The 56395-nt window shown below is 60.5% G+C and carries 53 protein-coding genes and 1 pseudogene (2 of these 54 only partly in view); 31 read left to right on the top strand and 23 right to left on the bottom strand.

The window, feature by feature from the left end; all coding sequences use genetic code 11:
- The 4 genes from ABIA48_RS21595 to ABIA48_RS21610 all read left to right on the top strand — a co-directional run.
- On the top strand, nt 1–512 hold the final stretch of the coding sequence (locus ABIA48_RS21595; RefSeq protein ID WP_218482581.1) for a tetratricopeptide repeat-containing response regulator. Its footprint begins 1093 nt before the window's first position; the window shows 512 of its 1605 coding nt (coding positions 1094–1605); its start codon lies beyond the left edge, outside the window; it ends in the stop codon at nt 510–512.
- Nucleotides 509–1201, top strand: coding sequence for a sensor histidine kinase (locus tag ABIA48_RS21600; protein WP_429491200.1), 693 nt, complete (start codon nt 509–511; stop codon nt 1199–1201). Before ABIA48_RS21595 ends, ABIA48_RS21600 begins: the two co-directional genes overlap by 4 nt.
- A gap of 201 nt (nt 1202–1402) precedes the next feature.
- A complete protein-coding gene (locus ABIA48_RS21605; protein WP_429492911.1) occupies nt 1403–2647 on the top strand; it encodes a glutamine synthetase family protein in 1245 nt (414 codons plus the stop codon).
- Nucleotides 2648–2717: 70 nt separating this feature from the next.
- A complete protein-coding gene (locus ABIA48_RS21610; protein WP_429491202.1) occupies nt 2718–4100 on the top strand; it encodes an MFS transporter in 1383 nt (460 codons plus the stop codon).
- A 64-nt stretch (nt 4101–4164) separates the two neighbouring features.
- Here ABIA48_RS21610 and ABIA48_RS21615 read toward each other — a convergent pair whose 3' ends face one another.
- The 4 genes from ABIA48_RS21615 to flgA form a co-directional block, all read right to left on the bottom strand.
- Nucleotides 4165–4911, bottom strand: coding sequence for a flagellar brake protein (locus ABIA48_RS21615; protein WP_429491204.1), 747 nt, complete (start codon nt 4909–4911; stop codon nt 4165–4167).
- Between the two features lie 93 nt (nt 4912–5004).
- Entirely contained in the window at nt 5005–5472 is a 468-nt protein-coding gene (locus ABIA48_RS21620) for a flagella synthesis protein FlgN (RefSeq protein WP_007991991.1), read from the bottom strand.
- A gap of 48 nt (nt 5473–5520) precedes the next feature.
- Nucleotides 5521–5847: a flagellar biosynthesis anti-sigma factor FlgM gene (flgM, locus tag ABIA48_RS21625; protein WP_204934005.1), complete on the bottom strand. Its 327-nt coding sequence runs from the start codon at nt 5845–5847 to the stop codon at nt 5521–5523.
- A gap of 167 nt (nt 5848–6014) precedes the next feature.
- Nucleotides 6015–6773 (bottom strand): flagellar basal body P-ring formation chaperone FlgA, encoded by a 759-nt coding sequence (gene flgA / locus ABIA48_RS21630; RefSeq protein ID WP_204934006.1) that lies wholly within the window; start codon nt 6771–6773, stop codon nt 6015–6017.
- Between the two features lie 83 nt (nt 6774–6856).
- Between flgA and ABIA48_RS21635 the strand changes: the two genes are divergently transcribed.
- The 6 genes from ABIA48_RS21635 to flgE all read left to right on the top strand — a co-directional run bounded on the left by ABIA48_RS21635 (nt 6857) and on the right by flgE (nt 11974).
- Complete coding sequence (locus tag ABIA48_RS21635; RefSeq protein WP_015096472.1) at nt 6857–7789, top strand: chemotaxis protein CheV; 933 nt, start codon at nt 6857–6859, stop codon at nt 7787–7789.
- Nucleotides 7790–7834: 45 nt separating this feature from the next.
- Nucleotides 7835–8662, top strand: coding sequence for a protein-glutamate O-methyltransferase CheR (cheR, locus tag ABIA48_RS21640; protein WP_429491208.1), 828 nt, complete (start codon nt 7835–7837; stop codon nt 8660–8662).
- 368 nt (nt 8663–9030) lie between these two features.
- On the top strand, nt 9031–9438 hold the full coding sequence (gene flgB, locus ABIA48_RS21645) for a flagellar basal body rod protein FlgB (RefSeq protein ID WP_007988729.1): 408 nt from the start codon (nt 9031–9033) through the stop codon (nt 9436–9438).
- Nucleotides 9439–9441: 3 nt separating this feature from the next.
- Complete coding sequence (gene flgC, locus ABIA48_RS21650) at nt 9442–9885, top strand: flagellar basal body rod protein FlgC (protein ID WP_007980123.1); 444 nt, start codon at nt 9442–9444, stop codon at nt 9883–9885.
- Nucleotides 9886–9900: 15 nt separating this feature from the next.
- Nucleotides 9901–10623 carry a flagellar hook assembly protein FlgD gene (gene flgD, locus ABIA48_RS21655; protein WP_429491210.1) on the top strand — a complete coding sequence of 241 codons (723 nt, stop codon included), beginning with the start codon at nt 9901–9903 and terminating at the stop codon, nt 10621–10623.
- Between the two features lie 31 nt (nt 10624–10654).
- The gene (flgE, locus tag ABIA48_RS21660; protein WP_429491212.1) at nt 10655–11974 is read left to right on the top strand and encodes a flagellar hook protein FlgE; all 1320 of its coding nucleotides are present in this window, start codon (nt 10655–10657) and stop codon (nt 11972–11974) included.
- 271 nt (nt 11975–12245) lie between these two features.
- Here the strand turns inward: flgE and ABIA48_RS21665 are convergent, their stop codons facing one another.
- Nucleotides 12246–15137 (bottom strand): ribonucleoside-diphosphate reductase subunit alpha, encoded by a 2892-nt coding sequence (locus ABIA48_RS21665; RefSeq protein ID WP_429491214.1) that lies wholly within the window; start codon nt 15135–15137, stop codon nt 12246–12248.
- Nucleotides 15138–15877: 740 nt separating this feature from the next.
- Here ABIA48_RS21665 and ABIA48_RS21670 point away from each other — a divergent pair.
- Both ABIA48_RS21670 and ABIA48_RS21675 read left to right on the top strand, forming a co-directional pair.
- Nucleotides 15878–16600 (top strand): winged helix-turn-helix domain-containing protein, encoded by a 723-nt coding sequence (locus ABIA48_RS21670; RefSeq protein ID WP_429491215.1) that lies wholly within the window; start codon nt 15878–15880, stop codon nt 16598–16600.
- On the top strand, nt 16597–18207 hold the full coding sequence (locus tag ABIA48_RS21675) for an ATP-binding protein (RefSeq protein WP_429491217.1): 1611 nt from the start codon (nt 16597–16599) through the stop codon (nt 18205–18207). Before ABIA48_RS21670 ends, ABIA48_RS21675 begins: the two co-directional genes overlap by 4 nt.
- Before the next feature lie 127 nt (nt 18208–18334).
- Here ABIA48_RS21675 and ABIA48_RS21680 read toward each other — a convergent pair.
- A pseudogene (locus ABIA48_RS21680) lies at nt 18335–19065 on the bottom strand (4'-phosphopantetheinyl transferase family protein).
- A 212-nt stretch (nt 19066–19277) separates the two neighbouring features.
- Nucleotides 19278–20069: a dienelactone hydrolase family protein gene (locus tag ABIA48_RS21685; RefSeq protein WP_429491219.1), complete on the bottom strand. Its 792-nt coding sequence runs from the start codon at nt 20067–20069 to the stop codon at nt 19278–19280.
- Nucleotides 20070–20215: 146 nt separating this feature from the next.
- Here ABIA48_RS21685 and ABIA48_RS21690 point away from each other — a divergent pair, with 146 nt between their 5' ends.
- The 3 genes from ABIA48_RS21690 to ABIA48_RS21700 all read left to right on the top strand — a co-directional run bounded on the left by ABIA48_RS21690 (nt 20216) and on the right by ABIA48_RS21700 (nt 22959).
- The gene (locus ABIA48_RS21690) at nt 20216–20818 is read left to right on the top strand and encodes a hypothetical protein (protein WP_429491220.1); all 603 of its coding nucleotides are present in this window, start codon (nt 20216–20218) and stop codon (nt 20816–20818) included.
- 120 nt (nt 20819–20938) lie between these two features.
- A complete protein-coding gene (locus ABIA48_RS21695) occupies nt 20939–21616 on the top strand; it encodes a response regulator transcription factor (protein WP_007988739.1) in 678 nt (225 codons plus the stop codon).
- Nucleotides 21613–22959, top strand: a complete 1347-nt coding sequence (locus tag ABIA48_RS21700; RefSeq protein WP_429491222.1) for an ATP-binding protein — start codon at nt 21613–21615, stop codon at nt 22957–22959. The genes ABIA48_RS21695 and ABIA48_RS21700 overlap by 4 nt, the downstream gene beginning before the upstream one ends.
- Nucleotides 22960–23111: 152 nt before the next feature.
- Here ABIA48_RS21700 and ABIA48_RS21705 read toward each other — a convergent pair whose 3' ends face one another.
- On the bottom strand, nt 23112–24110 hold the full coding sequence (locus ABIA48_RS21705) for an AraC family transcriptional regulator (protein WP_429491224.1): 999 nt from the start codon (nt 24108–24110) through the stop codon (nt 23112–23114).
- A gap of 338 nt (nt 24111–24448) precedes the next feature.
- On the opposite strand from ABIA48_RS21705, the gene ABIA48_RS21710 reads away from it, so the two are divergent.
- Both ABIA48_RS21710 and ABIA48_RS21715 read left to right on the top strand, forming a co-directional pair.
- On the top strand, nt 24449–25783 hold the full coding sequence (locus tag ABIA48_RS21710; protein ID WP_429491226.1) for a dicarboxylate/amino acid:cation symporter: 1335 nt from the start codon (nt 24449–24451) through the stop codon (nt 25781–25783).
- A 144-nt stretch (nt 25784–25927) separates the two neighbouring features.
- A complete protein-coding gene (locus ABIA48_RS21715) occupies nt 25928–27109 on the top strand; it encodes a CaiB/BaiF CoA transferase family protein (protein ID WP_429491228.1) in 1182 nt (393 codons plus the stop codon).
- A 120-nt stretch (nt 27110–27229) separates the two neighbouring features.
- Here the strand turns inward: ABIA48_RS21715 and ABIA48_RS21720 are convergent, their stop codons facing one another.
- A complete protein-coding gene (locus tag ABIA48_RS21720) occupies nt 27230–27724 on the bottom strand; it encodes a SprT family zinc-dependent metalloprotease (RefSeq protein WP_093215387.1) in 495 nt (164 codons plus the stop codon).
- Between the two features lie 157 nt (nt 27725–27881).
- Nucleotides 27882–28484, bottom strand: a complete 603-nt coding sequence (locus ABIA48_RS21725; protein WP_007988750.1) for a Yip1 family protein — start codon at nt 28482–28484, stop codon at nt 27882–27884.
- 283 nt (nt 28485–28767) lie between these two features.
- Between ABIA48_RS21725 and ttcA the strand changes: the two genes are divergently transcribed.
- Nucleotides 28768–29592, top strand: coding sequence for a tRNA 2-thiocytidine(32) synthetase TtcA (gene ttcA / locus ABIA48_RS21730; RefSeq protein ID WP_007988752.1), 825 nt, complete (start codon nt 28768–28770; stop codon nt 29590–29592).
- 178 nt (nt 29593–29770) lie between these two features.
- Nucleotides 29771–30445 (top strand): DNA-3-methyladenine glycosylase I, encoded by a 675-nt coding sequence (locus tag ABIA48_RS21735; RefSeq protein WP_007988754.1) that lies wholly within the window; start codon nt 29771–29773, stop codon nt 30443–30445.
- An 89-nt stretch (nt 30446–30534) separates the two neighbouring features.
- Here the strand turns inward: ABIA48_RS21735 and ABIA48_RS21740 are convergent, their stop codons facing one another.
- Genes ABIA48_RS21740 through arsC form a run of 3 tightly spaced genes read right to left on the bottom strand, consistent with a single transcriptional unit; the run spans nt 30535 to nt 31908 of the window.
- Entirely contained in the window at nt 30535–30960 is a 426-nt protein-coding gene (locus ABIA48_RS21740; protein ID WP_429491231.1) for a DUF2069 domain-containing protein, read from the bottom strand.
- A gap of 1 nt (nt 30961) precedes the next feature.
- The gene (gene wrbA / locus ABIA48_RS21745) at nt 30962–31558 is read right to left on the bottom strand and encodes an NAD(P)H:quinone oxidoreductase (protein WP_429397479.1); all 597 of its coding nucleotides are present in this window, start codon (nt 31556–31558) and stop codon (nt 30962–30964) included.
- Nucleotides 31555–31908, bottom strand: coding sequence for an arsenate reductase (glutaredoxin) (gene arsC / locus ABIA48_RS21750; protein ID WP_429491233.1), 354 nt, complete (start codon nt 31906–31908; stop codon nt 31555–31557). Before arsC ends, wrbA begins: the two co-directional genes overlap by 4 nt.
- Nucleotides 31909–32022: 114 nt before the next feature.
- On the opposite strand from arsC, the gene ABIA48_RS21755 reads away from it, so the two are divergent.
- Entirely contained in the window at nt 32023–32490 is a 468-nt protein-coding gene (locus tag ABIA48_RS21755; protein ID WP_429491235.1) for a redoxin domain-containing protein, read from the top strand.
- Between the two features lie 211 nt (nt 32491–32701).
- Here ABIA48_RS21755 and ABIA48_RS21760 read toward each other — a convergent pair whose 3' ends face one another.
- The 4 genes from ABIA48_RS21760 to ABIA48_RS21775 all read right to left on the bottom strand — a co-directional run bounded on the left by ABIA48_RS21760 (nt 32702) and on the right by ABIA48_RS21775 (nt 37465).
- Nucleotides 32702–33106, bottom strand: a complete 405-nt coding sequence (locus ABIA48_RS21760) for an META domain-containing protein (RefSeq protein ID WP_429491236.1) — start codon at nt 33104–33106, stop codon at nt 32702–32704.
- Nucleotides 33106–33540 (bottom strand): hypothetical protein, encoded by a 435-nt coding sequence (locus ABIA48_RS21765; RefSeq protein WP_429491238.1) that lies wholly within the window; start codon nt 33538–33540, stop codon nt 33106–33108. The genes ABIA48_RS21760 and ABIA48_RS21765 overlap by 1 nt, the downstream gene beginning before the upstream one ends.
- Before the next feature lie 77 nt (nt 33541–33617).
- Nucleotides 33618–34610 (bottom strand): 2-hydroxyacid dehydrogenase, encoded by a 993-nt coding sequence (locus ABIA48_RS21770; protein WP_429491240.1) that lies wholly within the window; start codon nt 34608–34610, stop codon nt 33618–33620.
- A gap of 101 nt (nt 34611–34711) precedes the next feature.
- Nucleotides 34712–37465: a response regulator gene (locus ABIA48_RS21775; protein ID WP_429491242.1), complete on the bottom strand. Its 2754-nt coding sequence runs from the start codon at nt 37463–37465 to the stop codon at nt 34712–34714.
- A 216-nt stretch (nt 37466–37681) separates the two neighbouring features.
- Between ABIA48_RS21775 and ABIA48_RS21780 the strand changes: the two genes are divergently transcribed.
- The 7 genes from ABIA48_RS21780 to ABIA48_RS21810 all read left to right on the top strand — a co-directional run bounded on the left by ABIA48_RS21780 (nt 37682) and on the right by ABIA48_RS21810 (nt 46134).
- Nucleotides 37682–38401, top strand: a complete 720-nt coding sequence (locus ABIA48_RS21780) for a response regulator transcription factor (RefSeq protein WP_429491244.1) — start codon at nt 37682–37684, stop codon at nt 38399–38401.
- Nucleotides 38391–39812, top strand: coding sequence for a histidine kinase sensor domain-containing protein (locus ABIA48_RS21785; RefSeq protein ID WP_429491245.1), 1422 nt, complete (start codon nt 38391–38393; stop codon nt 39810–39812). The genes ABIA48_RS21780 and ABIA48_RS21785 overlap by 11 nt, the downstream gene beginning before the upstream one ends.
- A 167-nt stretch (nt 39813–39979) precedes the next feature.
- Nucleotides 39980–40882 carry a cysteine synthase CysM gene (gene cysM, locus ABIA48_RS21790; RefSeq protein WP_429491247.1) on the top strand — a complete coding sequence of 301 codons (903 nt, stop codon included), beginning with the start codon at nt 39980–39982 and terminating at the stop codon, nt 40880–40882.
- The gene (gene rlmD / locus ABIA48_RS21795) at nt 40882–42234 is read left to right on the top strand and encodes a 23S rRNA (uracil(1939)-C(5))-methyltransferase RlmD (RefSeq protein WP_429491249.1); all 1353 of its coding nucleotides are present in this window, start codon (nt 40882–40884) and stop codon (nt 42232–42234) included. Before cysM ends, rlmD begins: the two co-directional genes overlap by 1 nt.
- 122 nt (nt 42235–42356) lie before the next feature.
- On the top strand, nt 42357–44600 hold the full coding sequence (gene relA, locus ABIA48_RS21800) for a GTP diphosphokinase (protein ID WP_429491251.1): 2244 nt from the start codon (nt 42357–42359) through the stop codon (nt 44598–44600).
- A 129-nt stretch (nt 44601–44729) separates the two neighbouring features.
- Nucleotides 44730–45563 (top strand): nucleoside triphosphate pyrophosphohydrolase, encoded by an 834-nt coding sequence (gene mazG, locus ABIA48_RS21805; protein ID WP_429491253.1) that lies wholly within the window; start codon nt 44730–44732, stop codon nt 45561–45563.
- A gap of 28 nt (nt 45564–45591) precedes the next feature.
- Nucleotides 45592–46134, top strand: coding sequence for a DUF2058 domain-containing protein (locus ABIA48_RS21810; protein ID WP_007988773.1), 543 nt, complete (start codon nt 45592–45594; stop codon nt 46132–46134).
- 83 nt (nt 46135–46217) lie between these two features.
- On the opposite strand, the gene ABIA48_RS21815 is transcribed toward ABIA48_RS21810, so the two are convergent.
- From ABIA48_RS21815 to ABIA48_RS21840, 6 genes are all read right to left on the bottom strand, one after another.
- Entirely contained in the window at nt 46218–46406 is a 189-nt protein-coding gene (locus ABIA48_RS21815; protein ID WP_204934034.1) for a hypothetical protein, read from the bottom strand.
- A 405-nt stretch (nt 46407–46811) separates the two neighbouring features.
- Nucleotides 46812–48032: a beta-ketoacyl-ACP synthase I gene (gene fabB, locus ABIA48_RS21820; protein WP_218427369.1), complete on the bottom strand. Its 1221-nt coding sequence runs from the start codon at nt 48030–48032 to the stop codon at nt 46812–46814.
- A gap of 11 nt (nt 48033–48043) precedes the next feature.
- Nucleotides 48044–48559, bottom strand: a complete 516-nt coding sequence (gene fabA, locus ABIA48_RS21825) for a 3-hydroxyacyl-[acyl-carrier-protein] dehydratase FabA (RefSeq protein ID WP_003179264.1) — start codon at nt 48557–48559, stop codon at nt 48044–48046.
- A gap of 247 nt (nt 48560–48806) precedes the next feature.
- Nucleotides 48807–50708: an ATP-binding protein gene (locus ABIA48_RS21830; RefSeq protein ID WP_429491256.1), complete on the bottom strand. Its 1902-nt coding sequence runs from the start codon at nt 50706–50708 to the stop codon at nt 48807–48809.
- Nucleotides 50705–51637, bottom strand: a complete 933-nt coding sequence (locus tag ABIA48_RS21835; RefSeq protein WP_429491258.1) for an ABC transporter substrate-binding protein — start codon at nt 51635–51637, stop codon at nt 50705–50707. The genes ABIA48_RS21830 and ABIA48_RS21835 overlap by 4 nt, the downstream gene beginning before the upstream one ends.
- A gap of 1 nt (nt 51638) precedes the next feature.
- Complete coding sequence (locus ABIA48_RS21840; RefSeq protein ID WP_429491260.1) at nt 51639–53762, bottom strand: TonB-dependent receptor plug domain-containing protein; 2124 nt, start codon at nt 53760–53762, stop codon at nt 51639–51641.
- A gap of 195 nt (nt 53763–53957) precedes the next feature.
- Between ABIA48_RS21840 and ABIA48_RS21845 the strand changes: the two genes are divergently transcribed.
- The 4 genes from ABIA48_RS21845 to ABIA48_RS21860 all read left to right on the top strand — a co-directional run.
- Nucleotides 53958–54983: an NAD(P)H-dependent glycerol-3-phosphate dehydrogenase gene (locus tag ABIA48_RS21845; RefSeq protein WP_429491262.1), complete on the top strand. Its 1026-nt coding sequence runs from the start codon at nt 53958–53960 to the stop codon at nt 54981–54983.
- A 31-nt stretch (nt 54984–55014) separates the two neighbouring features.
- A complete protein-coding gene (locus ABIA48_RS21850) occupies nt 55015–55362 on the top strand; it encodes a DUF4389 domain-containing protein (RefSeq protein ID WP_429491264.1) in 348 nt (115 codons plus the stop codon).
- Nucleotides 55359–55814, top strand: a complete 456-nt coding sequence (gene sixA, locus ABIA48_RS21855) for a phosphohistidine phosphatase SixA (protein ID WP_429491266.1) — start codon at nt 55359–55361, stop codon at nt 55812–55814. The genes ABIA48_RS21850 and sixA overlap by 4 nt, the downstream gene beginning before the upstream one ends.
- Before the next feature lie 228 nt (nt 55815–56042).
- On the top strand, nt 56043–56395 hold the beginning of the coding sequence (locus ABIA48_RS21860; RefSeq protein WP_429491268.1) for an AMP-binding protein. It continues 1315 nt past the right edge of the window; only the first 353 of its 1668 coding nucleotides appear in the window; it begins with the start codon at nt 56043–56045; its stop codon lies beyond the right edge, outside the window.

The raw sequence follows: 56395 nt of genomic DNA on the forward strand, positions 1-56395 counted from the left end.
CCGAGACAGCCGACAAGCTCACCGAGCAAGCGTTGTTGCGTCTGGACGGCATGGAGCAATTCATGAGCGCCGAAGCGGCCTTGCTGGTGGCCAAGCAGCTGAAAATGCTCGGGCAGACCGAGGCCGGCACCGCGATGCTGAAAAACTGCGTGGAAATCTACGGCGACGATCCGGCGGTCATGAAGGACATCGCCAAGCAGACCGATGACCCGACCATCCTCAACTCCGGCAACGCCGCCGCGGAGCTCAACCGTCAGGGCGTGCGCGTGTACAAGACCGGCAATCTGGTGGAGGCCCGGCAGGTCTTTCGCAAAGCCCTGGCAATGCAACCGAAGAACATCAGTATCGCCCTGAACATGGCGCAGTCGTTGTTGCATGGCACCGACACCGGTGTGCCTTCGGCGGAGCTGGAAGAATGCCGGGTCTGCCTGAAAATGGTCGGCCTGATGCCCGATACCGACGCGCGCTATCCGCGTTACCAGAAGCTGAAAAGCAAGGCGTTTGGCCAATGAACGACAACGAACAGGCACTGGATTTCTCCACGGTGATCGCCTCTACCGTGCACGACATGAAGAACTCGCTGGCGATGCTGATGCAAGCCCACAGCCAGTGGCTGGCGCGATTGCCGGAGTCGGCGCAGCAGACGCCGGAGCAGGGCGTGATCGACTTCGAGTTCGCCCACCTCAATGGCATGCTGGTGCAGTTGCTGGGGCTGTACAAGCTCGGCGTCAACCAGATGCCGTTGCAGCCGGCCTACCATGAACTGGACGACTTCATCGAAGCGCAACTGGCTTGCCATCAGGAAGTGTTCGCCAGCCGCGGCATCATGGTCACCTATGAAGTGGACCCGCTGAGCCCTTTGGGTTTCTTCGATCGTGAATTGATCGCTTCGGTATTGGCCAACTGCATCAACAACGCCATTCGCTTTGCGCGCCATGCGGTATTGATCAGTGTCAGCGACGAGGCCGGGCAACTGGTCTTGACCATCAATGACGATGGCGAGGGGTACCCGGCGCAGATGCTCGAGCGTCAGGCCGATTACGTGCAGGGCATCAACCAAAGCAGCGGCAGTACCGGTCTGGGCCTGTACTTTGCCGGACGCATTGCCGCGTTGCATCAACGCAACGGTGTCGGTGGACGTACCGAAATCGGTAATGGCGGACCGTTGGGCGGTGGAGTGTTCCGTCTTTTCCTGCCCTGACAGCCAGCATATTTATCGACGCTGCTTGAAATTCCGAACACGTGGAGCCTATTTTGTACGGTCGCCGTTCGCGGCCCGCACAATAACAAGGATTGCGTCATGACGAGCGTTGGCCTGAGTTCACTCGCGCAGCGATTGACGGGCATTGATGAAGTTGAATGTGTCACGCCGGATTTGAATGGCGTTCCACGGGGCAAAGTGATGACCTCCGAGGGCTTTCTCGACGGTCGACGTTTGCAGATGGCGCGGGGTGTGCTGCTGCAATGCATCATGGGCGGATACCCGCCAGCGCGGTTTTACGGCAGCGATGATGGCGACCTGGCGCTGATCCCGGACCCTGCACAAATCCACCGCTTGCCCTGGAGCAATCCACCGCGGGCCTTCGCTATTTGCGATGCGGAGGAACTGGGCACCACCAACAGCTGCGGCCTTTCGACCCGGGGTCTGCTCAAAAGCGTGATTGCCCGTTACGCGGCCCGTGGCCTGGCGCCCGTGGTGGCGACCGAGCTTGAATTCTTCGTTTTTGCGCCCAACACCGACCCGACTCAGTCGTTCCAGCCGCCGCTGGGGCTGGATGGTCGCCGCGAAGACGGTCAGTCGGCGTTCAGTGTCAGCTCCAATAATGGCCTGCGGCCGTTCTTCAATGAGGTCTACGCGTGCATGGCGGCCCTGGGGTTGCCTCGCGATACGTTCATGCACGAAATGGGCATCAGTCAGTTCGAGATCAATCTGCTGCATGGTGATCCGCTGTTGCTGGCCGACCAGACATTCCTGTTCAAGCACTTGCTCAAGGAAGTTGCCCTCAAGCACGGTCTGAGCGTGGTGTGCATGGCCAAGCCGTTGGCGCATACGCCGGGCAGTTCAATGCATATTCACCAGAGCGTCGTCGAGATCGATTCGGGACGTAATGTGTTCAGTGACGAGGCGGGGCAGGAGACGGCAACCTTCCGCCATTTCATTGCCGGCCAGCAGGTTTGCATGGCCGACTTCACCGCGTTGTTTGCGCCAAACGTGAATTCCTATCAGCGCTTGTGCCACCCTTACGCTTCACCGAATAATGCCTGCTGGTCCTATGACAACCGGGCGGCCGGCTTGCGCATTCCAGCCAGTTTGCCGGTGGCCCGCCGGGTCGAGAATCGCTTGCCGGGCGCCGACGCCAATCCGTATCTGGCGCTTGCCGCAAGCCTGGCGGCGGGGTTGCATGGCATCGAGAACGCGTTGGAACCGAGCGCGCCGATCCAGGGTGAATTCGTAGTACCGGATAATCTTTCGTTGCCGTGTACCTTGCATGCGGCACTTGAGCGTCTGAAACGTAGCCAGTTGGCCAAGGAACTGTTCGGCGCGGAATTCATCGAAGGCTACATTGCTTCGAAGACCCTGGAGTTGAGCAGTTTCCAAGATGAAATTACGCCCTGGGAGCGTCGCGTTTTAGCGGCCCAGGCCTGACGATCCGTCGACATCCGGCTATCGTTTAGCGGTAGCCGATTCTCACTGCAAGGAGCCGCTCGGAACGCCGATGCGCCAAATCTGGAAATCCTTTCGAGCGCTGTATTTCGCCTCGCTGATGATGTTGATCGGCTCGGGCCTGTTGAGTACTTACCTGGGGCTGCGCCTGGCTGCCGACCATGTCGACAGTCTGTGGGTCGGTGCATTGATGGCCGCCAACTACTTCGGCCTGGTGCTGGGGGGCAAGATCGGTCACCGCTTGATTGCCCGGGTCGGGCATATCCGGGCTTATTCGGCCTGTGCCGGGATCGTCGGCGCGGCGGTGCTGGGCCATGGCCTGGTCGATTGGCTGCCGGCCTGGCTGTTCCTGCGGGTGATCGTCGGCCTCGGCATGATGTGCCAGTACATGGTGATCGAGAGTTGGCTGAACGAACAGGCCGAAGCCAGGCAACGCGGGTTGGTGTTCAGCGGTTACATGATCGCCTCCTACCTGGGGTTGGTGATGGGGCAACTGATTCTGGTCATGCATCCGGCGCTGGGACTGGAACTGCTGATGTTGGTTGCCCTGTGTTTCGCTCTGTGTCTGGTGCCCGTGGCCCTGACCCGGCGGATCCACCCGGCACCGTTGCATCCGGCGCCGATGGAGCCACGGTTCTTTATCAAGCGCGTGCCGCAGTCATTGAGTACGGTGCTTGGGGCGGGCCTGATCGTGGGGTCGTTCTATGGTCTGGCACCGCTGTATGCCTCGCAGCAAGGGTTGTCCACGGAACAGGTCGGCCTGTTCATGGGTAGCTGCATTTTTGCCGGGCTGCTGGTGCAGTGGCCGTTGGGCTGGTTGTCCGACCGCTACGACCGGGCGGTGTTGATCCGCAGTTTCGCATTCAGCCTGGCACTGGCCGCACTGCCGCTGGCGATCATGCCGCAGGTACCGCTGGAGGTGTTGTTCATCGCCGGTTTCCTCTGTTCGCTGGTGCAGTTCTGCCTGTATCCGTTGGCGGTGGCATTCTCCAATGACCACGTCGAAGGTGATCGCCGGGTGTCTCTGACGGCGATGTTGCTGGTGACCTATGGTGTGGGTGCGAGTATTGGGCCGCTGGTGGCCGGGGTGCTGATGAAGCTGTTCGGCAGCCAGATGCTCTATGCGTTTTTCAGTTTCTTCGCGTTGGTGCTGGTGTGGCGAATTCGTCCGAAAGCGGTGACCAACCTGCACCAGGTGGAAGATGCGCCGCTGCATCACGTGGCCATGCCGGACAACATGACGAGTTCGCCGCTGGTGGCCTGCCTCGATCCGCGTGTTGATGAGCAGGTGGTGCAGGATCAGATGACCGGTCCGGTAAGTGCCGGGCCAGAGCCTGAATCAGAGCCTGAAACAGTCACCGAAACTGAATCCGGTCAGCCGCCGGAAGATCCTGATACAGGGCGGGATCCCAACTACAGCGAGGCCAGGCCTTAAATCCAGGGCACAAAAAAACGGGCAGTCACCGCAAGGGACTGCCCGTTTTTTTATTGACGCGCTATCAGATGTCGTCTTTGTCGAAGCGACGCGCTTCGCGTTGCAATTGGTAGACGAAGCGTTCGACCTGACGCTGTACCAACCCGCTCATGTTGTGGAAGCGAACGCCGGCGAAGGTGGTGGAGATCTTTTCTTCGAAGTGCAGATAACGCAACTCGACCGGAGCGGTCATCTTGCCAAAGGGCAGTTCGGCGCTGAAACGGTCGTAAACCTGACCCAGTTGCAGGCTGCCAGTGATGTCGCCGTCGAAGCGCAGCTTGCAGCCGGTAGCGGAAATATCCAGCAGCTTGCCGCTGATCAAAGTCTTGAGCTTTTCGCCGTCCAGGTTGACGTTGACCAGTTGGGCCAGCTTCAGCGCGGCGCGGAACGCATTACGACGCTGGTGGTACACCACTTCGTCGGGCAGGCTGCCGCGATAGCAGCGGCTGCTGCCGGATTCGTCGATGGTCAATTGGCCGTTGCTTTCCCAGGCGATGCGCACGCCTTCGTGGAAACCTTCGACCTTGAACGGTTCGCCCGCCAGCAGGTAACGCTCGCCATCGCGGGGGATCATTTCGTCCAGGGCCATCATGTTGCTTTCACGGTCCAGGTCCACCAGATAGCTCTGGAAGCGCTGGCTGCGCTCGTGGAACGTGATGATCAGCGGGTCATGGCTTTCGAGCAGCTGGCGCAGGTTGCCGGAGATTTCCAAGGGCGTGGAGAGCACCTTGGGTGGCTGCGGAGCATCATCCACGGATAAGGCATTGGACACGGTTAATCAATCTCCAGACAAAATTTGACTACGACTAGCCAGCATTTTGCCAGCATCTTTTACGTCTTGGATAGAGCGGGCTCTTCGAACGGTTTAAGCCTGACTGAGCGGGCGTGGCTTAGCAAGCTTGGAGAAGGTTCCGCTGGCATCGTAAAGCGCCGGGGTTTCACCGCCAGTAAGGATTTTCAGCTGGGTGGCTGTAGCCGCTTGCTGGGTGAGGATCGACTGGCCGTTGTTGGCGTTGATGGCCTGGCACTGGGCGATGAGATCGGTCAGTACGTCACTTTGCGCCAGCAACTGGTCGCCAATGCTCGACTGGCTGGCCAGTTGCTCCAGGCCGTCGCGATTGGTCGGCAGGTTGAGGCTGGCGAGAATTTCACTGCGCTTGCGGCCATGCTGTTCGAGCAAAACGACCAATGCCTGTTTCTGCGCCAGGATGTCCTCGAGCAATGGCATGTCGCGACCATGCAGCGCCAGGGATTCGGTCTGCAGCAACTCCAGCAAGTGTTGTGCCGGAGCAAAGTCGTCGGTGATCAGTTGCAGTAAATGAGTGTCGTGCATGGCTGGCCTTGGGTTTTAAGCGTCCAAAAGCCTGGCGCCGGCGGTGGCCTAGCGCTGGGCTTCGAAATTGAGCAGTTTGCTGGCTACACGGTTGCTGTCGACCTTATAGCTGCCATCGGCAATCGCTGCTTTCAACTCGGCCACGCGGGCGTTGTCGACGGCAGGCTGATCGCGCAGCTTGTCAGTGACCTTCTGCAACTGTTGAGCCTCATTGCTGAGATGTACCGATTCCCCGCTTTTGACGGTACCGGCCTGTTCGGCCGCGGACTCCAGCGGCGCGGATTTGCCGGCTTCGGCGCTTTCCTTGCTGGCGCTGGTACGTGTACTGCCCGAAAGGGACGAGGAGCTGTTTAAACGGCTGAAATCGATGACCATGATAAAAAACCTCTGGGAATTTGGACGCTTGCCATGGTTTCGGCCATTCCCTGGAAAACTTTAGGCTCATTTATCGATGAGCCGTGCGCGCGCCAGCGCTTGCCCTGCATGGAGCACAGTCTAGGGAACAGCCAGCGCAAGCGCCACATTCTGATGAACAGAGAACCTTACATGGACACTTCCACCTGCCCCGGCGCCGTGACCTGCGCCTTGATGACTCGCTGGGAATTGAGGTTTTTCACCCGGATCTGTTCGCTCAGGCTGCCGTTTGACAGGGCTTCGCCCGGCATGCGCACGCTGAGCGTACCGCTGCGGGCGGTAATCACCACCTGATCACCCTTGCGGATGACCTCGGCCTGTTCGATATGCACCAGGGTAATCACCTGGTCGGTGACCATTGGTCGGGTCAGTCGCTGGCCGATCGCCTGATCGAGGGTGGTCAGGTAGCCCTGGCCGATCAGGCTGATATCGCGCTCACGCAGGACCACATCCCCAGGCTCGACAATGGCTGCGCGGCGCAGTGGCCGGGCGGTGGTCACGACATCGCGAAACAGGCGAACTTGAGCGGGTACGAAGACCGTCCAGGGGGATGCGCCCTCGCAGCGGACCTTGACCGTGACCCGTCCCAGCGGCTTTGGACTCTCAAGCGTTGCTGTCAATTCCTTGTCGCACATGGGCATGTGCATGCGCGGATCGAGCGGGTTGACCTGGATCTCGTAGCGACCTTCGGTTTGACTGGTCGCCAGATAGTCTTCTACGGTGAATTCAAGAAAGCCCTGAGTGACGCCGATAAGCATGTCAGGCAAGGTAACCGCGTCAGCAAGGGCAGGGCTGCCAGCGTTGAACAGGCAAACGGCCGCCAGCACGCCGAGCAATTTGCGGTAGGGTGTGGTCAGGCGTCGAAAAAATGTCGGTTCTGTGTTCATAACGATTAAAAAAGCAAGCGCCGTGCCGATTAGTGATGAAGGCGCGTCGCAACAACACTTGGCGTTGGTGTAGGAGTCTGGGCATGGCTGGTGTAATGGATTCGGTAAACCAGCGCACGCAACTGGTGGGGCAGAATCGCCTTGAGCTGTTGTTGTTCCGTCTCGACGGCCAGCAGCTGTACGGGATCAACGTTTTCAAGGTTCGGGAGGTGCTGCAATGCCCCCAGCTGACGCTGATGCCCAAGTCCAGTCCTGTTGTGTGCGGTGTGGCGAACATCCGGGGGGCGACCATTCCGATCCTTGATCTGGCAATGGCGACCGGCTCCGGTGCGTTGAAGGACAAGAACAATCCGTTCGTGATCATCACGGAGTACAACACCAAGACCCAGGGTTTTCTGGTTCGCTCGGTGGAGCGCATCGTCAACATGAACTGGGAGGAGATCCATCCGCCACCCAAGGGCACCGGACGCGATCACTACCTGACGGCGGTGACGCGGGTCGACAATCAGTTGGTCGAAATCATCGACGTCGAGAAAGTGCTGGCGGAAGTGGCACCGACGCCGGAAGCGATTTCCGTGGGTGTGGTGGATGTCGAAACCCAGCACAAGGCCCTTTCGTTGCGCGTGCTGACGGTCGACGACTCATCGGTGGCGCGCAAGCAGGTCACGCGTTGCCTGCAAACGGTCGGCGTCGAAGTGGTGGCGTTGAACGACGGTCGGCAAGCGCTGGACTACCTGCGCAAACTGGTCGACGAGGGCAAGAAGCCGGAAGAAGAGTTCCTGATGATGATCTCCGACATCGAGATGCCGGAGATGGACGGGTATACCCTGACGGCGGAAATCCGCAACGACCCGCGCATGCAAAAGCTTCATATCATCCTGCATACTTCGTTGTCGGGGGTTTTCAATCAGGCGATGGTCAAGAAGGTCGGTGCCGATGACTTCCTGGCCAAATTCCGTCCTGATGACCTGGCATCCCGGGTAGTCGACCGGATCAAAGCAGCAGATATCAGCTAGGGGCCCGCGCCCCTGGCAGTCAACACGATTTAAGAGGCGGCATCATTGTCTACGGGTAATTTGGATTTCGAACAGTTCCGGGTATTCCTGGAAAAAGCCTGTGGCATTTTGCTCGGTGAAAACAAGCAGTACCTGGTCTCCAGCCGTCTCAACAAACTGATGGAACAGCAAGGCATCAAGTCTTTGGGAGAGTTGGTTCGGCGCATGCAGACCCAGCCGCGCAGCGGTTTGCGCGAGCAGGTGGTGGATGCCATGACCACCAACGAAACCCTGTGGTTTCGTGACACCTACCCGTTTGAAGTCTTGAAGAACAAGGTACTGCCCGAAGCGATCAAGGCCAGTCCCGGCCAGCGCCTGCGCATCTGGTCGGCGGCGTGCTCGTCGGGCCAGGAACCGTACTCGCTGTCGATGTCCATCGACGAGTTCGAGCGGGTCAATATGGGCCAGTTGAGGATGGGCGTGCAGATCGTTGCCACCGACCTGTCCGGCACCATGTTGAACAACTGCAAGACCGGCGAGTACGACAGCCTGGCCATTGGCCGCGGTCTGTCGCCCGAGCGCCTGCAGCGTTATTTCGACCCGAAAGGGCCGGGGCGCTGGGCGATCAAGGCGCCGATCAAAAGCCGGGTGGAGTTCCGCTCCTTCAACCTGCTGGACAGCTACGCGAGCCTCGGCAAGTTCGACATCGTGTTCTGCCGCAACGTGTTGATCTACTTCTCCGCCGAGGTGAAGAAGGACATTCTGTTGCGCATCCACAGCACGTTGAAGCCGGGCGGCTACCTGTTCCTCGGTGCTTCCGAAGCGTTGAACGGTTTGCCGGATCATTACCAGATGGTCCAGTGCAGCCCGGGGATCATTTACCAGGCGAAGTGATTCTGTTGGCGTTGGCAAAAAAAGCGGGAGTCCTCAGGGGCTCCCGTTTTTTTGTCCGCAATATCTCTCCGCACACCACAAATCCCCTGTGGGAGCGGGCTTGCTCGCGAAAGCGTCTTGTCAGTCAGTATTTGTTTTTCTGACACACCGCTTTCGCGAGCAAGCCCGCTCCCACAGTTGTCAGGCGGTGTTCTCGACAGTGGATCAAGCGGCAGAAAAGCGGCAGGCGGCGGAAAACCGTTGCCGCTTTTCTGGCATTGCCGCATTGCCATGGCCGGTAAGGCCCCGGTTTCCGGGCTTTTTTGAATTGGCATGGGGCTTGCTATGTCGATCCTACGAAAAATCAGGTCACCCGAAGGTTTCCCGACATGAGCATCAGCTTCGATAAAGCGCTCGGTATCCACGAACAAGCCCTGGGCTTCCGCGCCCAGCGTGCCGAAGTCCTGGCCAACAACATCGCCAACGCCGACACCCCGAACTACAAGGCTCGGGACCTGGACTTCTCGAAGGTGCTCGCCGAGCAGAACGAGAAAACCAAAAACGGCACCTTCGCCTTGAACATGACCAACAGCCGTCATATCGAAGCCGAAGGCCTGGGTAATGGTGACGAGTCGTTGCTGTATCGCACGCCGATGCAACCGTCGATCGACCAGAACACCGTGGACGCTCAGCTGGAACAGTCGAACTACGCGGAAAACGCGATCGGCTTCCAGGCCAGCTTCACCCTGCTCAACAGCAAATTCAAAGGGCTGGTGTCAGCCCTGCGCGGAGAGTAAGCCATGTCTCTATCCAGTGTTTTCAACATTGCCGGTAGCGGCATGAGTGCGCAGACCACGCGTTTGAACACCGTCGCTTCGAACATCGCCAACGCCGAGACCGTCTCGTCGAGCATCGACCAGACCTACCGCGCGCGTCACCCGGTGTTCGCCACCATGTTCCAGGGCGGCCAGAGCGGCGGCAGCGACTCGCTGTTCCAGAGCCAGGACGCCGCCGGTCAGGGCGTGCAGGTGCTGGGTGTGGTCGAAGACCAGAGCAACCTCGAGGCGCGCTACGAGCCGAACCATCCGGCGGCCGATGCCAAGGGCTATGTCTACTACCCGAACGTCAACGTGGTGGAGGAAATGGCCGATATGATTTCCGCGAGCCGTTCGTTCCAGACCAACGCCGAAATGATGAACACCGCAAAAACCATGATGCAGAAAGTCCTGACCCTCGGTCAGTGATAAGGGGCGACTCAGATGAGTGTTACCGATTCCACCAGCGGTTTGAGTCTCAACGACATCCTGGCCAATTCCTCGATCAAGACCAACACCACGACGGATGGCCTCGCGTCGGCAACCGGCAGTGCCACCGGCAACAAGGCCCTGGGCAAGGATGCGTTCCTGCAGTTGCTGGTGACCCAGCTGAAAAACCAGAACCCGCTGGAGCCTCAGGACAACGGCGCGTTCGTGGCCCAGTTGGCACAGTTCAGTAGCCTGGAAGGCATCACCACGCTCAACGATACCGTGAGCGGTCTGGCCAGCAACTACAACTCGTCCCAGGCCTTGCAGGCGTCGTCGCTGGTGGGCCGTTCGGTCATCGCGCCGGGCGACAAGGCCGTGGTCGACACCACCAAGAGCCTCAGCGGCACAGTGGTCGTGCCGTCTTCGGTGGCGTCCGCCACCTTGAAGATCACCGACGCAGCCGGCAAGACCGTGCGCACCATCGACCTGGGCTCACAGAAGGCCGGCAACGCCAGCTTCATCTGGGACGGCAAGAACGATGCGGGTGAGACGGTACCCGCGGGCACCTACACCTTCGGCGCCACGACCACGATCGATGGCAAGTCCGTCGCGTTGATCACTAACCTGCCAGCGACCGTCAACAGCGTGACCATCAGCCAGAGCGGCGGTGAGTTGATGCTCAACCTGGCCGGGCTGGGCAGCGTTGCCCTGTCCAAAGTACAAACCATTGGTATGTAGAGCCGACTAACACGGCACAAAGGAGTGGATGATGTCTTTCAATATCGGCCTTAGCGGTCTCTATGCAGCCAACAAGCAACTGGACGTGACCGGCAACAACATCGCCAACGTCGCAACCACCGGTTTCAAATCGTCCCGTGCAGAATTCGAAGACGTGTACTCGGCGACTCGCCTGGGTACCGGCAGCAAGACCGTCGGCAACGGCGTGCGCCTGGCCAACGTTTCCCAGCAGTTCGGCCAGGGCGACGTGAGCAACACCGGCAACGTGCTCGACATGGGTATCCAGGGCAACGGCTTCTTCGTCCTGAGCAACAACGGTTCGCTGACCTACACCCGTGCCGGTACATTCAAGACCGACAAGGAAGGCTACGTCACCAACAGCGACGGTACTGCCCGCCTGCAAGGTTACGGAGTGGATTCCAACGGCAAGATCGTCAACGGCGTGCTGACCGACCTGCGCATCGACACCTCCAACCTGGCGCCGAAGTCCACCAGCACCGTGTCGTCGACGATCAACCTGAACTCCACCTCGGCGGTGATCGACCAGACGGTTGCGGCGAACCAGTTCGACCCGAGCAAGACCGAGACCTTTACCAAGTCGTTCAGTACCCCGATCTTCGATACTCAGGGTAACCAGCACACCATGGATCAATACATGGTCAAGACTGGCGCGAACACGTGGGACACCTACACCCTGATCGATGGTCGCAACCCGGATGGCAGCGATCCTACCGTTACCGCTCCGGTTGCTTCGACCATGTCGTTCGACTCGACTGGTAAACTGGTTTCGGTCAGTACCCCGGCCCCGCCTGGCGCTCCAGTGATCAGCAGTGACCTGAAGATCACCAACTGGACTCCGGGCTCCGTGACCGGTGGCGTCTGGACAGCCAACGGCGCCGCAGCCGATCCCGCTGGTTTGACCATCGCCATGGCCAACACCACCCAGTTCAACGCCGACACCGCGCGTTCGATACCGGCACAGAACGGTTACGCCACTGGCCAGATCACCAACCTGACCATCGACGGCAGCGGTGTGCTGCTGGCCAACTTCAGCAACAACCAGACCAAGCCCATCGGCCAGATTTCCCTGGCCAGCTTCACCAATGAGCAAGGCCTGCAGCCGGTAGGCGGCACCAGCTGGAAAGAAACCTACGCGTCGGGCATTCCAGGCTACGATGCGCCGGAGACTGGCACCCTGGGTTCGATCGTTTCCAACTCCCTGGAAGAGTCCAACGTCAACCTGACCAACGAACTGGTCGACCTGATCAAGGCGCAGAGCAACTACCAGGCGAACGCCAAGACCATCTCCACACAGAGCACCATCATGCAGACCATCATTCAGATGACCTGATGCTGGACAGTGCTGTGCAAGGAGCCCCTCATTAGAGGGGCTTTTTTGTGGCCTGAGGTTTTGTGTTGGTGGTGATGGCCTCTTCGCGGGCAAGCCCGCTCCCACAGTTGATCGTGTTTATCTGGAAAGACTCGGTCCCCTGTGGGAGCGGGCTTGCCCGCGAAAGCGTCAGCTCAGTCACCGCTTTCCTTGAGGCAAAAGAAAACCCCCGACCCGCCAGCGGCTGATCGGGGGTTTTTAGTAAGCACCTCTCGGTGCTTACCGGCTCAGCTTATTGGCAAGCTTCGCAATCCGGCTCGTCGATGGCGCAAGCCTTCGGCACTGGAGCAGGGCCGGCAGGCGCTGCCAGGACCGAGTCGTCACCGTGGTTGCCGCCGCTGGAAACAGCGTTCAGCTTGCCGGTGTTGATGGTCGACTTCTCGGTGCTGGTCGCAGCCAGGGCACGGAGGTAGTAAGTGGTTTTCAGGCCACGGTACCAGGCCATGCGGTAGGTCACGTCCAGTTTCTTGCCCGAAGCGCCAGCGATGTACAGGTTCAGCGACTGAGCCTGGTCGATCCACTTCTGACGACGGCTGGCCGCGTCGACGATCCACTTGGTGTCCACTTCGAAGGCAGTCGCGTAGAGCTCCTTGAGTTCTTGCGGGATACGCTCGATCTGCTGCACCGAACCGTCGTAGTACTTCAGGTCGTTGATCATGACCGCGTCCCACAGACCGCGAGCCTTCAGGTCGCGAACCAGGTACGGGTTGATCACGGTGAATTCGCCCGACAGGTTCGATTTCACATACAGGTTCTGGTAGGTCGGTTCGATCGACTGCGATACGCCGGTGATGTTGGCGATGGTCGCGGTCGGTGCGATGGCCATGATGTTGGAGTTACGAATGCCTTTCTGTACACGGGCGCGAACCGGTGCCCAGTCCAGGGTTTCGTTCAGGTCGACATCGATGTACTTCTGGCCGCGGGCCTCGATCAGGATCTGTTGCGAATCCAGCGGCAGGATGCCTTTGGACCACAGCGAACCCTGGAACGTCTCGTACGAACCACGCTCGTCGGCCAGATCGCAGGAAGCCTGGATCGCGTAGTAGCTGACCGCTTCCATCGACTTGTCGGCGAACTCGACGGCAGCATCGGAACCGTAAGGGATGTGCTGCAGGTACAGCGCGTCCTGGAAGCCCATGATGCCCAGACCGACCGGACGGTGCTTGAAGTTGGAGTTCTTCGCTTGCGGCACTGAGTAGTAGTTGATGTCGATCACGTTGTCGAGCATGCGCACGGCGGTGTTCACGGTGCGTTGCAGCTTGGCGGTGTCCAGCTTGCCGTCGACGATGTGGTTCGGCAGGTTGATCGAGCCCAGGTTGCAAACGGCGATCTCGTCCTTGTTGGTGTTCAAGGTGATCTCGGTGCACAGGTTCGAGCTGTGGACCACGCCGACGTGTTGCTGCGGGCTGCGCAGGTTGCACGGGTCCTTGAAGGTCAGCCATGGGTGGCCGGTTTCAAACAGCATGGACAGCATTTTGCGCCACAGGTCTTTGGCCTGGATGGTCTTGAACAGCTTGACCTTGCCCGGGTACTCGGTCAGGGCTTCGTAGTACTCGTAGCGCTCTTCGAAGGCCTTGCCGGTCAGGTCGTGCAGGTCCGGCACTTCGGACGGCGAGAACAGGGTCCACTTGCCGTCATCGAAGACACGCTTCATGAACAGGTCAGGGATCCAGTTGGCGGTGTTCATGTCGTGGGTACGACGACGGTCATCACCGGTGTTCTTGCGCAGCTCGATGAACTCTTCGATGTCCATGTGCCAGGTTTCCAGGTAGGCACACACAGCGCCTTTGCGCTTGCCACCCTGGTTAACGGCAACGGCGGTGTCGTTGACGACTTTCAGGAACGGCACCACGCCCTGGGATTTGCCGTTGGTGCCCTTGATGTACGAACCCAGCGCACGAACCGGGGTCCAGTCGTTGCCCAGGCCGCCAGCGAATTTCGACAACATGGCGTTGTCGTGGATCGCGTGGTAGATGCCCGACAGGTCATCCGGCACGGTGGTCAGGTAGCAGCTCGACAGCTGTGGACGCAGGGTACCGGCGTTGAACAGGGTCGGGGTCGAAGCCATGTAGTCGAAGGACGACAACAGGTTGTAGAACTCGATGGCACGGGCTTCGCGGTCTTTCTCTTCGATCGCCAGGCCCATGGCCACGCGCATGAAGAAGATCTGCGGCAGTTCGAAACGCACGCCATCCTTGTGGATGAAGTAACGGTCGTACAGGGTTTGCAGGCCCAGGTAGGTGAATTGCTGGTCGCGCTCGTGGTTGATCGCCTTGCCCAGTTTTTCCAGGTCGAAGGAGGCCAGCTCAGGGTTCAGCAGCTCGTATTCGATACCCTTGGCGATGTAGGCCGGCAGCGCCTTGGCGTACAGGTCGACCATCTCGTGGTGAGTGGCGCTTTCGGCGACGCCGAGGAAGCCCAGGCCTTCGGCACGCAGGGTGTCCATCAGCAGGCGGGCGGTCACGAACGAGTAGTTCGGCTCGCGTTCAACCAGGGTACGGGCAGTCATCACCAGGGCGGTGTTGACGTCGGTCAGGGCCACGCCGTCGTACAGGTTCTTCAGGGTTTCGCGCTGGATCAGGTCGCCGTCGACTTCTTCCAGGCCTTCGCACGCTTCGGTGACGATGGTGTTCAGGCGGCCCATGTCCAGCGGCGCCAGGCTGCCGTCGGCGCGGGTGATGCGGATCGAAGGGTGCGCTTGTACGGGCTCTTCGGTCGTGCGAACAGCGCGTTCCTTGGAGCGGGCATCACGGTAGATCACGTAGTCGCGAGCCACTTTCTGCTCGCCGGCACGCATCAGGGCCAGTTCGACCTGGTCCTGGATTTCTTCGATGTGGATGGTGCCGCCCGATGGCATGCGACGCTTGAAGGTCGCGGTGACCTGTTCGGTCAGGCGGGCAACGGTGTCGTGGATTCGCGACGAGGCAGCAGCGGTGCCGCCTTCAACTGCGAGAAACGCTTTGGTGATGGCGACGGTGATTTTGTCATCGGTGTAGGGAACGACAGTGCCGTTACGCTTGATCACACGCAGTTGGCCAGGCGCGGTGGCGGACAGATCCGAATTCGAATCAGCGGCCTGCGGCAAGGTGCCCTGCGGGTTCTCGCGAGTTGTGTCGGTTTGCATGGGGGGGTGTCTCCACATTCTCTATGTTTGTTTGGGCACCATCACGGTGCCCACCGTTCCGTCCTGAAGCACTACAACCGGCGAGCGCCGGGCATAACAACTTCGGGACAGGAGGAAGGGGGCTTTATCGGGCGCCGCTTCCATGCCGAAGTCTTTGGTCTCACGCCTTGGGCCTGAAACCGGGGTCCTTTATAGGTGGCAGTCGGGACTGCAACACCCGTACCGTTTTCACCACTCGGGGCCGAAATACAGTAGCCATCCGCACGCGCGGTTTGGTCTTTCGAAAATACGTTTGGTTCAACCGGACAGAGGCAATAAAAGCGCTTGAAATTGGTGTCTGGTTTGTGTTTGGTTTTTTGCGCAAAACCCTATATCTAGGGTTTTTTTAGCGCCGGGCTACAAGATAATGCGTTTTGGGGGGCGATTGCAACGTACTGCCTGTGGATAAACCTGTGCGTAAATTGTGTGTGAAAGAGGGAACCGGCGTGTAGGCCGCGACGCAGCTGGACCGGACCTTTTTTCAGCGATTTTCTACGATCGAAAACGCTCGGGCGGATTTTTAAGGGCGCGAACCCTATCACAAAAAACCGTGTTGTCCGAACGCATTTACCCGCTTGTGTTCTCGACGGGTGGCGTTTATACAATCGGCCCAGCGTGTATACCTATTTGTCCCCCCGAATCATTAAAAAAAGACGGGCGGATCCTTCCTTATTAGTGTTTTTGGCAAGCAGAGGTCACCCGTGGAGCAAGAAGCCTGGCAGGTATTGATTGTGGAGGACGACCAGCGACTGGCCGAACTGACCCGCGAATACCTGGAAGCCAATGGCCTGCGTGTATCGATCGAAGGGGATGGTGCGCTCGCTGCGAACCGCATCATCAAGGAACAACCGGATCTGGTGATCCTCGACCTGATGCTCCCCAGTGAAGATGGCCTGAGCATTTGCCGCAAGGTCCGCGCCCGCTATGACGGCCCGATCCTGATGCTCACCGCCCGCACCGACGACACCGACCAGATTCTCGGCCTGGACCTGGGTGCCGATGACTACGTGTGCAAGCCGGTGCGCCCGCGCCTGCTGCTTGCGCGCATCCAGGCCCTGCTGCGCCGTAGCGAAACGCCCGAGGTCACCCCGGAAAAACAGCGGCGTCTGCAGTTCGGCCCGTTGATCGTCGACAACGCCTTGCGTGAAGCCTGGCTGCAGGGCAATGGCATCGAGCTGACCAGTGCCGAATTCGACTTGCTCTGGCTGCTGGTGGCCAATGCCGGGCGCATCCTGTCCCGGGAAGAGATCTTCACCGCGCTGCGGGGCATCGGTTATGACGGTCAGGACCGCTCGATCGATGTGCGCATCTCGCGCATCCGCCCGAAGATCGGCGATGACCCGGAGCATCCACGGCTGATCAAGACCGTGCGCAGCAAAGGTTATCTGTTCGTTCCCGAGGCTTGCGTAGACCAGCCCCTGTGAACTCGATCTTCCTGCGTATCTATGGCGGCATGTGCGCCGCGCTGATTCTGGTGGCGGTGCTCGGTGTGCTGGCGTTGCACCTGCTCAATCAGGTGCGCAGCGAGCAGTACCGCGAGCGCCTGGCCCACGGCACGTTTTCGCTGATGGCCGATAACCTGCAACCGATGAACCCGACCGAACGCCACCGGGCCTTGCTGGTGTGGGAGCGGCTGCTGGGCATTCCGCTGGCGCTGAAAACCTTTGCCGAGACGGACCTCGACCTTACCCAGCGCACTCGCGTGTTGCGCGGCCAGGCATTGGTGGAGCAGACCGGGCCGCACGCGGCGAAGGTCTACAAACTGGTCAGCGACAAGGAACAGTTGATGCTCACCGGGGAAGTGCAGCAGATCAGCGAACAACTGGCCCGGGCGACCATCTACTTGTTGACCGATGAACTGGTGCGGACCCCGGTAGCCGAGCAGCCCTTGCGCCTGGCGCAATTGAAGGAAAGCAAGGGCTTCGGCTTCGACCTGCGGCTGGTCACGGTTGACGAGGCGGGCATGGACGACGACCAGAGCCGCCGGGTGTCCGAGGGTGACACCGTGATGGCGCTGGGCAAGGAGGGTGATTCGATCCGGGTGTTTGCCGGCATGGTCGGCACGCCGTGGGTCCTGGAAATCGGCCCGTTGTACCAGATGAATCCTTATCCGCCGGAGTGGCTGGTGTTGATTGCCGCGCTGGGCCTGACGCTGATCGGTTTGATCGTCTATCTGCTGGTGCGCCAGCTGGAGCGGCGTTTGCGTGGCCTCGAAGCCGCCGCCACGCGCATTGCCAAGGGTAGCCTGGAAACCCGCGTGCCAGCGCGCGGCGCGGACTCGGTGGGACGGCTGGCCTCGGCGTTCAATGGCATGGCCGAGCACTTGCAACAGTTGCTGGCGATCCAGCGCGAACTGGTGCGTGCGGTGTCCCACGAATTGCGCACGCCGGTGGCGCGCCTGCGCTTCGGCCTGGAGATGATCGGCTCGGCTACCACGCCGCAAGCCCTGGAAAAATACTGCCAGGGCATGGACCACGACATCGAAGACCTCGATCGGCTGGTGGACGAGATGCTGACCTACGCGCGGCTGGAGCAGGGCTCGCCGGCGCTGAATTTCCAGCGGATCGATCTGGATGCCTTGGTCAATCAAGTGATTGAAGAGCTGGCGCCGTTGCGCGCCGACGTCACGGTACAGCGGGGTTTGTGCCTGTCGGCCGCCGATAACGACGATGCCTGGGTCGAGGCCGAACCGCGTTATCTGCATCGGGCGATCCAGAACCTGGTGACTAATGCCATGCGTCATGCGCAATCACGGGTGACCATCAGCTATCAGGTGGGGCAGCAGCGTTGCCGGGTGGATATCGAGGATGACGGGCCGGGTGTGCCGGAGTCGGCGTGGGAGAAGATCTTCACGCCGTTCCTGCGCCTCGACGACAGCCGTACCCGCGCGTCGGGCGGGCATGGACTGGGGTTGTCGATCGTGCGGCGCATCATCCATTGGCACAACGGGCGTGCGTTGATCGGCAAGAGCAAGAGCCTGGGTGGGGCGTGTTTCAGCCTGAGTTGGCCGCGGAACCAGGAGAAGCGTTGAGATTTTCGGTGACTGTTCAACTGCTTTCGCGAGCAAGCCCGCTCCCACATTGGGCTTTGTGAACACCACAGATCCAGTGTGGGAGCGGGCTTGCTCGCGAAGAGGCCCGGTCATGTGCCGAAAATCTTCAGGCCTTGATGCTGACCAGACTCAACAACTGCCCGTCCTTGACCCCGAACTGCGCATCCAGCTCGGTGCCGCTGCGCCATTCGCTGGATAAATCCGTGAGCAGTCGCAACCGCACCTCACCCGACTCACGCCACTCCAGCACTTCGGCGTGTTCGAAGTAAAAACGTTGCTGAACGATCGGATAGAGCGCCTTGAACAGGCTTTCCTTGACCGAGAACGTCAGGGTGACCAGTAGCGCCCGTTGATCCTGATCACCGGCCGCCAGGCGCTGTAGCTCCGGTGGATTGAGGATTTCCCCGGCCAGGCGTTCGGCCCGTTCGGCATTGAGCAGGTTTCCTTTTCCAGGTCCATGCCCAGGCCGCGCCAATGGTTTTTGTTCGCCACGATCGCGGCGGCCCGGCCGGTGCCGTGGGTGATCGAGCCGGTGATATGAGCGGGCCACACCGGTGCCCGGTCTTCACCGATGGCCGGAACCACATTCAAACCTTCGAGCCGTTGTAACGCGGCCCTGGCACACACCCGCCCGGCAAGAAACTCCGCCTGCCGTTTGGCCACCGAGCGCTGGATGCTCGCCGGCGCCTCGACGGCGCTGCGCTGGAAATCATCGCTGGCCAGCCGGGCGCTATCGAAGTGAGTGCTCAGCAGGACCGTATCGGGCAGCACAAATGGCAGCGGCCAATGGTCATCGAGGGGCGTACAGCAGACGGGCAGGGCGGGGGTGGAGTTCATGTTGGGCATTTTGCCGTTAAGCAGCAAGACTGGGTAGTAGCCGATAGCTTTTGTGGCGAGGGAGCTTGCTGTGGCGAGGGGGCTTGCCCCCGTTCGGCTGCGAAGCAGTCGTAAATCCTGCAACCGCGCCCTATCTGGCCCAATGCGATTGCAGGTTTTGGGGTGGCTTCGCCACCCAACGGGGGCAAGCCCCCTCGCCACAGAGGGCGGTCTCAGCCAAAGATCTTTTTGAAGAACGCCTGCATGTCCGCCCAGGATTTTTCATCCGCGGCCTTGTTGTAGCCAATGTCCGGTCCGCCATGATCGCCATGGCTCAACCGGTCGGCATCCGGATTGGTGAAGCCGTGCCTGGCGCCGTCGAGAATGACGAATTTATAGTCGGCCCCGGCCTTGTCCATCTCGCTCTTGAAAGCCGTGATGTTTTCCGGGGTGACGATGCTGTCCAGCGCCCCGTGCTCCACCAGGATCTTCGCCTTGACGCTGCCTGGCGTCGCCGGCGTATTGGTCGCCAGCGCGCCATGGAAACTCACCACGCCCGCCAGCGGCACACCCTGGCGCGCCGCGTTGAGTACCACGCCACCACCGAAGCAGTAGCCGATGGCGGCGATTTTGTTCGGGTTGGTTTGTGGCTGTTTCTTCAGCAAATCGAGCCCGGCGTTAAACCTCGCACTGCCCACGGCACTGTCTTTCGTCACCGCTTGCATAAAGGCCATGGCGTCTTTGGGGTGCTCGGTATTTTTGCCGTCGCCGTACATGTCGATGGCCAGGGCGCTGTAGCCCAGGCCGGCGAGATCCCGGGCGCGACGTTTGGCGTAGTCGTTCAGGCCCCAGAACTCATGTACCACCAAGACCCCGGGGCGCGGGCCTTTGATGGCATCGTCATAAGCGTAATAGCCGATCATTTTCGTGCCGTCGGCACTTTGGTAGGGGATTTCCTGGGTCTTGATGGCGGCCTGGCCGAGCCCGCTCAAGGCCAGTAGGAGGACGGCGAAGAACATGCGCATGGTCGGATCTCCTGTTGAAACGTGTCGAAACATTCGGGAGAGGGCGGTTCAGCCCAGGTTCAGAGTGCGTTCAGGGGGAGTTCAGGGCGTGGTGCGTAACCTTGCCCCGTACCCAAAAATCAAACAGCGCATAAGGAAACTCCCCAATGACTGGATTCAAAAAACTGCTGATGGCGTTCGCCGTTCTGGGCGCGAGCACCGCAGCCTTCGCGTCCAACGACAACTTCGCCAGCCTTACTCTTGGACAGACCAGCGACAAAGTCAAAAAGTCCCATGCCCTGAACGACAACCTCAATCACCCGAACGCCGACGGTGTGATCGGCAAAGACACCACCTGGGGTGTGCGTCTGGGCCAGCAGAATAGCCAGGGCCGTTACTACGCCACTTACGACAATGTGTCGGGCTCGCACAACGGCATTAAACTGCGTCAGGAAAACCTCCTGGGCAGCTACGATCTGTTCTACCCGGTGAGCAGCAGTACCAAATTGTTCGGCGGTGCCACCGCGGGCCTGACCAAACTGACGCAGGAATCGCCAGGCTTCAGCCGTGACAGCGATATCGGCTACGCCATCGGTGGCCAGGTGGGTGTGCTGCAACAGGTTTCGCAGAACACCTCGGTTGAACTGGGTTACCGTTATCTGCGCAGCAATGCCAGCACCGAGATGAGTGAGCGCGGAGGCAGCAAGCAGGGGTCGCTGGACCTGACCAGCAGCGCCCAGACTTACCTGTCCGCCAACTACGCTTTCTGACAAGCGTTTCGTGAGCGGCCTGCGCCGGATCAGCCCGAGTGACTGATCCGGCGTTGCCATGTTAGCTATTGAGGTGCGACGTTGTGCCTCTGGAGATGTTGATTTGCCCGGGAGAGCGTTATGAAACTGCTGGTTGTCGAAGATGAAGCGCTGTTGCGTCATCACCTGCAAACCCGCCTGACGGAGAGCGGCCACGTGGTCGAGTCCGTGGCCAACGCCGAGGAGGCGCTGTATCAGACCGCACAGTTCAATTTTGACCTGGCGGTGATCGACCTCGGTCTGCCGGGCATGAGCGGGCTCGACCTGATCCGCCAGTTGCGTTCAAGTGGCAAGACCTTCCCGATCCTGATCCTCACCGCGCGCGGCAACTGGCAGGACAAGGTCGAAGGCCTGGCCGCCGGGGCCGACGATTACGTGGTCAAGCCGTTCCAGTTCGAAGAGCTGGACGCCCGTCTGAATGCCTTGCTGCGCCGCTCCAGCGGTTTTACCCAATCGACCATCGTTGCCGGTCCCTTGTTACTGGACCTCAATCGCAAACAGGCGTCCCTCGATGAACAGCCGCTGGCGCTGACCGCGTACGAGTACCGCATCCTTGAGTACCTGATGCGCCACCATCAGCAAGTAGTACCCAAGGACCGCTTGATGGAACAGCTCTACCCGGATGACGACGAGCGTGATCCGAATGTGATCGAGGTACTGGTCGGCCGGCTGCGGCGCAAACTGGAGGGGCCAGGCGGGTTCAAGCCGATCGACACCGTGCGCGGCCTGGGCTACCTGTTCAATGAGCGTTGCACTTGATCCGTTCGCTGCGCATTCGCTTGATGCTCGCCGCCACGCTGTTGGCGGTGTTGTTCATGCTGGCGTTGCTGCCGGCGATGCAAGGGGCCTTCAGCCTGGCGTTGCAGGACTCCATCGAGCAGCGCCTGGCATCGGACGTGACCACGCTGATCTCTGCCGCCCGGGTGGAGAACAACAGCCTGCAGATGCCGGCGCAATTGCCCGACGAACGCTTCAACCTCACCGACAGCCGATTGCTCGGCTACATCTATGACCGTGAGGGGCACCAGGTCTGGCGTTCGAAGGCGACCCAGGAAGAACACATCAATTACACGCCGCGCTACGACGGACGTGGCAGCGAGTTCGCGCGGATCCGCGAAGCCAATGGCCAGGAGTTCTTCGTCTACGACGTCGAGGTCAAGTTGCTCGGCGGTAAAAGTGCAGCGTTCAGCATCGTGGCGCTGCAACCGGTTCGCGAGTACGAACTGACCCTCGAAGGCCTGCGGGAAAATCTTTACCTGGGTTTTGGCGCGGCACTGTTGGTGTTGCTGGCGTTGCTGTGGATCGGTCTGACCTGGGGCTTGCAGGCATTGCGGCGCCTGAGCCAGGAGCTGGACCAGATCGAAGGTGGCACCCGCGAAAGCCTCAGCGAAGAACATCCCCGGGAATTGCTGCGCCTGACCGGTTCCCTCAACCGTTTGCTGCACAGTGAGCGTGAGCAGCGCAGTCGCTACCGCGATTCCCTCGATGACCTGGCCCATAGCCTGAAAACGCCGCTGGCGGTGTTGCAAGGCGTCAGTGAAGACATGGCGCTGCGTCCGGAGGATCGCGATCAGGCCTGGGTGCTGCAAACCCAGATCGAACGCATGAGCCAGCAGATCAGCTACCAGTTGCAGCGCGCCAGCCTGCGCAAAAGCGGTCTGGTGCGTCATCAGGTGCGCTTGCGGCCGGTGCTTAAAAGCCTGTGCGATACCCTGGACAAGGTCTATCGCGACAAGCGCGTGCACGTTGCCTTCGACCTGCCTGATCCGTGCTACGTACCGATCGAGCAGGGCGCTCTATTGGAAATGCTGGGCAACCTGCTGGAAAACGCCTATCGCCTGTGCCTTGGCGAAATACGCATCAGTGTGCGCGAAACCCTCGGCGGCACCGAGTTGTGTGTCGAGGACGACGGCCCCGGCGTGCCACAGGATCAGCGTGCACGGATTCTCGAACGCGGTGAGCGCCTGGACCGCCAGCACCCGGGGCAGGGCATCGGCCTGGCGGTGGTCAAGGACATCATCGAAAGCTACAGCGCCCAGCTGACGCTGGGGGATTCGCCGATGGGCGGGGCGGCGTTCCGGATTCACTTCCCGGTGGTTTAACCGGGAGATTGATAGTGCATCTACTGGCCTCTTCGCGAGCAAGCCCGCTCCCACATTCGACCGCGTTCTCTCTGACGGAACGGGGCCAAATGTGGGAGCGGGCTTGCTCGCGAAGAGGCCAGTGAATATTTCAAAAAAATCGGCCTTGGGAATCAGTTCTCCTGCGCCCGATAGGCCCCCGGTGTCAGCCCGGTCCATTTCTTGAACGCCCGGTGAAACGCCGAAGGCTCGGAAAACCCCAGTTGCTCGGCGATCTGTTGCAATGACAGGTCGGCGCGACTCAGGTGATAAATCGCGATGTCCCGGCGTAACTGGTCCTTCAACTCCTGAAAGCTCGACCCCTCTTCCCGCAGATGCCGGCGCAAGGTTTGCGGGCTGATGTGCAAGTGGGTGGCCACGGCTTCCAGGTCGGGCCAGCGTGCACTGTCGCGGCTGAGCAAGCGCCGCAAGCGGCTGCTCAAACTGTCGCCTTCGTCCGGGCGCGAAAGCAGGTCGGCGGGGGAACGTTCGAGGAAATGCTTGAGGGTGCGTTCGTCCTGCAACAGCGGCATGGTCAGGTAGCGGCTGTGAAACAACAGGCTGCTTTGGGGCCTGGAAAACTCAAGCGGACAGGAAAACAGCAGGTCGTACTCGGCGCCGTGTTCGGGCCTGGGGTAGCTGAACGTGGCCTGCTCCAGGCGAATGCGCTGGCCGATCAGCCAACTGCCGAATCGATGCCAGATCACCAGCAGGCTTTCGCTGAGGAAATGATCCGGGTCCCAAAGTTGCGCGTCGTCCAGGCTCAGCCGGACCCATTCGTCCTCGCGGCTCAGGGTTAAACGCGGAGCCCCGGGGAATAGGCTATAAAACAATAAGCCGCGATTGAGTGCCTTATCCAGATTGCGGCAGTGGATCACGGCATGACACATCATCGCGAAGCTACCCGGTTTGCTCGGGGCTTGCCCAAAACCCAGGTACTCGTCGTCCAGTGCCAGCCATAAGGCCTGAATCAGTTGGGTGAACTGCTCCGGAGCGATGCGCGCCCGCGGCTCGTCCAGCAATTCGGGGCTGATGCCCAATTGCTGGAGCAGGCCCGAATAGTCGTAGCCGTGCCGACGCGCACCTCCAAGGGCGGCGCGGGCGAAATGACTGGCGATGGTGCGTTCGCGCATGGCAGCAGATCTGACCGTTGATCGACGGATGGTAGCTGCGCACTGCGGGCATGAACAGGGCGGATATCCGCCAATTAGCAGGACGACTTTTAGTGGAAGGGCGGAAATCCGCCACACCGTTGTAACCGCCCGGCGACAGGGAATTTGCTGCAACCCTTGGTATCAAAAGGCTTGCAGGGTTTTTACGCAAGGTGGCACGGGCCTTGCGATACAACGAGCAGATGCCTGCCGTAGCGCAGCTCGACAAAACAAATCCCTCCAGTGCAGGAGGGTTCGCAATTGCGGTGTTGCGGGCAACAGATGGATGTTGTCACCGGGCACCCTTGAGGAACTTTGCAATGACGACTCGTCAGCCACTGTACAAATCCCTGTATTTCCAGGTGATCGTTGCAATTGTCATCGGTATCTTGCTCGGTCACTTCTATCCGCAGCTCGGTGTGGCGGTAAAGCCGCTGGGTGACGGGTTCATCAAACTGATCAAAATGATCATCGCCCCGATCATCTTCTGCACCGTCGTCAGCGGTATCGCCGGCATGCAGGACATGAAAGCGGTCGGCAAGACTGGTGGTTACGCACTCCTTTACTTTGAAATCGTTTCGACCATCGCATTGCTGGTGGGTCTGGTCGTGGTCAACGTCGTGCAGCCAGGCGCTGGCATGCACATCGACGTGAGCACACTGGACGCTTCCAAAGTCGCTACCTACGTCGCGGCCGGTGCCGATCAAAGCGTGGTCGGCTTCCTGCTTAACGTGATCCCGACCACCATCGTCGGCGCGTTCGCTACCGGCGACATCCTGCAAGTGCTGATGTTCTCGGTGATCTTCGGTTTCGCCCTGCATCGCCTGGGTGCCTACGGCAAGCCGATCCTTGACTTCATCGATCGCTTCGCCCACGTGATGTTCAACATCATCAACATGATCATGAAGCTCGCGCCAATCGGTGCCTTCGGTGCCATGGCGTTCACCATCGGTGCCTACGGTGTCGGCTCGTTGGTGCAGTTGGGTCAGTTGATGGCGTGCTTCTACATCACCTGCGTGCTGTTCATCCTGATCGTGCTGGGCTCCATCGCCCGCCTGCACGGCTTCAGTGTGCTGAAAATGATCCGCTACATCCGTGAGGAACTGCTGATCGTGCTGGGTACTTCTTCTTCGGAATCGGTACTGCCACGGATGCTGGTCAAGATGGAGCGTCTGGGCGCGCAGAAATCCGTAGTAGGTCTGGTGATCCCGACCGGTTACTCGTTCAACCTCGACGGTACCGCCATCTACCTGACCATGGCGGCCGTGTTCATTGCCCAGGCAACTGACACCCACATGGACATCACGCACCAGATCACCCTGCTGGTGGTATTGCTGCTGTCGTCCAAGGGCGCTGCGGGCGTGACCGGTAGCGGTTTCATCGTACTGGCTGCCACCCTGTCCGCCGTGGGTCACCTGCCGGTTGCCGGCCTGGCGCTGATCCTCGGCATCGACCGCTTCATGTCCGAAGCCCGTGCCCTGACCAACCTGATCGGCAACGCCGTTGCCACTGTCGTTGTGGCCAAGTGGGTCAAGGAACTGGACACCGACGTGCTGCAAGCCGAACTGGCTTCGGGCGGTCGCGGCATTGCCGACGAGCCTAAAGATGATGTTCTGGGCCACGTCGAAGAGGTAGCCCCGGCTAACGCCAAGTAAGCCTTGTTGTAATGAAAAACCCGCTTCGGCGGGTTTTTTGTTGCCTGTGGTTTGAGCGCAACGGTCAGTGTGACTGGCGCATAAGGTGATTGCTGCAATGCGTTCGGCTGCCTAGGCTGTGGGCATCGTAAAGGGAGAACGTTCATGCTCGGTCCACTGGCATCACTCAAGGTTCTGGATTTCTCGACACTGCTGCCGGGGCCGTTCGCCTCCTTGCTGCTGGCGGACATGGGCGCCGAAGTGCTGCGCATCGAATCACCGATCCGCCTGGATCTGCTGCGGGTGTTGCCGCCCCACGATCAAGGGGTGTCGGCCAGTCATGCCTACCTCAATCGCAACAAGCGCAGCCTCGCCCTGGACCTCAAGCAGCCTGAGGCACTGGAGGTGATCAGATCGTTGCTGCAGGACTACGACATTGTGCTCGAGCAGTTCCGTCCGGGTGTCATGGAGCGTCTGGGCCTGGGTTACGAAGTCCTGAAGGCGATCAATCCGAAACTGATTTATGTGTCGATCACCGGCTACGGCCAGACCGGCCCCTACAAGGACCGCGCCGGCCATGACATCAACTACCTGGCCCTGTCCGGACTGGCGAGTTACACCGGCCGTGCCGACAGTGGGCCGCTGCCGTTGGGCATGCAGGTGGCGGATATCGCCGGTGGCTCGCTGCACGGGGTGATTGGCTTGCTGGCGGCGGTCATTGCCCGGCAGCAAACCGGTCAGGGCCAGCACCTGGATATCAGCATGACCGACTGCGCGTTCAGCCTGAATGCGATGGCCGGCGCCGGGTATCTGGCCTGTGGCATTGAGCCAGGGCCGGAAAGCCAGGTGCTCAATGGCGGCAGCTTCTACGATTACTACCGCTCCCGGGACGGGCGCTGGCTGTCGGTGGGCAGCCTGGAACCGGCCTTCATGAAGCAGTTGTGCACGGCGTTGGGGCTGGAGGAGCTGGCCGGTCTCGGCCTGTCACCGCAACCGGCGCATCAGAAACAGCTTAAAGATGCGTTGACGGTCGAATTTGAAAAGCATGACTTTGCCGAGTTGTGTGCGCTGTTCGCGGAGCTGGATGCGTGTGTCGAGCCGGTGTTGGGCCTGGGAGAAGCGCTGCGTCATCCGCAGTTGCGGGCGCGGGAGCTGGTGACCGACGTGCCGCGGGGCGATGGTTCAATTCAGGCGCAGATGGCGTGCCCGTTGAAGTTTTCCGATGGCTTGCCAGAGCCGAAGCATATCGGTGCGGCGCTGGGGCAGCATACGGATCAGGTGTTGGGGGAGTTGGGGTTCAGTGCGCAGAGGATTGCGGAATTGCGGCGGGCCAAGGTGATTCTCTAGGGCCTGCCAGGCCGCCATCGCGAGCAAGCTCGCTCCCACAGGGGATCTGTGGCATGACACAAACCCAGTGTGGGAGCGAGCTTGCTCGCGATGAGGTCAGTGCAGTCACCAAAAAAACAACTATTCGACCCGCATCTCCCCGCTGAACACCAAGGTATGACGACAGCGCCGGCACAAGTACCGCCGCCCTTGCCGCACCAGGCTGTGGCGCTGGGCCGAGAACGGGAAGTCGCTGTCGGCGCACGGGCACTTGTAGATGTAGCGGGTCACGCTGCGGCGCTTGACGTCATAGGTGTGGCAGCGGTTGGGCGGCAGTTCGTACACGCCGCGCATGATCAATTGCCACTCTTCGCCATGGGGCTGGATGCGGTCGCCGAACAGTTGATGGGCGATCAGGTGCGCGACTTCATGGGCCACGGTCTGCTTGAGGAAATCTTCGGTGTTTTCCCGGTACAGCTGCGGGTTGAAGCGCAGCAGGTTCTCGTGCAAATGCGCGACACCGGCTTTTTGCCCGCGCAGCTTGAGGCTCACCACGGGGCGCTTGAAAGGTCGTTTGAAAAAGGATTCGGCGAGTTGGAAACAGTCTTCGACGCGGGTATTGAGTTGCTCGGGCATGCTTGATGGATCTCCAGAGCGCTCGAGTATGCCGCAACCCTCGGGCCTTGCGAATCGCCAGGTTGCCGAATGGTCGTGTGCCTTTTTGTTGCCGAAGAATCAAAAGGCCGCCTTGCGGCGGCCTTTGTCGGCAGTTCTGATTTTCAGTGATGAACGGTTAACTGGTGTAGACCGGCCCCACGCCGAGTCCCCAGACAATCACAGTGAACGCCATGATGGCGACCAGCACCACCAGGCCTACGGCGAGCACTGAACTTGAAAACAGGAAGCCCTCGTCAGATGGAATGTTCATGAATGTCGGTAAGCCCACATACAGCAAGTACACCGTGTAGCAGATGGCTGCGGTGCCGACGATCATCCCCAGCCACAAGTGCGGGTACAAGGCGGCAAGGCCACCGATGAACAGCGGTGTAGCGGTGTAGGTTGCAAACGCAATGCAGCGGGCGAGGCTTGGGTTGGCGTCATAGGTGCGGGCCATCCAGTGGATGAATGCGCCCATTACCGCAACACCGCCGAGCATCGCCAGGTACGACATGACCGTCATCCATATCGCGCTTTCTACGGTCAGCATCACGGGAGGCCGATTGCCGATGACCCAGCCGACCTGTGTGGTGCCAATGAAGGCAGACACGGCAGGGATCGCCGCCAGGATCAGTGTATGGGTCAGGTACATGTGGCTGATGCTTTCCTCCTGGTCGCCACGGATTTCTTTCCATTCTTGGTCAGGGTGGGTGAAGAGCCCCACTACGTGATGGATCATGCCAGTCACTCCTCTTTTTTTTACCGTCGCCCCCCAGTGGAGCGCCTACGGGCCAATGCGGCCAAGCAAGTCATAGGTCTGAAGATAATATGCGACCTTATGTCGCAGTATAGGGAGGAGTTTCCCCAGAGGGAGTAGGGGCATTAGAGCAAATCGCGCTGTAAACACAATTGTTAATCGCCGTCGGGTCTGTGCGGTGTGACACCTGTGGCGAGGCACTTCGCCCCTGAAGCGTTTTTGCGTAAAATGCGAGCCTTTCGTCACACCTCACGGATTTCGCGTCATGGGCACTCTCACGGTCAACCAGAACAAACTGCAAAAGCGCCTTCGCCGACAGGCCGGTGAGGCGGTCGCCGATTTCAATATGATTGAAGACGGCGACAAGGTCATGGTCTGCCTGTCCGGTGGTAAGGACAGCTACACCATGCTCGACGTGCTGATGCATTTGCAGAAGGTCGCGCCGATCAAGTTCGAGATCGTGGCCGTGAACATGGACCAGAAACAGCCCGGCTTCCCGGAGCACGTGCTGCCGGCTTATCTCAAAGAGCTGGGCATCGAGTACCACATCGTCGAGAAAGACACTTACTCGGTGGTCAAGGAACTGATCCCGGAAGGCAAGACCACGTGCTCGCTGTGCTCGCGCCTGCGTCGCGGCACGCTCTACACCTTCGCCGACGAAATCGGCGCAACCAAGATGGCCCTCGGTCACCACCGCGACGACATCGTCGAAACGTTCTTCCTGAACATGTTCTTCAACGGTTCGCTCAAGGCCATGCCGCCAAAACTGCGCGCCGACGATGGCCGCAACGTGGTGATCCGCCCGCTGGCCTACTGCAATGAAAAAGACATCCAGGCTTACTCGGATCTCAAACAGTTCCCGATCATTCCGTGCAACCTCTGTGGTTCCCAGGAAAACCTGCAGCGCCAGGTGGTCAAGGAAATGCTGCTGGATTGGGAGCGCAAGACCCCGGGCCGTACCGAGAGCATTTTCCGCAGCCTGCAGAACGTGATTCCGTCGCAACTGGCGGACCGCAACCTGTTCGACTTCACCAGCCTCAAGATCGACGAAAGCGCGGCTTCGCGCTTCGTCAACGTGGTCAACCTCTGATCAAAACTGTGGGAGCGGGCCTGTGGCGAGGGGGCTTGCCCCCGTTGGGCTGCGAAGCGGCCCCAAGATGTCTGATGTAGCAAAGATCTTGTGAGTGCTACGCACTCAAACGGGGGCAAGCCCCCTCGCCACAAGCCCGCTCCCATTTTGTTTTTTGTTTCAATCCTCAGGAGAGGGCATGCGCGATTACAAGTGGCTTAATGAGTACTGTCTGAACCGCTTCGGTTCGGCGGCTGAACTGGAAGCCCATCTGCCCGTTCCCAAAACTCCGGCGCAACTGCGCAAGATCAGCGACGATCGCTACCTCTCGATGATGGCGCTACGGGTATTCCGCGCCGGACTCAAACACAGCCTGGTGGATGCCAAGTGGCCGGCTTTCGAAGAAGTGTTCTTCAAGTTCGATCCGGAAAAAGTCGTGCTGATGAGCGCCGAGCACCTTGAGCGCCTGATGCAGGACACGCGGATCATTCGTCACCTGGGCAAGCTCAAGAGTGTGCCGCGCAATGCGCAGTTCATACTGGACGTGGCCCATGAAAAGGGCAGCTTCGGTGCGCTGATCGCCGACTGGCCGGTGACCGATATCGTCGGGCTCTGGACCTTCCTGAAAAAACGCGGACATCAGTTGGGCGGCCTGTCAGCTCCGCGCTTCCTGCGCATGATCGGCAAGGATACCTTTGTGCCGAGCTACGACGTGGTGGCGGCGCTGAATGCGCAGGAGATCATCGACAAGGTGCCGAGCAGTCTGCGCGACCTGGCGTTGGTGCAGGACGTGTTTAACCAGTGGCATGAGGAAAGTGGCGGGCGGCCGATGAGCCAGATTTCGATGATGCTGGCTTATACCGTCAATCATTGAGACCGCGTCGCCCCCCTTCGCGAGCAAGCCCGCTCCCACAAGGAACGCGTAAACCCTGTGGGAGCGGGCTTGCTCGCGAAGGCGTCTGGTCAGGCGACGGAAATCTCACCCTCGCCAGCCAGCTTACGGTTCAGCTGGTACCGCCAGCGCACATACAACAGCGCCGAGCAGAACACCGCCAGGCTCGCACCCATCTCCAGCAAACCGAAGATTTGCCGGTTCGGGTCATAGGCAGCCAATGCGCCCTTGATGAAAAACAGGTTCACCACAAAGCACATCCACGAATGCCCGCGCGGGCTGCCGACGATCATCCCCGGCGCCAAAATCAGCAGTGGCACCAGCTCGATCAACAGAATCACCCAAGGGCGTGCACCGTGCAGGTCGGCGACCGCCAGGTAGTAAACGCAAAGCAGCCCCACCAGGCCGAAAAAACACAGCAGGCTGATGACGCGCATCGCCTTGACGCGTGGTTCGAGCCATTCGAGGGAGGGCAGAATTTTCGGCTTCCTGGCCACTTCAGCTCTCCAGTTTCTGCGCAGTCTTGGCCAGGCGCATGCCGAGTGCCCGGCACAGCGCCACTTCATGGGTGTCCAGGCCGCTTTTGCCATCAGCACCGGCGTGGTGGCTGGCGCCGTATGGCGTGCCGCCGCCCTGGGTTTCCAGCAGTGCCGATTCGCTATACGGCAGGCCGGTGATCAGCATGCCGTGGTGCAACAACGGCAACATCATCGACAGCAGCGTGGTTTCCTGGCCGCCGTGCAGGCTTGCCGTGGAGGTGAACACACCGGCCGGTTTACCGACCAAAGCGCCGGTCAGCCACAGGTTGCTGGTGCCGTCGAGAAAGTACTTGAGCGGCGCCGCCATGTTGCCGAAGCGTGTCGGGCTGCCGAGCGCCAGGCCGGCGCAGTTCTTCAGGTCGTCGAGGCTGGCATACAGCGCACCTTCGTCGGGAATTTCCGGCGCAACGGCTTCGCACTCGGTGGAAATCGCCGGCACCGTGCGCAGGCGGGCTTCAAGCCCGGCCTGTTCGACACCACGGGCAATCTGCCGGGCCATTTCGTTGGTCGAGCCGCTGCGGCTGTAGTACAGAACCAGAATGTACGGCGCACTCATGGCAACAGTTCCAGGATCTGCTCCGGTGGGCGGCCGATGATGGCTTTGTCACCGAGTTCAAGAATCGGCCGCTCCATCAGTTTCGGGTGGGCGGCGATGGCGGCGATCAATTGCGCTTCGCTCAGGCTGCTGTCGGCCAGATTGAGAGCTTTGTACTCGTCCTCGCCAGTGCGCAGCAATTGCCGGGCGCTGATCCCGAGTTTGCCCAGCAGGCTCTGGATTTGCGCGGCGTCCAGCGGGGTTTCCAGGTAACGGACCACGGTCGGCGTCAGGCCACGGGCTTCAAGCAGTTCGAGCGCACCGCGGGATTTCGAGCAGCGCGGGTTGTGATAAAGCGTCAGATCGGTCATGAGCGGGTCGCATCTTGCGTAAGGTGGCGGCTATTCTAACTGTGCAGCGCGCAATCCAGAACCGTGAGAGGCGACGGGTCGCAGGCGCATTCAATTTTTGACAAGGAAAACGACATGACAAGGCGACTGGCAGCGGCATTGGCGATCATCGGAACGTTGATGCTGGGGGGCTGCGGTAATGACTATGGCATCGATCAGAATGGTCAGAAAGTCGCCGCCGACCGACTGGACGGCAAATGGCTGGTGCTCAACTACTGGGCGGAGTGGTGCGGACCGTGTCGTACCGAGATTCCGCAATTGAACACCCTGGCCGAGCAGCTCAAGGACAGGAAAATCGATGTGTTCGGGGTCAACTTCGACAACGTCCAGGGGCAGGAGCTGAAGGGCGCGAGCGAGAAACTGGGGATCAGGTTCACGGTGCTGGCCCAGGACCCTTCCGAACTGTTCGAGCTGCCGCGCAACGAAGCGTTGCCGGTGACGTACATCATCGATAACCAGGGCAAGGTGCGTGAGCAGTTGATGGGTGAACAGACGGCGGCGGGGGTGCTGGCGAAGCTTGAGGCGTTGCAGGCTAAAAACTGATCAGATGATCGATTTCACTGTGGTGATCGGGCTTTTGTGGCGAGGGGGCTTGCCCCCGTTGGGCTGCGAAGCAGCCCTAATCCCAGCCACTACGTTTAATCGGATTCATCGTGTGCGCCGGTTTGCGACTGCTACGCAGCCGAACGGGGGCAAGCCCCCTCGCCACAAAAGCCCCTCGCCACAGGTTTCACCCAGCTGACATTGAGGGCGATCAACCCTCCTCAAGCCACCAGCGCAGCGGCTTGCCTTCGGCTGGCCAGAAGCGTATCTGCTCGATCGGGGAGACGTCCCAGCGCTGGACATTTTCCAGTGCCTGGAGGAAACGTTTTTCCTGTTCCATCAGCGCCGGCGCGCACAGTTTGCGGGTGCTGCCAATTTTGCCGAAGGTCAGCTTGTTGCCTTCCCGGGTGTACGGCGCGAACCAATGGTTGCAACCACCACTGCCGTAGGCCCGGCCATCCTCGTCGAGGGTGATGGTCAGGTGGCTGTAGTCCATCAACGGCCGCTCGCCGATCCATTCCAGAATGTAGCTGCGGTTCTGTTGCAGTTGCACCGGCTCGGCGGCGCAGCCCAGCAGGCTGGCGCTGACCGTGGCGGTCAGAGCGAGGCGCTTCATCACGCAGGCTCCTGGCATTTCGGGCACAGGTGTTTTTCGCCGGCGGTCGACCAGCCCAGCTCGGCAATCCGCGCGGTGGCGGCAGGTTTTTCGGCCTTGTTGCCCAGCTTGGCATCGACGGCGAACTCGAAGCTCAGCTCTTTGGCGCAGCTGTCACAGTTCACTTGCCAGGTGTGAATGGCCAGTTCGCCGAACACCGGGCCACTGGCCACCGCGACCCATTGACCAGGCGGGTTGATCAGGTGGCGAACCGTTTCGACGGTCAGGCGCATGGACAAGTCCTTGGCACCCTTGAGGGTCACGACCAGCACGTCGTTGTTGCGAATCGAGCCACCGTTGCCGGTGACTTGATAACGCCCCGGCACCAGGGCGCGGCATTCGGTGAGGGTGTGTTGCGGGTTCATCAGGCTGTAGCGGAAATCGTGTTCGACCATGGGTCCTCCAAATATGCGCGATATGCTAGCACGGGCTTGCACGCCGCATCGCGCAGGCAGATGACCTTCGATCCGTTTCAGTCTCCCGTCACCTGATTTTCCGGTGTGCCTGCCATCCAGGCCGCGATGTTGCGCAACGTGGTGGCGGCAATCGCGTCCAGCGCTTCGCGGGTCAGGAACGCCTGGTGCGCGGTGACGATCACGTTGGGGAAGGTCAGCAGCCGTGCCAGCACATCATCCTGCAGTGGCAGGTCGGAGCGGTCCTCGAAGAACAACTGCGCTTCTTCCTCATACACATCCAGCCCCAGGTAACCCAGGCGACCGTCTTTCAAGGCATCGATCAGCGCCGGGGTGTCCACCAGGCCGCCACGTCCGGTATTGATCAGCATCGCGCCCGGTTGCATGTGCGCCAGCGATTCGCGGTTGATCAAGTGCTTGCTCTGCTCGTTGAGCGGGCAGTGCAGGCTGATGATCTGTGATTCGGCCAGCAGTTGCGGCAGGCTCATGTAGCGCGCGCCGAAGGCTTCGACCTGCGGGTTGGGGTAGGGGTCATAGGCCAGTAACTGGCAGCCAAAACCGTTCATGATTTTGGCGAAGGTGGCGCCGATCTGCCCGGTACCGACCACGCCGACGGTCTTGCCCACCAAATCGAAACCGGTCAGCCCATGCAGGCTGAAATCGCCTTCACGGGTGCGGTTATAGGCGCGGTGCAAGCGGCGGTTGAGCGCGAGGATCAACGCCACCGCGTGCTCGGCCACGGCATGGGGCGAGTAGGCCGGGACCCGCACAATCGCCAGTCCCAGGCGTTTCGCCGATGCCAGGTCGACATGGTTGTAACCGGCCGAACGCAGGGCGATCAGACGTGTGCCGCCGGCAGCCAGGCGTTCGAGCACCGGGGCGCCGAGATCATCGTTGATAAAGGCGCAGACCACCTCGTGATGTTCCGCCAGTGCCGCCGTATCCTGGCTCAGTCGCGCCGCTTGAAAATGCAGCTCGATGCTGGCGGGCAGCGCGGCAGCGAGAAAACTGTCGCGGTCGTAGTTCTGGCTGCTGAAAAGAATCGTACGCATGCTGTCCCCCTGAGAGTTGAAGCTTTCTGTAGCAGCTGGCGAAGCCTGCGTTCGGCAGCAGCTACATTAGCTTTCATGCAACCTGGCAGGGTTGCGCTGCATCAAGCATTCGTGCGCGCCTGGGCTGCCAGGCGATTGATCGCCCGGTCGAGTTCTTCCAGTGCAATGCTGGCTTTCGGGTCCTGTTGCTTGAGCAGGGTTTCGCTGCGTTGGCAGGCTGCACGCAATTGCGGTACGCCGCAGTAACGTGTCGCGCCATGCAGGCGATGGACCCGTTCGATCAGGGCGTTGTGGTCGTTGCTTTGCTGAGCGAGGCGGATGGCTTCGCGGTCGGCCTCCAGTGACGCCAGCAGCATCGCCAGCATGTCCGCCGCCAGATCTGCCTTGCCGGCGGCCAGGCGCAATCCTTCCTCGTGGTCGAGCACCAACAGGTCATGAGCGCCGCCATGCATATCGCTGGAGCGCTCCGGTCTGTGGTTGTTCAGCGCCAGGCCGCTCCACTTCAGCACCACCTGCGCCAATTGCCGTTCGCTGATCGGTTTGGTCAGGTAGTCGTCCATGCCGCTTTGCAGCAGTGCGCGTTTTTCGTTGGCCATGGCGTGGGCGGTGAGGGCCACGATCGGCAGCGGCGTGCAATGCCGTTCGCTTTCCCACTGGCGGATCGCCTCGGTGCTCTGGCGGCCGTCCATGCCGGGCATCTGCACGTCCATCAACACCAGATCGAATGCCTCGTTCTGCACCGCCTTGACGGCGGCATAACCGCTTTCCACCGCGAGCACCTTGGCGCCCATGTCTTCGAGCAGGGTCTGCACCAGCATCAGGTTGGCCGGATTGTCGTCGACGCACAGCACCTTCGGCGCACGGCTGGAAACCGGCTCACTCGGCTCGCTGCGCATCGGGCGCGGGTTGACCAGGTCAGACAGGGAACGTCGCAGCTTGCGGGTGCAGGCCGGTTTCGCCTGGAGCTGGCTGTGGGGGTTGGGCACGGAAAGATGGAACAGCGTCTGTTCTGTGGTCGGGCACAGCACCAACACTTTGCAGCCAAGATGTTCGAGGTCCCAGATGTGCTGGTTGAGGCGTTCCGGAGGCATGTCTTTGCTGGTGATGCCAAGCACGGCGAGGTCGATTGCCTGGTCAGTCTGGTGGGCGGCGGTGACGCCATTGGTCAGGCTTTCCAGAGTATTGAACGGCGTGGTGTCGAGGCCGCAGTCTTGCAGTTGATGCTGCAACGCCTGCCGGGCCAGTTCGTGGTTTTCCAGCACCGCCACCCGACGCCCGAGCAAGGGCGCGGCGGGCAAGTCTTCGGCATCGTCGCGGGCTTTCGGCAGGCTCAGGCTGATCCAGAATTCCGAACCTTCCCCCGGCGTGCTGTCGACGCCGATCTCGCCACCCATCTGTTCGATCAGGCGCTTGGAAATCACCAGGCCCAGGCCAGTGCCGCCGGGTTGCCGCGACAGCGAGTTGTCGGCCTGGCTGAAGGCCTGGAACAGCGCCCGCACGTCCTGGTTCGAGAGGCCGATACCGGTGTCCTGAATGCTGATGCGCAATTGCACAGTGTCTTCGTGTTCTTCTTCGAGCATGGCTCGGGCGGCGATGGTGCCTTCGCGGGTGAACTTGATCGCGTTGCTCACCAGGTTCGTCAGGATCTGCTTGAGTCGCAGCGGGTCGCCCACCAGTGACAACGGCGTGTCCCGATACACCAGGCTCACCAGTTCCAGCTGCTTGGCATGGGCGGCCGGGGCGAGGATGGTCAGGGTGTCCTGCAGCAGGTCGCGCAGGTTGAACGGAATGTGGTCGAGCACCAGTTTGCCCGCCTCGATTTTCGAGAAGTCGAGAATCTCGTTGATGATGCCCAGCAGGCTGTCGGCGGATTTTTCGATAGTGCCCAGGTAGTCGAGCTGGCGCGGGGTGAGCTCGCTTTTTTGCAACAGGTGGGTGAAACCGAGAATGCCATTGAGCGGCGTGCGGATTTCATGGCTCATGTTGGCCAGGAATTCGGACTTGATCCGGCTGGCTTCCAGGGCCTCCTTGCGCGCCAGGTCCAGCTCGATGTTCTGGATCTCGATGGTTTCCAGATTCTGGCGCACGTCTTCGGTGGCCTGGTCGATGCTGTGCTGCAATTCTTCCTGCGCGTTTTGCAGGGTGCCGGCCATGCGGTTGATGCCGGAAGCCAGCTCATCCAGTTCCTGGCTGCCGAGGGGCGGCAAGCGGGTTTCCAGATGGCCGTCCTTGAGTTGAGCCACGGCCTGTTTGATCTGGCTCAACGGCCGATTGATCGTGCGGCCCATGCGCAAGGCCAGCAGTGCCGCACCGATCAGTCCCGCACTGATCAACATCAGGCTGGCGAACAGGCTGCGGTAACCACGCAACAGCATGCTGTTATGGGACAGTTCAAGTTCGACCCAGCCCAGCAGGAGGTCGGCTTCTTCGGGAATCACGTCCCCGGCCAGGTTGCGGTGTTTGCCGAATACCGGTAGCAGATAGCGGGTCGCATCGCTGCCGCTGCGGCGCAGCATTTGCGCGCCGCCGCCGGAGGGCGTCTGATTGAGCATGGTCGGGCCGGCGTGGGCCAGCAGCGTGCGGTCGGGAGCCAGGAAGGTCACGGCTCGTACGTCGGTTTGTTCCAGGGCCTGGGTGGCGATGCGTTCCAGCAGTTCGTTGTCCTGATGGCCCATGGCTGGCGCTGCCAGCGGAGCCAACTGCTCGGCGATCATTTCGCCGCGCTGCATGAGTTGGGTTTGCAGGTCAGCCTGTTGCATCCAGGTAAAATAACCTCCCAGCACCAACGCCATCAGACTGGTTGGCAACAGGGTCAGCAACAGCACGCGGCCTTTGATTCCCAGTTTCTTGAGCACGCATCTCTCCTGCATCCCGCTATTTATCGACCGGCACATGCATCCGCCATGCGCCACTTGCGCAGTGTAGCGATTTGCTCGCGGGCAATCCTGGTAAAAATGGTGCGGCCATTCGTCGGCCCGGGCGACTCATTGGCGATACGGACAAACCGTAGGTTGCCCCTGGCGAGGCAATCTTGAATAATCGGCTCAACTGAGAATTATTTGCAGATAGTCATGACTCCCATCACTGCCGGCTTCCCCCGAATCCTGTCCATCGAAGACGACCTCGTGCTCGGAGCCTACGTTCATGAGCATCTGGACCGCAGCGGCTTCCAGGTGACCTGGTGCCAGAACGGCCAGGAAGGCCTGGACATTGCCCGCCGGCAGCCTTTCGACGTGGTGCTGATGGATATTCTGCTGCCGGGCATGGATGGCCTGGCGGTATTGACCCAATTGCGCCAGAGCCATTCCACCCCGGTGTTGCTGATGTCGGCCCTCGGTGCCGAGGCCGATCGCATCAGCGGCTTTCGCCTGGGGGCCGATGATTACCTGCCAAAGCCCTTCAGTATGGTGGAGTTGCGGGTGCGCATCGAAGCCATTCTGCGGCGGGTGGCACTCGACCGCCGACCCGCGCCCACCGTCTTGGCCCCGTCGATGGACAGCCTGCGTTTCGACGATGAAAGCTTCGAGGTCTTTTACGGCGAACAGGCTGCCGGCCTGACCCGCAGCGAGTATCGGTTGCTGGAGATGCTGCACCGCAGCGCCGACGAAGTATTGAGCAAAGCCTTCCTTTATCAACAGGTGCTGCAGCGCGGCTATGCGGCCCATGACCGCAGCCTGGACATGCACGTCAGCCAGGTCCGCCGCAAGCTCAAGGCCATTGGCTATACCGAGCGCGAACTGCGTACGGTATGGGGCAAGGGTTACATCCTGAGCGCCGCCGATGAAATGTAACTTGCCGGGCAGGCATTCGCTGTTCTGGAAACTGGCCTGTCTGTTGGTAGCGTTCTGCTTGTTGATGATCTGGCTGAGTTGGTCCTGGGGCCGCTACATGGAGGAACGCAACCAGTTCCTCTCGGATGAGGCCCGAGGCACCCTGACGCGCTATGCCGCCGAGGCCGAGCAAGCATGGCAACAGCACCAGAGCGCCGGCGTCGATAACTGGCTGCAAGGCATGTATCAGCGGGAAGAAGGCTGGGTCGGTGTCATCGGCGCTGATTTGCAGTCCCTAAGCAACCAGGCGCTGACGGACAAGGAAGTCGAACGCCTGACTTTTTTGCGCGGCCTCGATTGGCCCATCCACAGGAAAGGCCGGCCGTGGATGCGCATACCGTTTCCCGGTGACCCTTCCGCCGGCAGCCTGGTGATCGAACTGCCCAAGCGCTTCTTGCCGGGGCATTACCGGCTGTTCTGGCGGGTGATCACCAACGGCGTGATTCCGGGGTTGTTCACCTTGCTGTTGTGCGTCGGGTTGTATCGCTTGTTGGTGGTGCCGCTCAATCACTTGCGCGCGCAGGCCAATGCCTGGCGTGCCGATCAACTGAACGTACGGCTGTCGACCCGGACCACCAATCGTACGGATGAACTGGGTGAGTTGGGCAGGGCGTTCGATCACATGTCTGAACGCCTGCAAAGCACCGTGGCCTTGCAGCAGCAATTGCTGCGCGACTTGTCCCACGAATTGCGCACGCCTTTGAGTCGCCTGCGGGTGGCCAGTGAAAGCGAACAGGGGCTGGAACCATTGCGCGAACGCATCGGCCGTGAGGTCGATGGCATGCAGCGTCTGGTGGAGGACACACTGCAACTGGCGTGGCTGGACACCGAGCGCACCCGCTTGCCCGACGAAGCGATCCAGATCCAGGCGCTGTGGGAGATGCTCACGGAGAATGCCTGCTATGAAAGTGGCTGGCCCGATACGCAGTTGCAATGCACCGTAGATTCATCCTGCTGGGTCCGCGGTCATCTCAACACCCTGGCCCAGGCATTGGAAAACATTCTGCGCAATGCCATTCGTCATTCGCCGAAGGGGGGTGTCGTGAGTCTCGGCGGACGGCGTGATGGCGACTTCTGGCACCTTTGGCTGGAGGATCAGGGCGGTGGGGTGGCGGAGGCCGATCTTGAGCGGATCTTCCTGCCGTTCACCCGACTCGACGGTTCGCGGCCGGGGGATGGTGGATTTGGGCTGGGTTTGAGCATCGCCCGGAACGCGGTGCAGCGTCAGGGCGGACAGCTTTGGGCGCAGAACACCGGGACCGGGTTGCGCCTTAATATGCGCTTGTTGGCGGATGTTGATAGCGCCAGTGCCGACGCCTTCGCGAGCAAGCCCGCTCCCACATTGGCCGTGTTTCAGCCGCAAAACGTATGATCACCCGGTACCCTGTGGGAGCGGGCTTGCCCGCGAAGAGGCCCTTCCACACACCGATAAAACCGGGCTTATTCCCATAAACCATAAGCACCATACTTTGCGTGATATGGCCTCGGTCGGTTTGCCGGTATGATAGTCGCCCCCGCAGTCTGGATTGCGAATACGCCATGACCTTGCAGTACCCAACCATCGCCGATTGCGTCGGCAACACTCCGCTGGTCCGTTTGCAGCGCCTGCCCGGCGCCACCAGCAATACCCTTTTGCTCAAGCTCGAAGGGAACAACCCGGCGGGTTCGGTCAAGGACCGTCCGGCGCTGTCGATGATCACCCGCGCCGAACTGCGCGGGCAGATCCACGCTGGCGATACGCTGATCGAAGCGACCTCGGGCAACACCGGGATCGCCCTGGCCATGGCCGCTGCGATCAAGGGTTACAAGATGATCCTGATCATGCCGGACAACTCCAGCGCCGAGCGCAAGGCGGCCATGACTGCTTACGGCGCCGAGCTGATTCTGGTCAGCCAGGAGCAGGGCATGGAAGGTGCCCGTGACCTCGCGCAGAAGATGGAAGCCGAAGGTCGCGGCAAGGTACTGGATCAGTTCGCCAACGTTGACAACCCCGAGGCGCACTACACCACCACTGGTCCGGAAATCTGGCGCCAGACCCAGGGCACCATCACCCATTTCGTCAGCTCCATGGGCACCACCGGCACCATCATGGGCGTGTCGCGCTACCTGAAAGAGCAGAACGACAACGTGCAGATCATCGGCCTGCAACCGATGGAAGGCTCGGCGATCCCGGGCATCCGCCGCTGGCCGCAGGAATACCTGCCGAAGATTTATCAAGCTGATCGCGTCGACCGGATCGTCGACATGGCCCAAAGCGAAGCCGAAGACGTAACCCGTCGTCTGGCCCGCGAAGAAGGCATCTTCTGTGGCGTGTCCTCGGGCGGTGCCGTGGCGGCAATGCTGCGCCTGTCCAAAGAAGTTGAAAACGCGGTGATCGTCGCGATCATCTGTGACCGTGGCGACCGTTACCTGTCGACCGGCATTTTCGACGCGCCCAACTGATGGCCAAACATGAAAGAGGCCTGCGCTTCCAGCCCACCGGCGGCAGCAAGGCCCCGCAAATCCCGACCGGCAAAAAGCAGCGCCTGAACATCGAGCGCCTGGCCAATGACGGTCGCGGCATCGCGTTTTTCGAAGGCCGCACCTGGTTCGTCATCGGCGCATTGGCCGGTGAAGAGATCGAGGCACGGGTGCTCGGTGCCCACGGCAAAGTGGTCGAGGCGCGCACCGAACGGGTGTTCAAGGCCAGCGAGTTGCGTCGCCCGGCACTGTGCGCCCATGCCGGTCGTTGCGGTGGTTGCAGCGTGCAGCATTTGCCTCACAACGAACAACTTGCCCTGAAACAGCGCATGCTCGCCGAGCAATTGTCTAAAGTCGCCGGTGTCGAGCCCGAGGAATGGGCCGCGCCATTGAGTGGTCCGGAGTTCGGCTACCGTCGTCGCGCCCGCGTCGCGGTGCGCTGGGACATGAAGGCGAAAAAACTCGAAGTCGGATTCCGCGCCGCCGGCAGCCAGGACATCGTGGGCATCGATGAATGCCCGGTTCTGGTACAGCCCTTGCAGCCGATTATGGCCCGCTTGCCGGAGATGCTGCGGCGCTTGAGCAAACCTCAGGCACTCGGGCATGTGGAGTTGTTCAGCGGCTCGACGTTGGCGGTTTTGCTGCGGCACATGGCGCCGTTGTCCGACGCCGACCTGACAGTTCTCAAGGATTTCTGCGCGTTCCACGAAGCCCAGTTGTGGCTGCATGGCGACGGCGAACCGCAACCGGTCGAAGCGGGTCAGTCATTGGGCTATCGTCTTGAACAGTGGGATCTGGAACTGGCTTACCGGCCAGGAGATTTCATCCAGGTCAACGCCGGGGTCAACGAAGCGATGGTCGCCCAGGCACTGGACTGGTTGAAGCCGACAGCCGATGAGCGCGTACTCGATCTGTTCTGCGGCCTGGGCAACTTTGCCTTGCCACTGGCCAAGGCTGCTCGCGAAGTGGTGGCGGTGGAAGGTGTGCAGGTGATGGTCGATCGTGCAGCGGCGAATGCGGCTAGCAATAATCTGCATAACGCGAAGTTTTTTCAGGCCGATTTATCCCAGCCTTTGACGGACGCCAAATGGGCCGCCGAAGGCTTTTGTGCGGTACTCTTGGACCCACCGCGTGACGGTGCTTTCGAGGTTGTGCGCAAGCTCAAGACCCTGGGCGCCGAGCGATTGGTGTATGTGTCGTGCAATCCGGCAACCCTGGCGCGCGACACGGTCGAGTTGATCAAGCAGGGCTACCGGTTAAAACGTGCCGGGATTCTCGATATGTTTCCTCAAACGGCACATGTCGAGGCCATGGCGTTATTTGAAGCGAGCTAGGATGCTCGTCTGGTCCGACTGGCCCGCCCGTGCAGCCGCGCACCGAGCCCGACGTGGGCACACAGGCAACGAAGGTCAGCGATTTGACGCATTGAATCTGCGTCGTAGGGAAGGTAAGCAAGATGGTACAGGTGAGAGCACACCAGCCGATCAACACCGACGGCAGTATCAATCTCGAGGCTTGGCTCGATCACGCGGTAAGTGTCGATCTGGCACTGGATCGCGAAGCCTTGAAGGAAGCCTGCGAGTACGCTCGCGAGGCTGAGCAGCAAGCCAATGCGGCACAGAATCTATGGTCGGAAGGCAACTCGACTTTCCGTACCGGCCTTGAGATCGCCGAGATTCTCGCCGATCTCAAACTCGATCAGGATTCACTGGTCGCCGCGATCCTGTATCGAGGCGTACGCGAAGGCCAGATCAAGTTGCCGGCCGTCAGCCAGCGCTTCGGTCCGGTGGTGGCCAAACTCATCGACGGCGTGCAGCGCATGGCCGCGATCAGCGACAGCCTGAGCCCGCGCAAATCCCTGGTGCTGGGCACCCAGGGCCAGGTGGAAAACCTGCGCAAGATGCTGGTGGCCATGGTTGACGACGTTCGCGTCGCCCTGATCAAACTGGCCGAACGCACCTGCGCCATCCGTGCGGTAAAAACCGCCGATGACGAAAAGCGCAACCGCGTGGCCCGTGAAGTCTTCGATATCTATGCGCCACTGGCCCATCGCCTGGGTATCGGCCACATCAAGTGGGAACTGGAAGACTTGTCTTTCCGTTACCTGGAGCCGGACCAGTACAAGCAGATCGCCAAGTTGCTCCATGAGCGGCGACTGGATCGCGAGCGCTTCATCAGCGACGTGATGAGCCAGCTGAAAAACGAATTGCACGCCACCGGCGTCGATGCCGACATCAGCGGCCGGGCCAAGCACATCTATTCGATCTGGCGCAAAATGCAGCGCAAGGGCCTGGAGTTCAGCCAGATCTACGACGTGCGTGCCGTGCGCGTGCTGGTGCCGGAGATGCGCGATTGCTACACCGCGCTCGGCATCGTCCACACCCTGTGGCGGCACATCCCGAAAGAGTTCGACGACTACATCGCCAACCCGAAGGAAAACGGCTATCGCTCGCTGCACACCGCGGTGATCGGGCCCGAGGGCAAGGTGCTGGAAGTGCAGATCCGCACCCACGCGATGCACGAAGAAGCCGAGCTCGGCGTGTGCGCGCACTGGCGCTACAAGGGCACCGACGTCAAGTCCGGTTCCAATCACTACGAAGAGAAAATCTCCTGGCTGCGTCAAGTGCTCGAATGGCACGAAGAACTGGGCGACATCGGTGGCCTGGCGGAACAGTTGCGGGTCGATATCGAGCCTGACCGCGTCTACATCTTTACCCCGGACGGCCACGCCATCGACTTGCCGAAGGGTGCGACGCCGCTGGACTTCGCCTACCGCGTACACACCGAAATCGGTCATAACTGCCGTGGCGCCAAGATCAACGGGCGCATCGTACCGCTCAACTACAGCCTGCAAACCGGTGAACAGGTCGAGATCATCACCAGCAAGCACGGCACCCCGAGCCGTGACTGGCTGAACCCGAACCTGGGTTACGTCACCACGTCGCGGGCGCGAGCGAAGATCGTTCACTGGTTCAAGTTGCAGGCTCGTGACCAGAACGTCGCGGCCGGTAAAACGCTGCTTGAGCGCGAGCTCAATCGCCTCGGTCTGCCGGCGGTGGATTTCGACAAGCTGGCCGACAAGGCCAACATGAAAACCGCCGAAGACCTGTTCGCCGCCCTCGGCGCCGGGGATTTGCGCCTGGCGCAACTGGTCAACCTGGCGCAGCAACTGGTCGAACCAGAACGCGGCAACGAACAGCTGGAACTGATTCCACGCAAGGCCACCGGCTACAAACCGGGCAAACGCGGCGATATCCAGATCCAGGGCGTCGGCAACCTGATGACCCAGATGGCCGGCTGCTGCCAACCGTTGCCGGGCGATGCAATCGTCGGTTACATCACCCAGGGCCGCGGCGTGAGCATTCACCGCCAGGACTGCGCCTCGGTGCTGCAACTGGCCGGGCGCGAACCCGAGCGAATCATCCAGGTCAGCTGGGGGCCGGTACCGGTGCTCACTTATCCGGTGGACATCGTTATCCGTGCCTACGACCGTTCCGGTCTGCTGCGTGACGTGTCGCAGGTGCTGCTCAACGAGCGGATCAACGTGCTGGCGGTCAACACCCGCTCGAACAAAGAGGACAACACCGCGCTGATGTCCCTGACCATCGAGATTCCGGGGCTGGATGCATTGGGGCGGTTGCTGGGGCGAATCTCCCAGTTGCCGAACATCATCGAAACCCGGCGTAACCGTACGCCTTGATGAACAGCGCCGATCCACTGTGGGAGCGGGCTTGCTCGCGAAAGCGGTGTGTCAGTCGACAACGGTGTTGCCTGATACTCCCTCTTCGCGAGCAAGCCCGCTCCCACAGGGTCCAGTAGAGTTTGATAAATGTATTCACTTGAAGACCTGTTGCACCTGATGAACCGCCTGCGCGACCCGCAGTACGGTTGCCCATGGGACATCAAGCAAACTTACTCCACCATCGTCCCGCATACCCTTGAAGAAGCCTACGAAGTCGCTGATGCCATCGAGCGCGGCGACTTCGATCAACTGCAGGGTGAGTTGGGCGATCTGCTGTTCCAGGTGGTTTATTACAGCCAGTTGGCCCGGGAAGAAGGGCGCTTCGAGTTCGTCGGCGTGGTCGACAGCATCACCCGCAAGCTGATCCGCCGTCACCCTCATGTGTTCCCCACCGGTGACCTGTATGCGCCGCTGGATGTCCCGCGCCTGAGTGAAGAGCAGGTCAAGCAGCGCTGGGAAGAGATCAAGGCCGAAGAGCGCGCGGAGAAATCTTCGGCACCCGAGCAGTTGTCGTTGCTCGATGATGTTCCGGCCGCACTGCCGGCGTTGTCCCGTTCGGCAAAATTGCAGAAGCGCGCGGGGCAGGTCGGGTTCGACTGGCCGGACGCTTTGCCGGTGCTCGATAAAGTGCGTGAAGAGCTCGACGAAGTCCTCGAAGCCATGTCGGAAAACGATCCCGAGGCCGTGGCCGACGAGATCGGCGACCTGCTGTTTTCCGTGGTCAATCTGGCGCGGCATCTCAAGGTCGATCCGGAAACCGCATTGCGTGGCGCCAACGGCAAGTTTGAAAGACGCTTTCGTTTTATCGAACAGGCATTGCGCGACACCCGTCGTCCCATGGAAGATTGCACCCTCGAAGAGTTGGACGCCTTGTGGGGCGAAGCCAAACGTCAGGAAAAGAATTTGCCCAGCTGCGGTTGAGCAGTGGCCTAAGTGAGTAATAAGCACCATGAGCATTTCCCTTCGCGACCAGTTGCTCAAAGCAGGGCTGGTCAACCAGAAGCAGGCCAAGCAGGTCAGCAAAGACAAGCAGAAACAACAACGCCTGGCCCACAAAGGCCAGATCGAGCTGGATGACTCCCAGCAGCGCGCGGCGCAGGAAGCCATGGCCGAGAAGGTCAAGCGCGACCAGGAACTCAACCGCCAGCAGCAGGAGAAAGCCGAGGCCAAGGCTCGTGCCGCGCAGGTCAAGCAATTGATCGAAGTCTCGCGCCTGCCGAAACTGACGACCGAGGATTACTACAACTTCGTCGACGACAAGAAGGTCAAGCGCATCAGCGTCAACACCCTGATGCGCAACAAGCTCAGCAGCGGTTCGCTGGCCATCGTGCATCACGCTGGCGGCTACGAAGTGATTCCGCGCGAGGCGGCATTGAAGATTCAGGAGCGCGACCCACAACGCATCGTGCAGCTGAATGTGCAGACCGAAGAAGTCAGTGTCGAGGACGATCCGTACGCGGCCTACAAGATTCCTGATGATCTGATGTGGTAAACCACTGAAGGCTGCAACAACGACAAACCCCGCTCATGGCGGGGTTTGTCGTTTTCAATGCTGTTAATGCTTACAGGGACGGTTCAGGCGGAGCGTCGTTCTCGTTGCTGCTCGAGTGTTTCCAGTTCGGCCTTGTAGTTTTGCGCGTCAGTCTCGGAATGGAACATCCCGACCAGCAGGTCTTGTTGATGCACGTCCCAGATCCGGATACCGGCGGCTACACCCTCGTGGGATTTATGTGAATCGTCGCGTTCAGTTACTTTTACAGTCATCTGCTAGCTCCAATCTCTGTTATCTGCAGCAAGGCATGTGCAGGCCTCTTTTATAGGGTTTGGTAGCTTGCTAAGTAAATGACTGAGTTCGGTAAGGGTTTTTTGCAAAAGCGGAAACAGTCCTGCAGCCCGCTAAACGCGCGACATTCAGTCGCAGGGCTTTTGGTTTCATGACAAAAGCTTCATGTTGGAAGCGCCGAAAATCCAGTGTCGAGCACTGGAACTGTGGGAGCGAGCTTGCTCGCGATGGCGGTGGATCAGACGGCAATGATGTTAATTGACACTCCCTCATCGCGAGCAAGCTCGCTCCCACAGGTCTTGCATCTGTTCTGGGTTTTTCTCAAGGCAAAAAAAAACGCCCCGAACCAGTCGGGGCGTTTTCATGTGCGGCTTGGCAGCGGGAAATTACTTTCCTTCCCAGCGCTTCAGTACCAGCGTGGCATTGGTGCCACCGAAACCGAAGCTGTTGCTCATCACGGTGTTGATGGTGGCGTTTTCGCGGGTCTTGGTCAGTACCGGCAGATCGGCCACTTCAGGGTCCAGCTCGTCGATGTTGGCGGAGCCGGCAATGAAGTTGCCTTCCATCATCAGCAGGCAGTAGATCGCTTCGTGAACACCGGCGGCGCCCAGGGAGTGACCGGACAGGCTCTTGGTGGAGCTGATGGCCGGAGCCTTGTCGCCGAACACTTCACGCACACCTTTCATTTCCGCGACGTCGCCGACCGGAGTCGAGGTGCCGTGGGTATTCAGGTAGTCGATCGGGGTATCGACGGTGGACAGTGCCTGCTGCATGCAGCGGATCGCGCCTTCGCCGCTCGGGGCAACCATGTCGTAGCCGTCGGAGGTCGCGCCGTAGCCGACGATTTCCGCGTAGATCTTCGCGCCGCGGGCCAGAGCGTGTTCCAGCTCTTCGACCACGACCATGCCGCCACCGCCAGCAATGACGAAACCGTCACGCTTGGCGTCGTAGGCACGGGAAGCTTTTTCCGGGGTTTCGTTGTACTGGGTGGACAGGGCGCCCATGGCGTCGAACAGGAACGATTGGCTCCAGTGTTCTTCTTCACCGCCGCCGGCGAAAACGATGTCCTGCTTGCCCAGCTGGATCTGTTCCATGGCGTTACCGATGCAGTGAGCACTGGTGGCGCAAGCGGAGGAGATCGAGTAGTTCACACCCTTGATCTTGAACGGCGTGGCCAGGCAGGCGGAAACGGTGCTGCCCATGGTCCGCGTGACGCGGTACGGGCCGACGCGCTTGACGCCTTTCTCGCGCAGGATGTCCAGTGCTTCCATCTGGTTCAGGGTCGACGCGCCACCGGAGCCGGCGATCAGGCCGGTACGCACGTTGGAAACCTGCTCTTCGGTCAGGCCGGAGTCGGTGATGGCGTCTTTCATGGCCAGGTAGGCATAAGCTGCCGCGTGGCCGACGAAGCGATAAATCTTGCGATCGATCAGTTCTTCAAGGTTGAGGTCAATGGAGCCGGAAACCTGGCTACGCAGACCCATTTCGGCATATTCCGGGTTGAACCGGATGCCAGGGCGGCTTGCACGCAGGTTAGCGGAGACGGTCTCTTTGTCATTGCCCAGGCAAGAAACGATGCCCAGACCAGTGATAACGACGCGGCGCATGCGGATAACCCTTAGAAGTTGTCAGTGGAGGTGAACACGCCGACCCGGAGGCCTTCGGCGGTGTAGATTTCGCGGCCGTCGACAGTGACCGAACCGTCGGCGATGGCCAGGTTCAGCTTGCCCTTGAGGACGCGTTTGATATGGATGTTATAGGTGACTTTCTTGGCGGTCGGCAGGACCTGGCCGAAGAATTTCACTTCGCCCGAACCCAGCGCACGGCCACGGCCCGGCAGGCCTTGCCAGCCCAGGAAGAAACCGACCAATTGCCACATGGCGTCGAGGCCCAGGCAGCCCGGCATTACCGGATCGCCTTCGAAGTGGCAGGCGAAGAACCACAGGTCCGGAGTGATATCCAGCTCGGCGACCAATTCACCCTTGCCGTACTTGCCACCTTCTTCGCTGATCAGGGTGATGCGGTCAACCATCAGCATGTTCGGGGCGGGCAGTTGCGCGTTACCAGGGCCGAACAGCTCACCGCGACTGCAGCGCAGCAGATCTTCCCGGGTAAAGGCGTTTTGTTTGGTCATGCGAGCTCCTCAATAGTCCCATGCGGCAGGTGGGGCAAATCTTCCCGGCCGATCGAAGCGTTCATGCCTCGAACCGGCAGCCTACTCATAGACTATTGCGTTGTGGTGAAAGTCACAGCACCAAGGACATGAATGTACACTTGTGCACTGAAATTATTATTCAAGCCCCTTTTCGGGCCTGTTCGGGTGCTTAAGACTGCCGCACTTTCGCCTTTCACGCCAGTCACAGATGCTCGAAAGGCCTGTACTACTGCACCCAGCGCTGCAGAATTTGCTGCAGATCAGTCCGTTTGAAGGGCTTGGCCAGGTAATCGTTCATCCCCGCCGACAAACAGGCTTCGCGATCGCCCTGCAAGGCGTTGGCGGTCAGGGCGATGATCGGCAGGTCGGAGCACCCGGGCAGTTGGCGGATCTGCCGGGTGGCTTCATAGCCATCGATGATCGGCAAGCGGCAATCCATCAGGATCGCTTCGAAAATCAGGCTCTCGGCGCTGCGTATCGCCTGAGCGCCGTCGGTGGCAACACTGACCTTGAAGCCCAGACTGCGCAACATGGCTTCGATGACCGTCTGGTTGACCGGGTTGTCTTCGACCAGCAGCACATTGCGCCCTTCGCCGCTGCTGTTGCCGGTTTGCGCGCGCGGGGTCAACAGCGGCTGCGTCTGCTGATGCAGTGCCAGCGGAATTTCCAGGGTGAACACCGAACCGCGGCCTTCCTCACTCTGCGCGCGCAAGGTGCCGCCCATGCGCTCGGCGAGGGTGCGGGCAATTGGCAGGCCCAGCCCGGTGCCGCCGTAACGCCTTGAAATGGAGCTGTCGGCCTGCTGGAAGGCGTTGAACATCAGTTCCAGACTTTGCGCCGGAATGCCGATACCGCTGTCGCGCACGGTGCAGGTGAACCACAGCAACTCGTGGTCCAGCGACTGCCACTGCGCCTCGAGGGTGATGCGGCCCTGCTCGGTGAACTTCAGTGCATTGCCGATCAGGTTGACCAGTATCTGCCGGATACGCGTCGGGTCGCCCTTGACCTGCAAGCCGCGCATGTCGTCGGGGATCTTCAGTTTCAAGTCCAGGCCGCGTTGCGCGGCACTGTGCTGGAACGACTGGGCGCAACTGCCGATCAGGTCGGCGAGGTTGAATGGAATGTGTTCCAGTTCCAGCTCCGAACGTTCGATCCGCGAGAAGTCCAGGATGTCGTTGATGACCTTGAGCAAGTGCTCGGTGGATTCCGAGGCCAGCGCCGCGTATTCCAGCTGTTCCTCGGTCATGTCGGTGGTTTCCAGCAACTGCAGCATGCCCAGTACGCCGTTCATCGGCGTGCGCAGTTCATGGCTCATCATGGCGAGGAAGTCGGATTTGGCGTTGTTGGCCTTTTCTGCTTCTTCGCGGGTCTGGATCAGCTGCGCCATGGCCTGATGCTGTTCGCGGCTGGCCTGTTCGAGACCGCTGGCGAGGTTGTTGATGTGTTGCGACAGCGCCCCCAGTTCGGTGTCATCGACAATCGGCAGCGGTGTTTTGTAGTCGCCGTCCTGAATCGCCTTGACCGCATTGCCGATATCACGGATCGGTTGCGACAGGCTGCCCGCCAGACGCCGGGCCACGAGGAAGGTAAACAGCAGGGCAAACAGCGCCAGAATGGCGGCCTTGAGCACGATTTCCTGCTGGCGCTGGCTGAAGGCATCATTGGACAGCCCGACGATCACCCGCCCGAGATAGTCTTCGGTGGGGGCTGCGTTGGCGCTTTTGCTGCTCTGGAAAAAATCATTCTGCAAAGCGATGCGCTGTAGCCGTATCGGTGCCTGGAACACTTCGACCTGTTGTGCTCGATTGTGAGGTTCGCTTGGTTGCTCGACGTACACCAGAACCCGGTTGGCGCTGTCCTGGATTTCCAGAAAGCGCACATTGGGCGTGGCCAGTGTCGCCTTGAGCAAGGTTTCGAGCACTTCGCTGTTGCCCGAAATCACTCCGTATTCGGTAGCGGGGGCCAGTTGATTGGCGATCAACTGGCCGGTGTGGGTGATTTCCTGACGCAGATCCTGGATGCGCACGAACGTGAAGAAGCTGATCAACAACAAGGTCAGCAGCAAAGCAGGGCCGAGGCTGATGAGTTGGGTACGGGTGTTGATGTCCCAGCGACGGCGAAAGTTCATGGACGGCGTTCTCCTTCAGCCAGCAGTGTGGCGACAGACGCTTCGTTTATCTGCTCGAGGCCCAATGAGCGCGCTACCTGCGGGTTGCTCGCAACTTTGAATCGATGGGGGTAATGCGTGCGCGGCCAGGTGGCCGGTGGCCGGTCGAGCAATTCGTCGACGACCGCCAGCCAATCACTCTGATCGCTGTAGGTGCTGGCCAGGCTCCCGGCCTTGACGAAACCCGCGTTGGGGCCGATCAGCGCCATTTGCCGTGAGTAGCTGCTCAGCAGCAGATTCTTGGCGGTTTGCGGGTTGTACAGCTCGGCATCATCCAGGCCCAGCAACACGTCGCTGTTTTTCAACAAGGCCTGTAACGGACGGCTGTCGTGAATGTCGTCCCAACGCTGGGTGACCACCTCAAGACGCAAGGGGAGGGCGGCCTGACGCAGCTCATTCAAGAGGAATTCGCTGTGGTTGTCGTAGAGCACGCCGATGCGTTGGGCTTGAGGCAACAGGGCGCGGGTCAAGCGCAACTGGCGGTCCAGCGGTGGATCGCTCCATAGCAGGCAAAGGCGCGCAGGCAACGTGTTGTTCAAGCGTTGCCGGGCTTGCAGGCGGCTGATGCGCAGTACCAGTGTCGCCGGGCCCTGGGCGTCCTGCAGGCGCCAGTCGAGGCTGGGCAGGTCGAGCAGTATCAAGCGGATGTTTTCCGGCAGCTTATCCGGTATCGGCAAGCTGGCCAGTGCCTGGAATCGTACATTATCGCCCGGTCGCAACTCGCTCAGGGCCTGGGTAAACGCCCGCACACCGGGGGTGTCTTCGGCCCCTGTGAGCAAAATGTCGGCGGCGTTACTCGCCAGGCTGTTCAGCATGCCGCATAACGACAGGCAAAGTGCGGCCAGCAGCCGGCCCAGGGTCGGCATTCTGCTGGCCGGACGATGCGGCATCTTAAAGCTCCAGCTCCGCACTGAAATACATCACGTGGCGCTGGTCATAATTGTTATCGATGAAGGTGGTCGGCTGATTGTCCAGCCGTTGCTGGAGCACTCCGGCCAGTTCCAGGCTGGCCTTGCCCAGGCCGATACGCTTGGCGATGCGCGCATCGACCCGTTCGAAGCGGTAGCCGTTGAGGGCGTCATCCCCATAGTAGAAAAGCGCACTGTTCCAGCCCCGGCCCCAATCGCGCATCCACCCGGCGGAACCGCTATTGCGTGCAGTCTGTTTGGCATCCAGCGGGTTGCTGGCGTCGGCATCGACGTAGGCATAGGTCAGTCGCAGGCGATCGAGGCTGCCGACACGCCAGTCGAGCTGGGTTTCGCCCCCCGAAAAACGCGCCTTGTTGGCGTTGCTGGCGATGTACTGATTGTTGCGCAGCGGTTCACTGATCATGCCGGTGATTTCGTCGTGGAACAGCTTAACGTCGAGCGCCAGCCCCGGTTCGGGAAAATAGCCGTTGTAGCCGAGTTCCCGGGAGCGCATGTGCTCTTGATCGAGGTTGCCGGGGCCACGGGTCTTGACGAAATAACGGGCACTGGACTGGCCAAAGGCACCGGGCTTGAGGTTGGTGACTTGATAACTCCAGTTGACGTTGTTCTCGAACATGTCCGGCGAGCGGATGGCCTCGGAGTACACCGCACGCAAGCCGTGGCGCGGGTTGATCAGGTAGTTGACCGCCACGCGGGGTGTCAGCGAGCTGCCGATCAACCGGGTATCTTCGAACATGGCGCCACCTTGCAGCAGCCAGTGTTCGGTGGCACGCCACTCGAACTGGCCGAACGCCCGCCAGATCGTGTCATCGAGAGTGCCATTGAAATAGGTTTCGGAATCCGCCCGGTCGTAACGATAGTTTATCCCGCTGACCAGCCGCAGGTTATCGGCAAGGCTCAGAGTGTCCTGCAATTCGAGGTCGTAACGCGATTCCCGGGTGCTCTGGTCGATGTCGCCGCACACGGTCTGGCTCGCGCCGTTGCGCCATTGATCGAGAACCTGGTTGGCCAACGCCTGCTCGGCGGGTGTACCGGCCGGCGCACCGGGATCGATGAAACGCGTGATGTTGCGGGCCAGGCGTTCGGTGTAGTTCGGGTTCAATTGCCAGAGTTCGGTCAGTTGCGGGCTGAACGATACTTCTGCGTCGCAGGCCCGCCAGGTTTGCTGGCGATCCCAGTGTTGGGCCGAACCCTGGATATAAAGGCTGTGATCGGGATTGATATCGAGGTTCCAGCGCAATGACCCGGCATAGTCCTTGGAGGTGACGTCGGAGTCGTCGCCCGCGCGGGTAATCCCCGGGAACACCGGACTGTAGGTATAGGGTCGTTGGTTGGTGCCGTCCTTGGCATTCAATTGCCAATCAATACTTTGCTGTGCATTGAGTGTCTGGCTGACGGCGAGGTTGAAACGGTTCAAGCGTCGGCCGTCGTGGTAGTCGGCACCGGTGCGGTCACTGTCGAAACCGTCGTCTTGCTGGCCGGACAAGGACAGGCGCAAGTCGCCATCCTCCCAGCCCACGCCCTGGCTGGCGTAAAAGTCGTTGATGCCGCGTTGGCCCTGGATGACTTTCATGCGCGTACCGTGACTGTCGGCCGGCCGCCGGGTAATGATGTTGACCACCGCCATCAGGGCATTGGCGCCGTAGCTGACGGTATTCGGCCCGCGAAAGACTTCGATGCGCTCGATGTCTTCCATGGCCACCGGAATGTCACTCCAGTCCACGGTAGCCAGGCCGGCGCGATACACCGAGCGCCCGTCGATCAGCACTTGCATGCGCCGGGCTTGAGTCGCGTTGGTGCCGTGGTAGTTCACCGCGGCCTGGTTGCCACTGATGTTGCCGACCATCATCCCCGGCACCAGGCGCAGCAGTTCGCTGATGTCGCGGGCGCCACTGGCGTGGATCAGGGCGCTGTCGATCACGGTCATGCTGCCCGGAACGGCAGCCGGCGACTGCTTCAGGCGCGTGGCCGTGAGCACTTGCGGCAGCGGTTCGCTGTCCAGGAACAAATCGTCGGCCAGTAATGGCGGGCTGAAAATCAGCGCCAGTACCAAAGGCGAACGCGGTGAAGGATAACCCGGAGACACAACACGTTCCTGTCAGTGATTGAAGGCGCGCATGTTAACCGAGCCGAATGACTTTTCCATTCACGATGCCCGCATTTTCCTCGGATTTGTTGGTCTTCTTCCCGCGGGAGCCAGTATTTGACGTCGGGGCTGGCCGCCAAGGGGCCGCCCCGTATAATGCCGACATCGCCACTGGTATGGATTAACGGATTGCATATGACTGAACAGCGCCCAATTGCGGTCCTGGGAGGCGGAAGTTTTGGGACCGCCGTGGCCAATCTGCTGGCCGAGAACGGGCATCAGGTCCTTCAGTGGATGCGCGACCCCGAACAGGCCGAGGCCATTCGGGTCAATCGCGAGAACCCGCGTTACCTCAAAGGCATCAAGATCCTGCCCGGCGTGACGCCGGTCACCGACCTGCAAGCCACCCTGGATGCCTGTGACCTGTGTTTCGTCGCATTGCCCTCCAGCGCGCTGCGCTCGGTGCTGGTGCCGCACGCCGAACGGTTGACCGGCAAATTGCTGGTGAGCCTGACCAAAGGCATCGAAGCCCACACGTTCAAACTGATGAGCGAGATCCTCGAAGAGATTGCCCCGCAGGCGCGCATCGGCGTCCTGTCCGGACCCAACCTCGCCCGTGAAATCGCCGAACACGCGCTGACCGCCACGGTGGTCGCCAGTGAAGACGAAGAACTGTGCCAGCAGGTTCAGGCCGCGCTGCACGGCCGCACCTTTCGCGTGTACGCCAGCGCCGACCGTTTCGGTGTCGAGCTGGGCGGGGCATTGAAAAATGTCTACGCGATCATCGCCGGCATGGCGGTGGCGTTGGGCATGGGGGAAAACACCAAGAGCATGCTGATCACCCGGGCATTGGCGGAAATGACCCGCTTCGCGGTGAATCAGGGCGCCAACCCGATGACCTTCCTGGGACTGGCGGGCGTGGGCGATCTGATCGTGACCTGCTCGTCGCCCAAGAGCCGTAACTATCAGGTCGGCTTCGCCCTCGGCCAGGGCCTGAGCCTGGACGAGGCCGTCACACGCCTGGGCGAAGTCGCCGAAGGGGTCAACACGCTTAAAGTGCTCAAGACCAAGGCCCAGGAGGTTGGCGTGTACATGCCGCTGGTCGCCGGGCTGCATGCGATCCTGTTCGAAGGCCGTACGCTGGAACAGGTCATCGCTCTGTTAATGCGTGGCGAGCCGAAAACCGATGTCGACTTTATTTCCACCAGTGGTTTCAACTAATCACACTTGCCAGAAAAGCATGGAGTTGCGCATGAACGATCCGAAAGTAGAAGCCAAATACGAATCCATCCTGCTGCGCGTGTTGTGGATGATCGTTTTCGTGCTGGTGTGGCAAGTGGCGCAGTTCATCCTCGGCGCCGTCGTGCTGGTGCAGTTGATCTATCGTTTGTTCTATGGCGCCCCGAGCGCCAGCCTGATGAATTTCGGCGACAGCCTGAGCCAGTTTCTGGCGCAGATCGGGCGTTTCGGCAGTTTTCACAGCGACCAGAAACCCTGGCCGTTCGCCGATTGGCCGACGCCGCGTACGCCGGAAGGTGAAGCGCCGCACGTCGTGGCACCGGCACCGCATTCGGCCCGAGATGAGGAACCCAAGCTATGAAACTCTGGGTATTGCGTCATGGTGAAGCCGTTCCGCACGGTGCCCGTCCCCACGATTCGGAGCGGGAACTGACAGACCACGGTCGTGAGGAGGTGCTGCGCAGCGCCGCGCTACTGATGGGCCAACCGCTGACGGCGATCTACGCCAGTCCGTACCTGCGAGCGCAGCAGACGGCGCAACTGGTGCGCGAAGCACTGGGATTCGAACCGGAAATCCGCACCGTCGAATGGCTTACCCCGGAAACCGATCCGGACAAAGTGGCCGAGCAGCTCGTATCGGTGAGCAACGTCCTTTTGGTCAGCCACAACCCGCTGGTGGGGCATTTGTTGAGTTACCTGCAACATGGTGCCGGGCATCCGCCGGAAAAAGTCAGCACCGCCGGGTTGGCCGAACTCAAGGGTGATGAGTTACTAGTCGGCTCGATGAAGCTCGACAGCATCAAGCACCCTTAGCCAGCCCTTTCAAAGGACACAGCTTGACCTGAAGACGGCGCTGAACACTGTGGGAGCGAGCTTGCTCGCGATAGCGGTAGGTCAGTCAATAACTTTGTTGAATGTGAGTCAGTCATCGCGAGCAAGCTCGCTCCCACAGATGTAGAAAAATTTTGAATGAAATAGTCAACCAAGCACTTGCTTGGTTGACTACGCTTGCTCCAGACCAAAATCACAGGAGCGAGTCGCATGTCTGCTGCTTTTCGTTTGCCGCTGGACGTTTTCTACGAGCGTGAAGCCCGTCATCCCCGCCAGCGCTTTCTGGTCCAGCCTGTCGCAGGCGCCCAGGTCGAGACGTTGACCTGGGCGGACGTCGGTCATCAGGCCCGTTGCGCGGCTCACTGGTTACGGGCACGGGAACTGCCGCAGGGCAGCCATATCGCGCTAATCTCGAAGAACTGCGCGCACTGGATCATTGCCGACCTGGCGATCTGGATGGCCGGGCATGTGTCGGTGCCGTTGTACCCCAACCTCACCGCCGAATCGGTTTGCCAGGTGCTTGAACACTCGCAAGCGACGCTGGCGTTCATCGGCAAGCTCGA

It is taken from the genome of Pseudomonas sp. S30_BP2TU TE3576 (assembly GCF_050436025.1).
Classification (GTDB): Bacteria; Pseudomonadota; Gammaproteobacteria; order Pseudomonadales; family Pseudomonadaceae; genus Aquipseudomonas.

What these genes read in the sequence shown, in the direction of transcription:
- ABIA48_RS21850 (WP_429491264.1), top strand. Translation starts at nt 55,015, where the DNA reads ATGAACGATCCGAAAGTAGAAGCCAAATACGAATCCATCCTGCTGCGC.
- ABIA48_RS21710 (WP_429491226.1), top strand. Translation starts at nt 24,449, where the DNA reads ATGACGACTCGTCAGCCACTGTACAAATCCCTGTATTTCCAGGTGATC.
- ABIA48_RS21690 (WP_429491220.1), top strand. Translation starts at nt 20,216, where the DNA reads ATGACTGGATTCAAAAAACTGCTGATGGCGTTCGCCGTTCTGGGCGCG.
- ABIA48_RS21695 (WP_007988739.1), top strand. Translation starts at nt 20,939, where the DNA reads ATGAAACTGCTGGTTGTCGAAGATGAAGCGCTGTTGCGTCATCACCTG.
- ABIA48_RS21600 (WP_429491200.1), top strand. Translation starts at nt 509, where the DNA reads ATGAACGACAACGAACAGGCACTGGATTTCTCCACGGTGATCGCCTCT.
- ABIA48_RS21810 (WP_007988773.1), top strand. Translation starts at nt 45,592, where the DNA reads ATGAGCATTTCCCTTCGCGACCAGTTGCTCAAAGCAGGGCTGGTCAAC.
- ABIA48_RS21705 (WP_429491224.1), bottom strand. Translation starts at nt 24,110, where the DNA reads ATGCGCGAACGCACCATCGCCAGTCATTTCGCCCGCGCCGCCCTTGGA.
- ABIA48_RS21755 (WP_429491235.1), top strand. Translation starts at nt 32,023, where the DNA reads ATGACAAGGCGACTGGCAGCGGCATTGGCGATCATCGGAACGTTGATG.
- ABIA48_RS21725 (WP_007988750.1), bottom strand. Translation starts at nt 28,484, where the DNA reads ATGATCCATCACGTAGTGGGGCTCTTCACCCACCCTGACCAAGAATGG.
- ABIA48_RS21830 (WP_429491256.1), bottom strand. Translation starts at nt 50,708, where the DNA reads ATGAACTTTCGCCGTCGCTGGGACATCAACACCCGTACCCAACTCATC.
- flgB (WP_007988729.1), top strand. Translation starts at nt 9,031, where the DNA reads ATGAGCATCAGCTTCGATAAAGCGCTCGGTATCCACGAACAAGCCCTG.
- ABIA48_RS21610 (WP_429491202.1), top strand. Translation starts at nt 2,718, where the DNA reads ATGCGCCAAATCTGGAAATCCTTTCGAGCGCTGTATTTCGCCTCGCTG.
- fabA (WP_003179264.1), bottom strand. Translation starts at nt 48,559, where the DNA reads ATGACCAAACAAAACGCCTTTACCCGGGAAGATCTGCTGCGCTGCAGT.
- flgM (WP_204934005.1), bottom strand. Translation starts at nt 5,847, where the DNA reads ATGGTCATCGATTTCAGCCGTTTAAACAGCTCCTCGTCCCTTTCGGGC.
- ABIA48_RS21780 (WP_429491244.1), top strand. Translation starts at nt 37,682, where the DNA reads ATGACTCCCATCACTGCCGGCTTCCCCCGAATCCTGTCCATCGAAGAC.
- flgE (WP_429491212.1), top strand. Translation starts at nt 10,655, where the DNA reads ATGTCTTTCAATATCGGCCTTAGCGGTCTCTATGCAGCCAACAAGCAA.
- ABIA48_RS21685 (WP_429491219.1), bottom strand. Translation starts at nt 20,069, where the DNA reads ATGCGCATGTTCTTCGCCGTCCTCCTACTGGCCTTGAGCGGGCTCGGC.
- ABIA48_RS21785 (WP_429491245.1), top strand. Translation starts at nt 38,391, where the DNA reads ATGAAATGTAACTTGCCGGGCAGGCATTCGCTGTTCTGGAAACTGGCC.
- flgD (WP_429491210.1), top strand. Translation starts at nt 9,901, where the DNA reads ATGAGTGTTACCGATTCCACCAGCGGTTTGAGTCTCAACGACATCCTG.
- relA (WP_429491251.1), top strand. Translation starts at nt 42,357, where the DNA reads ATGGTACAGGTGAGAGCACACCAGCCGATCAACACCGACGGCAGTATC.
- ABIA48_RS21815 (WP_204934034.1), bottom strand. Translation starts at nt 46,406, where the DNA reads ATGACTGTAAAAGTAACTGAACGCGACGATTCACATAAATCCCACGAG.
- ABIA48_RS21665 (WP_429491214.1), bottom strand. Translation starts at nt 15,137, where the DNA reads ATGCAAACCGACACAACTCGCGAGAACCCGCAGGGCACCTTGCCGCAG.
- ABIA48_RS21735 (WP_007988754.1), top strand. Translation starts at nt 29,771, where the DNA reads ATGCGCGATTACAAGTGGCTTAATGAGTACTGTCTGAACCGCTTCGGT.
- ABIA48_RS21605 (WP_429492911.1), top strand. Translation starts at nt 1,403, where the DNA reads ATGACCTCCGAGGGCTTTCTCGACGGTCGACGTTTGCAGATGGCGCGG.
- ABIA48_RS21620 (WP_007991991.1), bottom strand. Translation starts at nt 5,472, where the DNA reads ATGCACGACACTCATTTACTGCAACTGATCACCGACGACTTTGCTCCG.
- ABIA48_RS21720 (WP_093215387.1), bottom strand. Translation starts at nt 27,724, where the DNA reads ATGCCCGAGCAACTCAATACCCGCGTCGAAGACTGTTTCCAACTCGCC.
- rlmD (WP_429491249.1), top strand. Translation starts at nt 40,882, where the DNA reads ATGGCCAAACATGAAAGAGGCCTGCGCTTCCAGCCCACCGGCGGCAGC.
- fabB (WP_218427369.1), bottom strand. Translation starts at nt 48,032, where the DNA reads ATGCGCCGCGTCGTTATCACTGGTCTGGGCATCGTTTCTTGCCTGGGC.
- ABIA48_RS21770 (WP_429491240.1), bottom strand. Translation starts at nt 34,610, where the DNA reads ATGCGTACGATTCTTTTCAGCAGCCAGAACTACGACCGCGACAGTTTT.
- ABIA48_RS21715 (WP_429491228.1), top strand. Translation starts at nt 25,928, where the DNA reads ATGCTCGGTCCACTGGCATCACTCAAGGTTCTGGATTTCTCGACACTG.
- ABIA48_RS21765 (WP_429491238.1), bottom strand. Translation starts at nt 33,540, where the DNA reads ATGGTCGAACACGATTTCCGCTACAGCCTGATGAACCCGCAACACACC.
- flgC (WP_007980123.1), top strand. Translation starts at nt 9,442, where the DNA reads ATGTCTCTATCCAGTGTTTTCAACATTGCCGGTAGCGGCATGAGTGCG.
- ABIA48_RS21835 (WP_429491258.1), bottom strand. Translation starts at nt 51,637, where the DNA reads ATGCCGCATCGTCCGGCCAGCAGAATGCCGACCCTGGGCCGGCTGCTG.
- ABIA48_RS21760 (WP_429491236.1), bottom strand. Translation starts at nt 33,106, where the DNA reads ATGAAGCGCCTCGCTCTGACCGCCACGGTCAGCGCCAGCCTGCTGGGC.
- ABIA48_RS21635 (WP_015096472.1), top strand. Translation starts at nt 6,857, where the DNA reads ATGGCTGGTGTAATGGATTCGGTAAACCAGCGCACGCAACTGGTGGGG.
- wrbA (WP_429397479.1), bottom strand. Translation starts at nt 31,558, where the DNA reads ATGAGTGCGCCGTACATTCTGGTTCTGTACTACAGCCGCAGCGGCTCG.
- arsC (WP_429491233.1), bottom strand. Translation starts at nt 31,908, where the DNA reads ATGACCGATCTGACGCTTTATCACAACCCGCGCTGCTCGAAATCCCGC.
- mazG (WP_429491253.1), top strand. Translation starts at nt 44,730, where the DNA reads ATGTATTCACTTGAAGACCTGTTGCACCTGATGAACCGCCTGCGCGAC.
- flgA (WP_204934006.1), bottom strand. Translation starts at nt 6,773, where the DNA reads ATGAACACAGAACCGACATTTTTTCGACGCCTGACCACACCCTACCGC.
- ABIA48_RS21845 (WP_429491262.1), top strand. Translation starts at nt 53,958, where the DNA reads ATGACTGAACAGCGCCCAATTGCGGTCCTGGGAGGCGGAAGTTTTGGG.
- cysM (WP_429491247.1), top strand. Translation starts at nt 39,980, where the DNA reads ATGACCTTGCAGTACCCAACCATCGCCGATTGCGTCGGCAACACTCCG.
- sixA (WP_429491266.1), top strand. Translation starts at nt 55,359, where the DNA reads ATGAAACTCTGGGTATTGCGTCATGGTGAAGCCGTTCCGCACGGTGCC.
- ttcA (WP_007988752.1), top strand. Translation starts at nt 28,768, where the DNA reads ATGGGCACTCTCACGGTCAACCAGAACAAACTGCAAAAGCGCCTTCGC.